The following is a 56,719-nucleotide window of genomic DNA, read 5'->3' as shown; positions in this document are numbered from 1 at the left end:
CCTGACCGGAGCAACTGACGATCGCCGCCGGGACGCGAGCGGGAGGCGGCACGTCGACCCGGGGCGGCGCGATCGACGCCCCGGGTCGACGGGTACGGGCACGCTCGTGCTGCCGTCAGCGGGGGGCGGGCTGCCCCAGCAACTCCAGCGCCAGGCGCGTCAGTTCCGGGCCGGCCTTCTCGGGGCTGCCCGTGTCGAACGGCGGGTCGGGGTCGTACTCGACGACCAGTTGGAGTGCCTGCGCGATCCGTTCGCCGGCGATCTTCGCGGCGAGGTGCAGAGACATGTCGATCCCGGCGGACATGCCGGCGGCGGTCATGATCCGGCCCGCCTCGACGTAGCGGCCCGGGACGAAGGTCGCGCCGAACTGGGCGAGCTGGTCCCTCAGGCTCCAGTACGTCGTCGCCCGCAGCCCGCGCAGCAGGCCGGCCGTGCCCAGGATCAGGGCGCCGGTGCAGACCGAGACGGTCCAGGTCGTGTGCCGGTGGATCCGCTGGACCCAGCGGATCGTGTCGGGATCGGCCTGGACGCCGCGGACGTTGCCCCCGGGCACCAGCAGCACGTCGGCGCGGCGCACCTGGCTGAGCGTGCGGTCCACCCCGAGGGTCAGCACGCCGTTGTCCGTCCGGACCGGGCCGGTCCGCTTGCCGACGGTCACCACGGACGCGCCCGGGATCCGGGACAGCACCTCGTACGGGCCGATGGCGTCGATCGGGGCGATCCCGTCGAAGAGCAGGATCGCGATGCGTGGTCCCCGGGCGGGCCCGTCCGGGTCGGTGGGCCGCTCCGCCCGGGCCGGATCGCCGAGGCCGGTGGCGGCCAGGCCGACGCCGGCCCCGCCGGCCACCGCCGCCCGCAACACCGTCCGCCGGTTCACGTCCATGCTGACCATCGATTGCCCCCTTCGGTCGGGCTGAGCTTGCGCATGTCCCGGTGGTCGGTTACGCCGCCGCTCCGGTTCCGCACGACGCGAGGCAGGTCCGGATGCGAGGGCCCCCGGTCCGGATCGGCGGGTCCGGTGTCCTCGTACGTGCCGCAGGGGCCGCCCGCGCGGCCAGGAGACACCCGGCGCCGCCGTGAACGGCACGGGGTCGGCCGACCGGGGCGGCGTGCCTACGGCGCGATTCGGCGCAGCGTCGTCAGTCGCCGGAGGCCGGTGTGCGGGCACCCCGGGCGGACTTCGGGCGTGCCCCGTCTTCCGCCGCCGATCCGGTGAGCGCCGCCGCGCGCCCGCTCAACGCGTCGACGCGTTCGACGAGTCGGCGTACGGCGTCCTCGTCGTCCGCATCCACGGCCGTTACGTGTCCGAGCAGCGCGGCGTAGTCCGACGTCAGCGCCAGGTACTTCCTGCCGAACGTCTCCTTGGCGCCGTCGACGTGGGCCTGCCGCTCCGCCATGGCGTACCACCGGTCGAGGTCGATGATCTGCTGGGCGAGCACGGCGGCGGCGGCGCTGAGCGCGCTGCGGGCGTCGGCGTTGTCGTCGCGGCGGCGGCGACGGGCGTCCGCGAGCCGGCCCGCGCGGCGGCCACCGGCGTAGAGCACCGTCGCCCCGGCGACGACGGCCACGATCGCCGCGGCGGCGAGCAGGAAGCGGGGCAGCGACGGGCTGATCGTCCGCGCGCCGTCGGGGACGGTGCCGGCCTTCACCAGCAGGTCGTAGTTGACGGTGACGACCTTCAGCGCCTCCAGGGGGCGGTCGGCGAAGGTGTCGACGCCCCGGCTGACGGTCATCTCCGCCACGAAGGCCCGGCCGAAGTTGCCGTCGTCGCGCCCGGGCAGCAGCGCGCACCCGTAGGTGTCGTACTCGTCGCCGTCGCGGCTCATCACCAGCACGACGGTCCCGTCGGCGGCGCGCTCGACCTGGCGGCAGCCCTGCCTGAGGTCGGCGCCCGGTGCCAGCATCAGCACGACCAGCCGGCGGTTGCCGATGATCCGTTCGGCCGCCGCGCGGTCCAGCTCGACGCCCGGCGCGACGTACACGGAGGAGGCGCGCACGTGGCGGGCGACCGGGCCGTCCAGCGCCCCGCCGGTCCACAACGCCCAGCCGGCCAGCGCCAGGCAGGCCAGGACGGCGACGCCGAAGGGCGTGCCGAACAGGTCGGCGAGCCGACGTCGTACGGACTGGCTCACGACAACCTGCCCCGGAGGTAGAGGTGCGGGCGGTAGCTGGCGATGCCCAACGTCCGGGCGCCGTCGTCCAGCTCGTCGGCGGCCTCGTCCAGCAACGTCCGCACGTGGCGGTCCGGCAGCCCCTCGTCCAGCGCGGCGCGGGCGGCCTGGAGCTTGACGATGCCCCGGGTCAACGCCGGATCGCTGCGGGCGTCGGTGAGCAGGGACATCTCGACGGCGAGCGAGGTGAGACCGGCCAACCGGGCGGGCGTGCCACCCCGCCCGGGGTCGCCCCGCCGGACCACCAGGGCGTCCGACCGGCGCAGCGACCGGACCGAGAGGATCAGGAACGTCGCCACGCAGCCCGCGAAGAGCCACGGCAGGGCGGGCAGCGCCACCCGCAGCGGGTCGATCGGCCGGTACGGCAGCGGGCGGTCGAACAGCCCCGAGTAGCGCAGGTCGGTGACCCGGTTCAGGTACGCCGTCAGGATGTTGCCCTGGGGGTAGTCGTACCGGCTCAGCCGGCCGCCGAACTGGCCGTAGAAACTCGCCCCGGCCAGCTCCGCGAAGTCGTCGGCCGCCGGGCCGTGGTACTCGATCCAGAGGCCGTACATCACGACGATCGGCGTGCCCGGGAACAGCTCGGCCAGTGCCGGACCGTACCGGGGCACCGGCTCGCCGAACGGCTGCGTGGGCAGCGCCACGTACCGGGCGCCGTCCGGGAAGGCGTTGCGCGCGGCCTTGTCGGGGACGCCGGTCAGCGTGGCCCCGGCCCCCAGGTGCAGGCCGGTGGCCCGCAGGTCGGCGGCGACGGCGGCCAGCTCCCGGTCGGTCGGGTCACGCCACCGCAGCTCGTCGTGCTCGGGCGGGTCGGGCGCGTCCCGCAGCGCGGCGATCAACGCCACCAGCATGCCTGTCACGTCGGCGGTGGCGAACTGGGCGCGCCAGCCGGGCAGGGTGTCGGGTACGGCCTGGTAGATGCCGCCGCTGACCTCGGTGCCGATCACCCGGACGGTGGCGTTCTTCACGTCCCGCACCCGTTCGCGTTCGTCCTCGTCGAGCCCGGGCGGCGCGACCAGGATACGGAGGGGTTCGGTGCCGGCGGCCTCGCGGACCCGCTGCTCGTTCCAGCGTGCGGTCGCGCCGGGGAGCCGCACCACGGGTTCGGCGGCCACCAGCGCGGTCATCTCGTCCACCGAGGGCACGCTCGCGTCGCTCAGCTCACCCGCCGAGCCCTCGTCGATCTTCGCCGGGGCGGCCGGCGACCGGCCGTAGCTGACGTCGACGCTCTGCCGCTGGGCGAGCAGGAAGACGACCAGGACGACCACGGCGACGCCGAGCAGCGCCCAGCGCAGCAGCTCGTACCGGTATCGCCTGCGGGGTTTCACTGGTGCGTGCGCCACAGCCGGTCGGCCTCCCTCGCGTGTTGCGCCGCCTCCCGCGCTGCGGACGCCCCGCCGCGCCCGGCGGCGATCGACTCGGCGCGGGCCAGCAACTGCTCGGCCTGCGGCACCCGGGTCGCCGCCGCGTCCCGGCTGACGGCCGCGCTGTCGATGGCCGCGCGGGCGGCGGACCAGGCGGTCCGGCGCTCCCGCCCCCGCGCCCGCCACCGCGGCAACAGGGTCGTCGCGAAGCCCGCGCCCACCAGCAGGACGCCGCCGACCAACCAGGCGGGGAGGGTGTGGGACATGCGCTCCAACCATCGGCGAGGGGTACGGGGGTGCGCTCGGGAGCCGTCGGGGCAGGCAGGGGTACGACCGAGTCTGGCTCATCGAGGCGAATCGGTGCGAACCAGCCCCACCGGCCCTGGCCTGCGGTCGGCCCGGCACGCCGGGACGTCGTATCGTCTCCGCATGGCGCACCCGGTCTGGGCGGACGGCAGGGCCTACGAGGCGTACGTGGGCCGGTGGAGCCGCCCCGTCGCGGAGGAGTTCCTGCGTTGGCTGGCCGTGCCACCGGGCCGCCGCTGGCTGGACGTGGGCTGCGGCACGGGCGCGCTCACGTCGACCGTGCTGGCACTGGGGGACCCGAGGCACGTCTCGGGCGTCGACAGCTCGCCGGGCTTCGTCGCGTACGCCCGCGCGGCCGTCCGCGACGAACGGGCGGCCTTCCAGGTCGGCGACGCCCGGGCGCTGCCCCTGCCCGACCGCTGCGTCGACGTCGTCGTCAGCGGCCTCGCGGTCAACTTCGTGCCCGAGCCGGCGCGCGCCGTCGCCGAGTTCGCCCGGGTCGTCCGCCCCGGCGGGGTGGCCGCCGCCTACGTCTGGGACTACGCCGGCGGCATGGGGCTGCTGCGGCACTTCTGGGACGCCGCCGCCCTGCTCGACCCGGCCGTGGCCGAGCGGGACGAGGGGCGCCGCTTCGCGGGGTGCGACCCGGACTCCCTGCGCGGGCTGTGGACCGACGCGGGCCTGACGGCGGTGGCGCTCCGGCCCGTCGACGTGCCCACGGTGTTCGCGGACGTCGACGACTACTGGACGCCGTTCCTGGGCGGGCAGGGCCCCGCCCCCTCGTACGTCGCCTCCCTGACGGCGCCGCAGCGCGCCCGCCTGCGCGACCTGCTCTCGGCCCGCCTGCCCGTGGCGCCGGACGGCTCGATCCGGCTCACGGCCCGGGCCTGGGCCGTCCGGGGCGCGGCACCGGCCTGAGCACCGCAGGTGCCCGCCGGGCCTTCGCGGTCGACGGCGCGCAGCCGGGTGAGGCCGTCCGGCTGTCCGCTTCGAGACCCAGCGGTACCCGCCGCCGACGTCCTCGGTCAACCTGATCCGTGACGCCGGGTGTCCCGCCCGTCGTGGAGATCGGAGGACCGATGAAGGCCCGTTTCCGATGGCGGTCGACCCGGATGACGCTGTTCGCGGCCCTGGCCGCCGCGCTGGTCGCCGCACTGCTGCCCGCCTCGCCGGCGCTCGCGCTGCCCTCCGGCAGTGGCTGGTCGGCCTCGTGGAGCTACTACCATCCCACCGCCTACCAGTACGCCGGCACGCTGCCCGGCGTCCGGCTGACCGGCTACGCCACCGACAACTCCGGCACCAGCACCACGGTCGGCACGATCGAGGACACCGCCGACGACGGCCGCTGCGCCAGGGTGATGCTCCACGCCAACGGCGTCGGCTACGTCGCCGACCGGACCACCTGCGGCAACGGCAGCTACCTGACCTACTCCACCGCCAGCTACAGCCAGGGGCTGCTGGTGATCGTCTACCGGATGGTCGCGGGCACGAGCACCCACGACAAGGGCTTCGCCATGTTCGTTCCCGGTTCGTCCGCCGATCCGGAGCTGCGCACCGTGGGTACGGGCGCCAGCTGGTCGTACTACACGTCGACGGCGTTCCAGTACACGGTCACCCGTCCCGGCGTGCGGCTGACCGGCTACGGCGCCCACCAGTACGCGGACCAGCGCTCCTCGCTCAACACGGTGGAGAAGACCGCCGCCACGGTCGGCTGCGCCACGGCCAAGGTCACCGGCGGTGTGTCCACCAGCGGCGGCACCTGCGTCAACGGCGGCAGCACGTCCTTCTCCCGCGCCGACCTGACCAACAACCTGGAGGCGTCCGCCTGCTACCAGCCGGTTCCCGGCACCCGGCGCTGCCTCGCGGTGGGCATCCCCGAGCCCTGGTGAGGAGACCGGCACCGGGCGGACGCACCCGGCCCGCCGACCCGGCAGTCCCGCCGTCCCCGGACCGACCCGGGGACGGCGGGTCCGTCAGCGGCGGCGCTTCGGCAGGTCGAACTGGTCGGCGGCCCGGCAGTCGCGTGGACCGCCGACCGCGCCCGGCCCGGCCCGGTCGAGCGCGGCGCGCGCCCGGATCCGGCCCAGGTTCCAGGCGTACCAGGGGTCCGGCTCGTCGAGGTCCTTGGCGACCCAGCTCAGCGTGCAGCGGCGCACCGGATCGGGCAGGCCCGCCAGCGCCGGCGTCGCGTCGGCCGAGAGCGCCCGCAGGTACCAGGCGTCGATCTTCCCCGTCTGCTCGTACCGGGCGATGTTGCGGCGGGCGGCGTAGTCCTCCGGGTTGAGCACGGCCAGGCCCAGCAGCATCACCACGGCGAGCGCCACCGTCGTGCCGGGAATCCAGGCGCCGCGCCAGCGGAGCCCGGCCACCAGGATCATCAGGAACACGGTGCCGAGCAGCAGCTCGAACGCCATCACGAAGAGCCGCTCGCCGGTGAAGCTGTACGCCTTCTGGTACGTGTACATGCGGGACAGCGCCGACCCCACGATGACGAAGCTGAGCACGCTGAGCAGGCCCAGCAGGACCCGCAGCAGGTGACGCTCGACGGCCCGGTCCCGTCGCGCCCAGCGGGCCACCCCGCCGAGCACCGCCAGCGTCAGCATGGTGACGACGACGAGCTGCCAGAACCCGCTGCGCGCGTACTCGGCGTAGCTGAGGCCGGCGGTGCGCAGCACGTGTCGCTGCCCACCGAACAGGACGGTGAACTGCACCGCCACGAAGCCGCCGAAGAGCAGCGTCAGGGCGCTGATGACCGGCGCCCACTCCACGAGGCCGAAGCGGCGCGTGCCGGGCCGGTCCATCGTCGACAGGTCGGGCGGCGCGGCCAGCGTGTAGACGGCGGCGACGGCGCAGAGCCCGCCCACGGCGGCGAGGAGGATCCAGCGGAACGCCGCACCGCCGTTGACCTCGGGAATCAGCTCGCCGAGCATCACGGAGAAGGCGCCGTCGGCCGAGGACAGGAGCGCGCCGAAGACGACCAGCGCGGCCACGGTGGCCGCGGCCGACCCGACGACGCGGCGAGCCAGGTGCGGGTTCGCCGGGGCGTGCAGGTGCCCACGCACCCACGGCAGCCCTCGCAACGCCGCGAAGGGGGCCGCCACCAGGCTGAACAGGATGGAGCGGACGCGCCGGCCGCCCACTATCGCGAGGGTCGCGCAGCAGAGCGCGCCGAGCACGCAGAACGTCACCAGCCACCAGGCGTTGCGGAAGGCCAGGACCGACAGCAGCGCCAGGGCCGCCACCGCCCAGCCGGCGCGGATCCGCCGGTCGGCGCGCGGCAGTTCCGCGCCCGTCCGCCGGACCGCGAGGACCACCGCGACGGTCAGGGCGAGCCAGCCGAGGAACCAGCCGATGCCGGTGCGGGTGAGCGGTACGAAGAACGCCAGGCCCAGCGCTCCGGCGAGGACCGCGAGCGGTACGGCTCGGTCCTGGGCGGGTGCCGGCCCCGGCCAGCGCGTGTCGAGGAACGACGGCGGGCGCGGGACCGGCTGGTAGCCGCGGTACGGCGCCGGCGCGCCGGCCGGCACCCCGATCCGGTACGGCGCCGGCAGCGGCGCGGCGGCGGGTTGCTGGACGGCGGTCCCCGGCGGGCGGGCAGCGGATGCGCCGGCGCCCGCCGACGGGGTGGCCGGTGCTCCAGCGGTGGCCGGTGAGGCGGTCGCTGGCGTTCCGGTGCTGGGTGCCGCCTCGGCGGCGGGTCCCTTCGTGGTGGGCGCCGCCTCGGCGGGCCCGTTCGTGGTGGGCGTAGCGGGGCCGGAGGGGGTCGGTGCCGCCTCTGTGCCGCCCGGCGGCGCGCTGACGGCGTCCGGTGACGGCGCGGCAGCCGGTGCCGCGGCGTCCGCCGCCGTCACCGCGGCGGCCCGCGTCGGGCTGCTCTCCTCCGGTCCGCCGACGGCCGTCGGGGCTGGCGTGGCGGTCGCCTCGGCCGGCCGGGCGGCGGGGACGACCGAGGCCGTGGCCGGTGGCTCCGCGGCGACCGGAGCCGCGGCGGCGGTGGCCGGCACCAGCGGGATGAACACCGCGTAACCGCGCGTCCCGGGCGGGATGCTGACGGGGATCGCCCAGGCGGGTGCGCCCTCCGCCCCGGGCCACACCCTCGGGGGCGGCGCGCCCTCGATGGACGGCATGACGAGCAGGTGCGGCGTCGCGTCTCCGGGGTCTTCTCCGTCGGTGCTTCCGGGGGCCTGACCGGGCCCCGGGGGGCCCGACACCGGTGGTGGCTGGGTCACGGAACCCCTCCTCGTTAGAACGGTCGGCACACTGTACGGCCGACGCCAGGCCCGCCGCCGCCCCCGACACCGACAGAAGAGCTAGACAGCCGCAGCCGAATGGCCGTAGCCGGTCACCGCGGTGCAGGCACGGGCAAGCGGATCGGGCGGGCGGCGCACCCGATCGATCCTCGGTAACGTGCTCGGCCGTGGACAGTGGCGTACCTCCCGGCGAGTGGTGGGAGGCCCTTCCTCCACGGCAGGTCAGCCACCTGCCCGGCATCGACCCCGAGTTGCTCCATGTGGGACTCGATCCGGCACCGGCCGCCGCCCCGGTCGTCGTTCGGTACCACGTACCGGCCCGACAGGGCTTCACCGAGTTGCTCGCCGCCGTCCTCGACGAGTTGGACGGGGCAGCATTCACGCTGTTCCCCCGCTGGTTGCCCGGTGCCGAACGGCTCGACGGTTGCGGCGCGCTGGGCGTCGCTGCGGTGCGGTCCCTTGCCATGCGGGCCGCCGCGCACTCCGCGCACTTCGGCCCGTTCCTGGCCGACCTCGCCGAGCGCGCGCTGCGCGGGAAGGACCGGCAGCACCGGCCGCGCTTTCCCGCAGAGGTACGGGCTGCCGGCCTGGCCCGGGTCATGGCCTCCGCGTACGACCGTGACGGGTGCGTCCTGCTGGTCGGCCTGACCGACGAGCTGCCCACGGAGACCGAGCGCGCGTTGGTTGCCGTCGCCGAATGGCTGGTGCGGCACGGCCGCCTCACCGTCTGGCTGGCCGGGCGGGAACTGCGGGCGGTCGACCGGATCCGGTCGGTTCAGGTTTCGCTGCCGTCGAGCCTGACCGAGTTGGCGGTGCAGGCGGGTCGGGTTTCCGACACCGTGCGCGAGCCCTCTCCGGCGCTGACGTTTCCGCCGCTGTCCGGTGTCCCGCGCGGCGACAGCGCCGCCGAGCAGGCGCTGGAGCTGGCACTGGCGCCATACGAGTGGGCCCGGGGGAGGCGCTGGAACCACACGTACGACTGGCACCTGCTCGGCGAGACCTACCGCCTGGACCTCTTCTGGCCGGCCGAGGGACTTGCGGTCGAGGTGGACGGCCCGGAACATCGGGGCCGAATCAGATTCGCCAACGACCGCCGGCGTGACGTGCGGCTGCAACTCCTCGGGCTGGACGTGCTCCGGTTCACCAACGAGCAGGTGCTGTCCGACGTCCAGGCTGTGGTCGGCATGATCCGGCAACTGCTGACCCGTCGTCGCCTGGCCGGCGCGCACCCCCACGAAGAAGAGGCACCATGACGAGCACGGCGGACCTTCCCCACCTGACGCCCAACCAGATCAACGCGCTTGTGGTGCTCATGGTCGAGGCCCGCGAACTGACCAACAACGAGCTGAAGGAGTTGGCCGGGTTCAGCCTCACCGGCGCCGACAACGCCAAACTCGTCAAGCTCGGCCTGGTCGAGACCGACCGGTCCCACCGGCCCTTCTCCCACGAGCTGACCGACGAGGGGTGGCGGGTGGTGCGGCAGCTGCACGCCGGAGCCCCGCCCGCACGTAGTGGCTCAGCCACCCGTTCGCTGTTCACCCTGCTGGCCAACCTGCACCGCTCGCTGAGCCGGTTGGGGCTCAGCCACGCCGACTTCTTCACGCCGCCGTCGGCCACCTCAGGGCTGGCGGCCGGCCCGACGCCTCCCGGCGTCGCGCCAGCACCGGCGGCCACCGAGCCGGACGCCGTGGAGGCCCTGATCCGCGCCGCCTATCACGAGCTGGCCCGGGAGCCGGGAGCCTGGGTGGGGCTCGCCGACCTGCGCGAACGCCTCGGCAGGCAGGACCGCGCAACCGTCGACGCGACGTTGCGCGCGATGGTCCAGCGGGACGGCGTCCGGATCATCCCGGTCGCCAACACCAAGTCGTTGACCGCGCGCGACCGGGCGGCCGCGGTGCGCATCGGAGACGAGGAGAACCACACCCTGGCGATCGGCTCGGCATGATCCCGGAGGACGTGAGGGCCGCGCTCGAGGCGGTCAGTCTCAACCCTGCGGTCACGCCCGACGACGTGTGGCGGCCCAGCCCGCACGACGTGCCGGAGCTGCACGAGAAGGTGGTCGCGGAGATCCTGCGCGGCGTCGGCAGGGCCCGCACCGACGACACCACGGTGCCCCTCGGCGTGGCCATGCAGGGGCGGGCCGGCGCCGGCAAGACCCACCTGCTCGGGGCGGTGCGGGATCGGATCCAGCGTGAGGGCGGCTACTTCTTCCTGGTCGACATGGTCAGCGGGAAGACGTTCTGGGAGAGCGTGGCGCTGGCCCTGGTCGAAGGCATGGGACGGGACGCGATCGGCTGGGGCACCCAGCTGCGCACGTTTCTGCGTCGGCTCACCGCCCAGCTCGGCATCCCGCCGGAGGTACGCGACGCGATCGCCGGGACGAAGCCGGTCACCCGGGAGCACCTGGACACCTTCGTGCGGGCCCTGCGGACGCGCCATCGCGAGACCGGCCGGGACTGCCAGGACACCGCCCGGGCACTCGTCCTGCACGGCGCGCTGGACTTCGAGGCACAGGACGTCGGCTACGCCCATCTGATCTCCGAGCCGGGTGACCCGGACGGTCGCGCGGCGTGGGGGCTGACCCCGGCGATCCGTACCCCGCAGCAGATCGTCCAGGACGTCTCGCGGCTGATGGCGCTGACGCTCGACCCCACGGTGATAGCCGTCGACCAGCTCGACACGCTCTTCGCCCAGACCAGCACCGCCATGTTCGACCAGTACGCCGGGCTGGAGGACGCCCAGGCGAAGGTCATCGGGCCCATCGCCGACGGCCTGCTGAAGCTGCGTGACGTCACCCGCCGGACGCTGATCGTGGTGTCGTGTTTGCCGGACACCTGGGAGCTGTTGACCAGGAGTGCGCCCACTCCGGTCGGCGACCGGTTCCGGCAGGCGATCCTCCCCGACCGGATTCCCACCCCCGAGATCGGCCGGACCATCGTCGCGAAGCGGTTCACCGCCGCCTTCGCCGGGCCGCGTTTCGCACCGCCGTACCCGACCTGGCCGATCAGCCCCGAGGCGTTCGTGGACGCCCCGGCGTTGACGCCTCGGGCGCTGCTGCGCCGGGTGGATCGACACGTCGCCTGGTGCCGGGACCGGGACGAGGTGACCGAGCTCGACCGTCTCATCGAGGTCGGCAACCACGTCGTCGGCGGGTCCGAGCCGCCGGACCGGAGTGCCGCCGTCGGCCCAAAGTCATGCCGCGACGCGGATACCGGTGACGACGTGCGCCTGCGGCAGCTCGACGCCCGCTTCGCCGAGCTGGTGGCGGGGGCGGACGTGGCGGGTGCGCTCGATCCGCGGACCGAGGACGAGCACATGCCGGCGCTCCTCGCCGCCGGTCTGGCGGCCTGGATCGCCGAGCAGTCCCCGACCGGCGCCAGCTACAGGTACGACCCGCTGCCGGGCCGCAAACCGGCGCTGCACGGGCGGCTGGTCGAGGTGCTGGACGAGGCCACCGAGAACGAGGCGCACTGGTGCTTCCGCGGGATCTCCCATCCGAACGCGATCGCGGCGACCGCCAGGGTGAAGGCGGCCTGCACCATGGCGGGCCTCGACCGTGCGCTGCCGCAGCGGCGGCTGGTGCTGTTGCGCAACGGCCCGTGGCCGACCGGGAAGCGTACGACCGAGGTGTTGGCGGCCTTCGACGCGGCCGGCGGAGTCCGCTGCGGCGTCGGGGAGGCGGACCTGCGGGTGTTCGCCGCGCTTCGTGAGCTGAGCGGCGAACCGGCCCAGGTTCTTCAGGAGTGGCTGGTCGCGCGCCGACCGGCCGGCTCCACGCAGCTGTTCGCCACGATCCTCGGCGACTTTGCCGGGGCGGCCAATGCGGAGGCCGGACCGGTCGCCCGGTCAGTCGGGCCGACGGCCGAGGCGGGCGGCGAGGACGACGCGCGGGTCGACGGCGGGCGGGCCACCGTCGACGGAACTTCGATCCTGTTGGGGCGGACCACCGACGGGGCGCGGCCGTTCGCGGTGGACCTGGAGTCGCTGCGCCGTCACACGGTGATCTTTGCCGGCTCCGGCTCCGGAAAGACCGTGCTGATCCGGCGACTGGTCGAGGAGTGCGCACGGGAGGGCGTCTCCGCGATCGTGCTCGATCCCAACAACGACCTCGCCCGCCTGGGCGATCCCTGGCCGCAGCCGCCGGCCGGATGGGACCCCGGTGACGCCGAGCGGGCCCGCGACCACCTCGAACACACCGAGGTGGTGGTCTGGACGCCCCGGGTCAACGCCGGTCGACCCCTGAGCTTCCAGCCGCTGCCGGACTTCACCCCCGTACGCGACTCGCCGGACGAATTCGACCAGGCGATCCGCTCGGCGGTGGAGGCACTCGCCCCGCGCGCCGGTGTGGACCGGCCGACGAAGGTCGCCCAGCAGGGCAAGGCCGTGCTGACCGAGGCCCTCCAGGCGTACGCGAGGAGCGGAATGGTGGGCCTGCCTGGCTTCACCGAGTTCCTCGCGGAACTGCCAGACGGGGTGAGCCGGCTGAGCCGGGCGGACAAGCTGGCCCAGGATCTGGCCGAGACGCTGAAGGCCGCCATGGTCACCGATCCGTTGTTCGGCGGCGTCGGCGCCCCGGCAGATCCGGGCCTGCTGCTCACCCCCTCGCCGGGCCGTCGCGCACGCATTTCGGTGATCAGCTTTGTGGGGCTCACGTCGGACCAGGAACGGCAGGGCTTCGTCAATCAGCTCCAGATGGCCCTGTTCGCCTGGATCAAGCGGCACCCGGCGGGCGAGCGACCGCTGGGCGGGCTCTTCGTGATGGACGAGGCGCAGACTCTTGCCCCGTCGTCCGGGCAGACGGCCTGCACGGCCAGCACGATCGCCCTCGCTTCTCAGGCCCGCAAGTACGGGCTCGGGTTGGTCTTCGCCACCCAGGCGCCGAAGGGGCTGCACAACCAGATCTCCGGCAACGCCACCACGCAGTTCTTCGGGCTGCTCAACGCTCCCGCGCAGATCGACGCGGCCCGTCAGTTGGCGGAGGCCAAGGGCGGGCGACTGCCCGACATCGGCCTCATGCAGAGCGGCCAGTTCTACGTGGCCGGGGAGGGCTTCGCGTTCGTCAAGGTGGACACGCCCCTTTGCCTGTCCCACCACCCGAAGGCGCCGCTCAGCCCGGAGGAGGTCGTCGCCAGGGCAGCTTCGGCACAATTCCGGCCGGAGCGCAGTCACCTGCCGGACGTGCCGGCCGTCCGATAGCGGACAGGACGCCGATCGCCTTTCCGGCGCACTGTTGTAGCAGGTCAGAGGCGTGAGGATGGCGGGCCACAACCCATTCCTCGGGCCCGGCGGGGACAGCATCGTCCCCGCCGACACCGCCATCACCGAACCCGACCCCGCGACGGCCACGGCGTAGCGCAGCGCCGGCCGCCCACGCAGCGCGAAGTCGCGCTCCGGCGGCCACGTCCCGGGTACCCGGGCGCAAGCCGCCGCACCGACACCGACGTCTTCATTCCGGCAGCCATCCGAGCCGCGCGCCATCCCCGGGACGTGCGCGGCCGGCGAGCCGTACCCACGAGCCGTCCCGGGCACGCGCAGGCGCGTGCCCGGCGGCCGGGCGTCGCCCGTCCCACCCTGCCCACCGGAACCGGCCCTGGTCACGAGCCGGTCGGTCCGGTCACCGAGCACGAGAGGAGCCGGCAATGGCCGCTCCCACCGCCACCGCCTCCCTGAACGCCTCCACCTACTCACCCGGCGACCAGATGATCCTGACGGTCACCTACGGCGACGCCGACACCAAGCCGGTGACCGTCACGATCGTGGTGACCGACGCGCAGGGCAACAGCAGCGCGCCGGTCAAGGTCACCGCCGTCATCGACCCGCTCACCCTCACCGTCACCGACGACTCCGGCCGCGCCTGGACCAGGGCGTCGGACAACGGGTCCGTCGCCGTCTACCGGGCGGTGGCGTGATGCCCCGGGTCACCGTCACGGTGCGCGACAACGGCGGGCGTACCGCCACCGCGACCGCCGACTACACGATCGCGCCGCCGGTGCTGGGCGGCTACTACCTCTCGGGCGGCGCCGACCCGACGGCCGACATGGCCGGCGGCAACTTCCGCTCGCTGACCCAGTACCGCAGCTTCGCCGACGGTTACATCTTCCCTGGCTACCAGCGGCCGTGGCTCGTCACGCTCGGCAGGGCCGGGATGCAGATGAACATGGTGCTGGAGCTGAAGCACTACGGCGCGCCCAACGCCGGGCCGCAGACCTTCACCGTGGACGGCGTGACCTACACCGTCCCGGCGCCCGCGATGACCATCCAGCAGCGCCCGGGCACCACCTGGCCCCGGGCGTACGGCTACAGCCAGGTCCTGGCCGGGCACTGCGACGGGCTCTTCGCCCGCGCCCTGTCCCAGTACCGGACCATGGGCTTCGGGGTGAACATCCAGCTCGCCTCCGAGCTGGACACCGACCACGAGTTCGGCACCACCGAGTCCGGCGTCACGTACCCGTGGGCGCAGTCGGACGCCCGCGCGGTGCAGGCCATGACGTACATCGTGAACTGGTTCAAGGCCCGCCAACTGCCCGCCGGCACGACGTTCTCGGTCGGGGTGGGCGGCTTCGACCGGGCCTGCTTCCAGCGCACCCACCCGGAGGCGCTGATGGCCAGGCTCGACTTCCTCCAGTGGAACGCCTACGCCACCAGCCCCACCCACACGGCGCTGGCCCGGTTCCGCCGGGCGAAGGACTGGGCGGTGGCCGACCTCGGCCCGGTCGCCCTCTCCCGCCCGGTGATCATCGCCGAGTGGGGCGTACGGGTGGCGGAGGTGCCGGACCAGGCGGGCTGGATCGCCACCGTCCCGGCCGCCATCGCCCAGCTCAACGCCGAGCGGGGACCCCGGATCGCGCGGACCAACTACTTCAACTCGGGCTGGGGCACCCTGTCGCCGAAGTCGACGGGGCTGGCCGCGCTGAAGGCGGCGTACGCCACCCGGCCGTACGTCTGAGCGGCCGGCCGGAGCTCCGCCGGAAGCCCGGGGGGCCAGCGGCGGAAGGATAGACGTCGATCATGAGGTCCATCGATGATGGTATAAAATCCGCCGGATCGTGCGCAGGCCCGCTCGTGCGCCTCCCGGTGCGATGTCCACCGAGCCCGCTGCGCCAGGACAGCCATGGAGATCATGTGAAGTTCAGTCGTCGTCTCGCCCCTGCGGTGGCCGCCCTCGTGCTCGCGGTCGGCGCCGTGGTCGCCCCGGCCGGTGCCGCGCAGGCCCATCCGGACGCGGACCGGGTCAACGTCTATCCGCCGATCCAGGGTTCGTCCACCTGGGACCGGTTCGGTCTCTCCGGGCCGACCTCGCACCACATCGTCTTCGGCCACTGGGGCTACCCCAACGACTGGGCCGTCGACATCTACCGCAGCCCGGGTGCCACGATCGTCTCGCCGTTCGGCACCAAGACCGCGTCCGGGCACCCGGTCGCCGTCAAGGTGGTCACCGTCCAGGCCGGCTGCGCGACCCGCAATCTCGCCGACGGCGGCTACCGCATCGGGCTCGAGGCCCGGGACACCACGACCGGGCAGATCCTCGGCCGGGCGGACGTGATGCACGTGAACAACAAGCCCGGCGGCATCGTCGTCGGCGCCTCGGTCGGACCGTGGACCAAGCTCGGCGAGACGGGCCGCTTCCGCTGGTCCAGCTGCTACCAGGTCAACGGTGACAGCGGGGTCCACATCCACCTCGAAGTGATCAACCAGCACCGCTACTCGTGCTACGTGTCGCGCGGTGCGAACACCGCCCTGACCGACCTGACCGTGGTGGGCAGGGTCGGCGTGCACTACACGGGGCAGCGGCAGCGCTGCTGACCCGTCGATCGACGGCGGGCGGGTGCCCAGGCTCCGGTCGGAAGCCGGGACACCCGCCCGGGCCGGGCGCACCCGCCCCTGCACCCCGGGGTCAGTAGGCCAGCTCCACCGGCCGGCCGAGCACCCGCGCGCCGTTGTTGGCGAGCCAGCCCTCGGCCGCCGCCGCGTGCTGGCTGAACGTGTGGATGTCGCGGAACCGGCGCTGCAACGGCGACGAGTCCCGGGCCGCCCCGCCGCCGGCCGCCCGGTAGCAGGTGTCGACCGCGGCGGCTGCCCGCTCCGTCACCCAGGGCAGCGCGGCGGAGATCCGCGGGTGCAGCGCGGGGATGGCCGCCGGGTCGGTGGCGCAGGCCGCCCAGAGCTCGTCGGCCAGGTCCCGCAGCAGCGCCCGGGCGGCCCGTACGTCCAGGTCGGCGCGGCCGAGCTGGAGGCGGAAGGCCGGCGAGTCGGCGAGCGACTGCCGGGCGTAGAGCCGCTGCCGGCCGCCCTCGAGCAGCGCGACCATGTCGTCCAGCGCGCCCTGCGCGATGCCGACCGCCACCGCGCCGAGGTGCAGGACGAAGTGGACCAGCGGCGCCACGAAGCCCGGCCCCGGCACGCAGGGCACGCCGGTGAACAGGTCGAAGCTCTCCTCCGTGGGGCAGAAGGCGTCCGCCACCTCGATGTCGTGGCTGCCGGTGCCACGCAGGCCGAGCACGTGCCAGGTGTCGTGCACGGTGACCCGGGAGGCCGGGAAGAGCATGGAGCGCATCGCCGGCGGTGCCCCCGCCGGCCCGGCGTCCCCGGCCAGCACGCAGTTGCCGAAGATCCAGTCGGCGTGCCGGGCGCCGCTCGCGAACGCCCACCGGCCGGTGACCCGGAAGCCGCCGTCGACCGCCTCGGCGCGCCCCTGCGGGGCGAACCCGCCCCCGACGACCACGTCCGGCCCGTCGGCGTAGAACTTGTCGAACCGGTCGCGGGAGAGCATCGCCACCAGGTGCGGCGTCTCGGCGCCGATCATCACCGTCCACCCGGTGGAGCCGTCGGCCCGGGCCAGCGACTCCAGCACCCGCAGCCCGGTGTGCAGGTCCGCCTCGTACCCGCCGTGGCTGCGGGGGACGAACATCCGGAAGCAGCCGGCCGCCCGCAGCGAGTCGAGCAGATCGGCGGGCAGCCCCCGGGCCGCCTCGATCTCCCCGGCCCGGCGGGACACCTCCGGGAGCAGCGCGTCCACCGCCCCCGTCAGCCCGTCGGAGTGCTGGTCCTCCATGGGTTCCTCCTCGCCTCGTCGCTCGGCCTCCACTCTGGACCGGCGGACGACCCGGGGCCAGGCTCGCCGCTATCGGATCCCCGCCACTTCGCGCGGTGGGCATCCGCCGACGCCGCCGCCCGGAGAAGGGCCGGAACGGCACGCTGACCTGGCCCGCTCCCTATGCTCGAAGCATGGAACTGCGGATCTTCACCGAACCCCAGCAGGGCGCGACGTACGACGACCTGCTCGCCGTGGCCCGCTGCGCGGAGGAGGCCGGCTACGGCGCCTTCTTCCGTTCCGACCACTACCTGAAGATGGGCGCGGTGAGCGGCGACCCCGGCCCGACGGACGCGTGGACCACGCTCGCCGGCCTGGCCCGGGACACCCGGCGGATCCGGCTGGGCACGCTGATGACCGCCGCCACCTTCCGGCTGCCCGGCCCGCTGGCCATCACCGTCGCGCAGGTCGACCAGATGAGCGGCGGCCGGGTCGAGCTGGGCATCGGCGCCGGCTGGTACGCCGAGGAGCACACCGCGTACGGGATTCCCTTCCCGTCGCTGGGGGAGCGCTTCGACCGGCTGGAGGAGCAGCTCGCGGTCGTCACGGGGCTCTGGGCGACGCCGCCCGGCGCGACCTTCGACTTCGCCGGGACGTACTACCCGGTCAGCGACTCGCCCGCCCTGCCGAAGCCGGTGCAGGACCCGCGCCCGCCGATCCTGCTCGGCGGCATGGGCCCGAAGCGCACGCCCCGCCTGGCCGCCCGCTACGCCGACGAGTTCAACCTGCCGTTCGCCTCGGTCGAGGACTCCGCCGCCCAGTTCGACCGGGTCCGGGCCGCCTGCGCCGAGACCGGCCGCGACCCGGGCGAGCTGCGCTGGTCCAACGCCCTGGTGCTCTGCTGCGGGCAGGACGACGCCGAGGTGGCCCGGCGGGCCGCCGCGATCGGCCGGGAGCCGGACGAGCTGCGCGAGAACGGCCTCGCGGGCACCCCCGCCGAGGTGGTCGACAAGATCGGCCGGTACGCCGAGATCGGCAGCGAGCGGGTCTACCTCCAGGTGCACGACCTGGCCGACCTCGACCACCTGGAGCTGGTCGCCGCCGAGGTGAAGCCCCAGCTCTGAGCCGGCGGGCAACCGCCGCCCCACCACCGCGTCGACCCCCTGTCCCGACGACGGCGGGAGGTCGCGCGCGGGGCGGCGGCCCCGTCGTGCCGGCCGTCAGGCGTGGCCCACCTTGGGCGCGGGCCCCGGATGGGGCACCGGGTGCGGCGGGGGCGTCGGCGGCGGCGCCGGCTTGGGCCGGGGCGTGGTGCCCGCCGGGTACGCCCCGACCGACGACACCGGTCCGATGCCGGTCGGGTCGATCTCCTCCTCGGAGGGGAACACGTCGCCCCGCGGGGCGGGATCGCGGTAGCTGCTCATCGGCGTAGGGTTCCCCGACGGGGGCGCGGTAACCGTGCCCGATCGACCGGTTTCCGTCCCGCCGGTGCTCGTCGGATGATGCGTCCCGACGACCGCGGAGTCGAACGGGGGTGCGACATGGAACTGCACCGCAACCGGGGGGCGTTGGTGCTGCCCCTGGCCTGCGTGATCGGGGGCGGGGTGCTGCTGGCGCTGCCGGGGGAGCACGTGCTGCTGCGCCGGCTGGTCGCCGTCGGCGCCGTGCTGCTGGGTGGCGGCGTGCTGGTCGGCCTGCTGCGCCCGTTCCGGTTCGTCATCGGCGCCGACGGCCTGAGCGTCCGCCGCCCCGGGCTGCGCCGCACCATCGCGTGGGCGGAGGTCGCGGCGCTGGCGCTGGCCCGGCCGCCCGCCCGGCAGGGGCTGCCGTCGACGCCGCGACTGCTGCTGGTCCCCGCGCCGGGTGCGCTGATCGACCTGCCGACCGACGCGCGCCATCCGGTCGACGGCCGGGCCGCGGTGGAGCTGCTGGACCTGACGCGGGTCCGGGAGAAGCCCGCCGAGGTGGCGGCGGCGCTGACCCGGCACGCCGGGGACCGTTTCGTCGACGCGCTCGGCGGTGCCCCGGCCACCGACCGCCACCGCACCCCGTGACCACCGCCGAGGCCGGGCCGCGGCACAACTGGGCGGGCAACGTCCGCTACGCCGCCCGCCGCCACCACCGCCCCTCCTCGCTCGACGAGCTGCGCCGGCTGGTGGCGGGCAGCGACCGCCTCCGGGTGGTGGGCACCGGGCACTCGTTCAACCGCCTCGGCGACACCACCGGCGACCTGGTCTCGCTGGCCGGGCTGCCCGCGACCGTCGCGCTCGACCCGGACCGCCGGGCCGTCACCGTGCCGGCCACCATGCGGTACGGGGACCTCGCGGCCTGGCTGCACGCGCGCGGGTACGCCCTGGCTAACCTCGCCTCGCTGCCGCACATCTCGGTCGCCGGGGCGGTCACCACGGGCACCCACGGCTCGGGGGAGACGATCGGCAACCTGGCCAGCGCGGTCGCCGGGCTGGAACTGGTCACCGCCGGCGGCGACCTGCTGACCGTGGACCGGGCGGCCGACGGGGACACCTTCACCGGGATGGTCGTGTCGCTGGGCGCGTTGGGCGTCGTCACCCGGGTCACCCTGGACGTGGTGCCGACCTTCGAGATCCGCCAGCACGTCCGCCTCGGCCTGTCCCGCGCGGCGCTGGACGCGGCGTTCGCCTCGGCGTACAGCGTCAGCGTCTTCACCGACTGGCGGTCGCCGCGGCTGCGGGAGGTGTGGGTCAAGCAGCGCGCGGACGCGGCCCCGCTGCCGGCGGACTGGCTCGGCACGACGGCGGCCGACGCGCCGCGGCATCCGGTGCCGGGCATGCCCGCGCGGAACTGCACCCCGCAGCTCGGCGAGCCGGGCCCGTGGCACGAACGGCTGCCGCACTTCCGGCTGGAGTTCACGCCCAGCAGCGGGGCGGAGTTGCAGTCGGAGTACCACGTGCCGCGCGGCTCGGCGTCGGCGGCGCTGGCCGCGCTCGATCCGGTGGCGCACCTGATCGCGCCGGTGCTCCAGGTCTGCGAGCTGCGGGCGGTGGCCGCCGACGGGCTGTGGCTCAGCCCGAACCACGGGCGGGACAGCCTGGCCATCCACTTCACCTGGACCGCCGACGCGGCGGCGGTGCTGCCGGTGGTGGCGGCGGTGGAGGAGCGGCTCGCGCCGTTCGCGCCGCGCCCGCACTGGGGGAAGGTCTTCGGCCTCGCCCCGGCGGCGGTCGCCGCGGCCCTGCCCCGGTACGCCGACTTCCTCGACCTGGCGTGCCGGCTCGATCCGGCCGGCACGTTCCGCACCGACCTGCTCGACGCGTACCTCCCACGGCTCTGACGGGCGGAGGCCGGGGGAGCGGTCCGGTCAAGTGTCGGATGTTTGCCTCGACGCCTCCGACGGCTTTCCGACAACCGGGTTCCCGTGGTTGCCTCGGACGACCCAGTCGTGTCCACAGAGGAGAGACATGTCCCCGGATCTGGCCGGCGCCGGCGACCGGTTGACGCCGATCGACAACCGCGACCTCGCCCCCATCACCGTCGTGGCCCAGTGCCTGGACAACCAGTGGGTGACCCAGGACCTGCTCGAACGGATGCTGAGCCGGCGGCTGTCGTACCGGGACGTCGAGCGCTCGCGTCGACGCGACGCCCGCGCCGAGTACCTGCGCTCGATCCTCAACGCCGAGCAGGTCGTGGTGAACCGGGCGTACTTCTTCAACAACCCCGTCGTCCACCAGGACTTCACCACCGAGGGCCCGCAGCGGGACGCCTTCCGCGCGTTGCTCGACGAGAGCGTGCTCGTGCCGTTCCTGCTGTCCGAGCGCACCCCGGTGGCGGAGCCGCGCTTCGGCGTCGACTCGGCGGGCTGGTCGGCGTGGGTACGCGTGCTCGACGAGGTCGACACCGTCCGTTGCCTGCGCCTGTCCTGGGACGACGCGCAGAACCGGCTGCTCACCGAGCGCTGCATCATCGCCGAGTTCCGCCGCTTCCTGCTCCAGCTGCCGGCGTTCAACCTGGCGGAGCTCCAGCGGGACCTCCGGCTGGACGACGACAGCCTGCCGCTGCTCAAGCGCCGGCTGCAGGAGGTCGCCATGTGGGCGCTCACCGCGGAGCAGGCCGACCGGGAGGGCTTCTACCGGGAGTTCCTGATGGAGCCCGACACCAACCCGGCCGACGGGAAGTTCCGCGCCGGGCCCCTGGTCGCCGAGCTCAAGCAGCTCGTCGACCTGCGCTACAACACGGCCCTGCCGGACGCCGTCGACGGCTTCGCGCTCATCCCGGCGGACTCGCTGCGCCGCACGGCGATGCAGGAGTACCGGCGGGAGCGGCCCCCGGAGCGCGACATGGACGACCTGCTCGGCCTGCTGCGGACGCTGCGGCCGTACGCCTTCGACCTGGTGCAGCTCCCGCTGCGGATCGACCTGACCGGCCTCGAACTGCACCACGTGCACCAGGCCCGGCGGACCGACGAGTGGCGGGGGTACGTGGAGAGCCTCCGGGCCCTGCTCGACGAGCCGCTCGACTTCGTCACCCGCTCCCAGCAGGTGTACGACCGCTACGTCGCGCTGGCCCGGCGGCTCACCGAGATCGTGGGGGAGCGGCGGCTGGACCGGATCAACGCCTGGGAGCCCGTGATCCGGGTGACCGTCGAGGTGATGGGGAGCAGCGTCTCGATCGTGTTCGACGGCGACCCGCGGGTGGAACTGGTCGGGGAGGTGGCCACCGAGGTCGCCGCGCGCGGGGCGACGGCCGTCGTCCGGTTCGCCGTGGTGGGGCGGGACCAGCGGCGGGCGGGGCGCGAACTGGGCACCGGTATCGACGTCATGCGGGTACGTCTCCAGCGGGCCGGGGAGGATTGGCGGGAACTCGTGCGCCGGCTGCGGGAGATGGGCTTCCCGGTGTCCGACGGCGACGAGGAGGGCAACGAGGCGAACATCGACCGGCCGGAGGGGGACGAGGGTGACTGACGAGCGGGGCGAGTACGCCGAGCTGCGCAGGCGGCGGCCCGAGTACTTCACCAACCCGCCGGACGCGGCGGTCGAGATCCTCGACGGGGTGGAACAGGTGGCGGCGGCGGAACGCGCCAAGGCGGCGGCGCTGCGCGCCCGTGGCCTGCCGGTCGAGTGGAGCCGGACGGGGGTGGTCTACCGGGACGAGTACGTGACGCTGCTGCGCGACCCGGTCCGCCTCCCGGGCGGGGCCGTCGGGACGTACGTCCGGAAGCTGCCCACGGGCGGCGCCGACGGGGTCGTGCTGCTGCCGGTGCTCGACGGCGCGGTCGTGCTGGTCGAGCACTTCCGGCACGCCACCAGGCGCTGGCACCTGGAGGCGCCCCGGGGGTTCGGCGAGGCGGGGGTGGCCGCCGAGGAGCAGGCCGTCCGGGAGCTGCGCGAGGAGCTGGGGGTGGCGCCGACGCGCCTGGTCGACCTCGGTGAGGTGCACCCCGACACCGGCACCGCGACCGACGCGGTCCGCCTCTATCTCGCCGAGATCGCCGAGCTGGGGCCGGTCGGCGCGGCGGAGGGCATCCGGGCGCCCCGGGCCCACCGGCCGGAGCGGGTCGGCGAGCTGATCAGCGACGGGACGATCACCGACTCGTTCACCATCGCCGCCTGGACCCGTGCCTGGCTGCGCGGGCTGCTGGCGGCCGGGACGCGCTGATCCCGGACCCTGCCCACCCGGCCGGGACGCGCTGATCTGACGACCGTCCGGTGCCGGCCCTCCGCCCGTTCTCCGGCGGCCCGCTCCCGGTCAGTGCCGGTTGCCGGCCATCTGGTCGCGGAGGCTGCCGCGCTGCACCGCCCGGCTGATGTCGCTCGGCGAGACGATACCGACGAGGCGGCCGTCGGCCACCACCAGCGCACGGCCGTCGGCGCACTCGCTGAGCCGGGGGAGCAGCTCGTTCAGCGGCTCGTCCGGCCGGGCGAGCACCAGCTCGTCGGCGCGGCAGGCCACCTCGGCCAGCGTGGTGCCGGCCCGGCGGTCCGCCGGGATGCCGCGCACCCGGTCGAGGGTGACCAGGCCGACGGGCCGGTCGTCCTCGGTCAGCGGCAGCGCCGTGTGCCGATACGCGAAGAGGTAGTGGTCGACGAAGTCGCCCACCGTCATCTGCCCCGACGCGGTCTGCGGCTGCGGCGTCATCACGTCGGCCACCCGGATGCCCTGGAGCGCGCTGCCCATCCGGGCCTGCCGCTCCTCCATGCCGGCGGCGCCGATCAGGAACCAACCGATCAGGGCCAGCCACAGCCCGCCGAAGCCGACGCCGGCCAGGAACTGCCACAGCCCCAGCCCGATCAGCACCGCGCCGAGCACCCAGCCGGCCCGGGCGGCGACGACCGAGGCCTTCGTCCGGTCGCCGGTCGCCTTCCACACGGCGGCACGCAGCAGCCGCCCGCCGTCCAGCGGGGCGGCCGGCAGCGCGTTGAAGACCGCCAGCAGCACGTTGATGCCGGCCAGCCAGGCCAGCGAGCCCAGCAGCAGCCCCTGCACCCCGGCCACGGCGAGCACCACCGCGATCGCGCCGAAGAAGAGCCCGATCAGCAGGCTCACCAGCGGCCCGACGCCGGCGATGCGCAGCTCCGCGCCCGGGTCGCGCGCCTCGCCGCGCAGCTCGGCCACCCCGCCGAAGAGCCAGAGGGTGATTCCGCCGACCTCCAGCCCGTTGCGCTTGGCGACGATCGCGTGCGACACCTCGTGGGCGAGCAGGCCGAGGAAGAAGACCACCGCCGCCGCGAGCCCCGCCAGGACGTACGCGGCGACGGGCCGGTCCGGGTAGGCCCGGGGGAACTGGTTGGCCGACAGCCCCCAGGCGATCAGCGCGAAGATGACCAGGACGCTCCAGTTGACCCCGACGGGTACGCCCGCGATCCGGCCGAGCCGGAAACTCGCCCTCATGTTCGGGTACTACCCGCGATGGGCGCGCCCATGCCGGCGCGGCTCACCGGGGCGCCCCGCACCTGCTGTCTCTTCATTCAGGTATTTCCATGCATTACAGTGGCGCCGTGCCGGCCCGTACGGGCACAGGCGGCCCACGGCGGCCTCCCGGCACCCCCTGCTTTCCGTGGAGAGGTGCTCGTGATCAGTAACTCCTCAGCACGCCGCCGCACCCTGCTGGCCGCCGCCGCCGGTCTCGTCGTGGCCCCCTGGGCGGCAGCCGGAACCGCACACGCGGCGGTCCCGAAGGTCTACCTCGACCCCGGGCATGGCGGCACCGACCCCGGCGCCGTGGGCAACGGCCTGACCGAGAAGGCCCTGACCCTGAGCATCGCGCTTCAGACCCGCGACATCCTCAAGGCCAACTACAGCGTCGACGTACGGATGTCCCGCACCTCGGACATCACCCGCAGCCTCACCTACCGTACGAGCGACGCCAACGCGTGGGGCGCCACGATCTTCGTCAGCATCCACATCAACTCCGGCGGCGGTACGGGTTTCGAGAGCTACCGGTACCCGGGCACCTCCAGCGCCCTGCACAGTCCGGTGCACTCCCGGGTCCTGTCGGGCATGCGCACCGTCGGCTCGGTCACCGACCGTGGCCTGAAGACCGCCAACTTCCATGTGCTGCGCGAGACCGCCATGCCCGCCGTCCTGACCGAGAACCTGTTCATCGACACCGTGGCCGACGCGAACCTGCTCAAGCGCGCCGCCTTCATCACCGCCACCGCCCGGGGGCACGCCAACGGCATCGCCGCCTACCTCGGCCTCTAGGGTGCTGCGTCGCTGAGTCGCCTGCACGCCGCGGCGGGTCCGGCGAGGACGCCCGTCCGTGGTCCTGGCCATGTGTACGGGGGTGGCTGCTCGTTCAGGTCGGCAGCCGCCCCATGGTCATGGCCGTGGTGGAGTCAGCCGGCGGCTTTGGCGACGATGCGACTGATCTCCTCCTGACCGAAGGCCCGCATGGTCGTGGTGCGGACGTTGCCCGCCCCGCCGAGCCGCAGGAGCGCCGCGGAGACGGTTTCGTCGTCGGGTGCCTCGACGACGGCCACGAGGTCGTACGGACCGGCGGTCCACCAGATGTTCACGAGATTCGCCCCGAGCTTCTGTGTCGCTGCGGCGAAGGCCTCGGCGCGCTTCGCGGTGTCCTTGAAGCCTTGGATCCCCTGATCGGTCCAGTTCAGCAACGCGACATACGTCGGCATGGTCCTTCACCTCCACGAAGAGATCTCATCGTAAGGTAAATTTTGGTCATAATGGTTTAAAGTGACCAGAGGGTCGGCGCCGGTGGTGGACTGGAGCACGACGCCGTCGAGGACGACTGCCGGGTCGACGTCACGGTCATGCTCACGCTGATGCCGTGGGCGGCCGTCGCCGTCGGGCCTGCCTTGGCTCGCGGTCGGGGGTGGCGCGGGTAATTCAGTCGTCGCAGCCGACGCCGTCGCCGTCACGGTCGAGGTCGTAGATGTCGCTGCCGATCACTCGCACCGGACCATGGACGTACGCCGGCCCATTCCCGCTGCCACCAGCGCAGTCGACGTCACTGGCAATGGGCACGCATCCGCTGTAGTTGGGGTCGCACTGGCGTTCCTGCTTCGTGCCGACTCGGACGACCTGGGTGACGGGTGCTTTCGTGACCTGCGACCGGATGAGCTTCTTGGATGTCTGTACGCCGTCGACCAGCGTGATCTCGTAGGTGAGGGTGCGAATCCCGGGGGCACCGCGAGTCTTCACCTTTGTGGTGCCTTCGGGCAGCGACGAGTCCTTGACCGTCCTGGTCGTGTAGTTGATCCGCTGCTTCTCCGTGACGGTCCGGGTTTGCGGCACAGGCGTAGGGGCCGCGCTGGGCGTCGTCACGGCAGCGCCATGTGTCGGTGTCGTGCTGGGTGGCGGGTCGCTGGCCGGCACCGTCGTCGGCTCGTTGACGGCGCTGATGCTCGGAGCAGCCTCGGCTGCCTTGCCGTTGGTCTCGGTAGCCGGCGGCGAGGCGAGCGTGGCCACGATCGATCCTCCGCAGCAGAGGAGCGTCAGCACGGCGGCGCAGGCGAGGGCGATCTTAGCCACGCTGGGTCGGGCCTGCGGATGCATCGGCAGGCCGGAGACGGATCCGGCGGTCGGGAACTGCGGTGCTGGGTAGGCAGCCCCAGGCCCGTCTGCGCCGGGCTGGATGCTGTGGGGTGGTGGCGCCTGCTGCGACCACGGGTCCTGTGAATGTGGAGACGTCACGCGCCAAAGTGTGTTGAACGACAGCGACCGGCATCAGTGGCCGGCCGGACACGATCGGTATCGTTTGATTCGGACGTGGCAACTGACGGGCGTCGTGGGGTAGCCCATCGGCGCACGGTTGCTCTGCTTTGCCGACCCCGCATCCGGCTTTTGGCGACCCAGGGTTCCGAGTGTCGGCTGCACAACCTGGCCATAGGTCGGCGCGGCCCTGCTATGTGGCGTGCTGGAATTGCCATAGCAAGGGAATCGGCTGTCGGAATTCCGACATCGATTAGTGCGGCTGCTCAGTGGCAACTAGCCTGCGTCAGGCAATCAGTGCGCCGGTGGTTAAGTGACGCCGACAAGATCCATTTCGTTAGGACGAAAAGTGAGTTCAAGCCTTTCGGGCCCTGAGGTGTCAGGCGGCCAATACCCGACCGATGCGGAGCTTAGGGCGATGAGTTCCGAGGAGTTGAGTGCGCTCGCCCAGTCGCTTGGTGCCTCGCAGGCCCCGGCACCGCTCAGGGTGACCGTCCAGAAGTGGAAGCTTGCGGTTGCGGCTGCCGTTGGAGGTGTGGTCCTGTTTGGTGCTGGTCTCGCCACGGGTGCCGTGGTCTTTCGCCCTTCTGGCCAAGCTGAGGGGGGAGGAGAAGGCGACCCCGTCTTGGTTGCTGCTAAGGACAAGTGTTCGTTGTCTGAGTACGCGACGGTCGGAGACGGCGGGAAGTCACTCACCCTCGATAGTGGAGGTAAAGAGGCCTTCGGGCTCGCCTACTCGGACATCGAGTGCGTTCTAAAAGAGGTGAGGGTGCCTGACCATGTTGTTTCTGAGATGACGTCTACCCGGGCGCTTGACGGCAAGCAAAACGCCAGGTGGGGCAAGATGCGAGCTTCATGGACGTATCATCCGGACCAGGGGCTTGATGTGATCCTTGTTGCCGATTAAGAGCGGGGGCCTGCCGGTCAGCGGTACGGGTGGCGATTGCTGGGTTCACAGTTGCAAGGTTGCTCGAACGCAGCTAATTGCTAATGCCGATTGCGTGCATCCCCGGCGCAGTACCTCGTTAGGAGCGATGAGTAATCGCCGGCCGCCGAGACTTCGGCCCGGGCCATGCCTCGTGAATCTGTCGATGTCCCGCGATCAACATGCGCCCTGTCCAGCGGCCATCACGGCCCGCTCACCCTGGAAGCGCTCAAAGGCGGGCTAAGTCGCTGGTCAGCGGCTTGGTGGCGTGCTCTTGATGCCTTGAACAAAGGCAACCCAGCTGCTCGGGTTGAAGGTCAGCGTCGGGCCGTTCGGATCCTTGCTGTCCCGAAGCCCAACCTTGCCCCTCAGGTCGCCCGCAACCTCGACGCAGTTGCCGGACCCGTTGCTGCGGGTGCTCTTCCGCCAGGTCATGCGGGCCGTGCTGACCTCTTCCACCCGCCCCGTCCTCTCATAGCTCGTCGACCGCCTCGAGGATCAGGGCGCGGGACTCCCGAGCGCTGGCTGCCGTCGCGACCAGATGCTCGAAGACCTGGCTGTACTCCCTGACCTGTTGGCCTTCGAGGTACAGGCTACCGGCGCGGGTTTCGACGTAGACGACCCCCGGATCGGCGGGTTCGGGGAAGGCCAACAGGCTGAAGGCGCTGCCCATCGACCCGTATTCGCCAGCGGCGAAGGTCAGAATCTGGATGGTGTTGCCGGGCCGCTCCGCCTCTTCCGCCAGCCGCTTCAACTGCGCCTTGAACGTCTCCGCACCTCCGATTGGCCGCCGCAGGGCTGCCTCATCGAGCACCACCCAGAGGTTGGGTGGACTGTCGCTGGCCTGCCGCCGCATCCGCAGTTCGACCCGGCGATCAACCTCCTCAGTGGAGGCGTCAGGGTGCTCGGCGCGGATGACCGCGCTGGCGTAGTCGGCGGTCTGGAGCAGACCCGGAATGAGTTGCGGCTCGAACGCGCGGATCTCCGACGCCTCCGCCTCCAAGCCCACGTAGACCTCGAACCAGGCCGGCAGCACGTCGTCGTACGCCTGCCACCAGCCGCGCTTGCGCGCGTCCCGGGCAACCTGTACGAGCGCGTCGACCTCTCCGCCCTCGACGCCGTACAGCTCAAGGAGGCCCCGGGCTACCGGTGGCATGACGGATACCTGCGCATTTTCGATCCGGCTCAGGGCTGACTTGGAGATGCCGATCTCCTTGGCGGCCTGGTCAGCAGTCATCCCGGTCTGCTCGCGGAGGCGCCGGAGGGCGGCGGCCAAGCGGCGACGGCGGACGGTGGGACTCCCAGTCATGTCGAGCATTGTGGACCAGGCAGGACGCGGCACGCAACGAGCCCGTACCTAAGCGGGAGTTGCGAGGAGGGACAGATCCGTTGCACGATGAGTGAGGTTCTGGTGCCGCCAGGGTGATCAGTCCAGCGGGGGAGTTGATGAGTGTGGCCTCGCTGCCGTGCTGCCGATGAGGGCTGCGGTGGTGGGTGCCGGGGTGGGTCCGCCGGTGCGGGGCGGGCCGGTGGGTCCGCCCCTTCCACAGGTCGATCTCAACGGTGAGAGGCAGGTTTAGTCATGCACGGCTTCCTTCGGGGTGTCCGGCGTCGCCAGTGGTCGGCGAACGGACCCACCTGTTACCGCTCGGCCGCCTACCATTCGCTACGACCGCGGCAGGTTCGGGAGCGGCGGCTTCGACCCACGTCGCTCGGCCGGCGCGGGCTCGACCCGCAGGCGATGCGGTATTTCCTCGACCAGGTCGCCGGTGACCTGGCGGCCGTCCAAGGCGGACTGGATCGGAGTCGGTGGGAAACCGACCGAATCAAGAGTGCGCTGCGTCGCTGGCAGTTGGAGCAGGCCCGCGCCCGCAACGAGCGGAGCTACGACCGGTGACCGAACGCTGGGTGGTCCACCTGCCCGTGGTGGTCGGGGATCTGCTCGCCGCGCAGCGGATCGCCCGAGTGGTGGCGCACTGGACGCACGTGCTGCCACAGACCGACCCGGCGGGCACCACCGTGTCGGCCGAGGACGACCAGAACGTACGCCACTGGGTGTTCTGCGACCGGCGCCTGGCCAGCGGCCTGCGGTGTCTGCTCTGGCCCGACCACGACGGCGAGTGCTCACGGCGGCCAAGGTGGCGGTGAGCGGGTAGTCGTCGTCATGCCGACAGGCACCCGGCTCGGGCGGGAGTTCCCCGTCGGGGATAGTGGCGGGGTGGCTGGGTTGACCGTGGGGACCGACGACGCGTACCTCTGGCTGGAAGATCTTGATGGCGCGGACGCCGCGCGGTGGGTGCGGGACCGCAACGCGGAGACCGTCGCCGCCCTGGCCGGCGGAGAGGCGTTCGCCGCCCTGCGGGCCGAGCTCCGCCAGGTGCTCGACGCGGACGACCGCATCCCCTACCCCGGGTGGCGCGGCGACCACCTCTACTACAACTTCTGGACCGACGCGGCGCGCCCGCGCGGGGTCTGGCGGCGGACGACCCTGCAGCAGTACCGCCGGCCGGAGCCGGAGTGGGACGTGCTGCTCGACCTGGACGCGCTGGCCGCCGGGGAGGGCGAGAACTGGGTCTGGGGCGGGGCGACGGTCCTGCGGCCCGGCTACGCGCGCGCCCTGGTCAGCCTCTCCCGGGGCGGGGGCGATGCGGTCGTGGTGCGGGAGTTCGACCTCGACCGCCGCGTCTTCGTCGAGGACGGCTTCACGCTGCCCGAGGCGAAGAGCGACGTGGGCTGGATCGACATCGACCACATCTACGTCGCCACCGACTTCGGGCCCGGCTCGCTGACCTCCTCGGGCTATCCCCGGGTGGTCAGGCGGTGGCGGCGGGGCACGCCGCTGGCCGGGGCCGAGATCGTTCACGAGGGCCACGCCGACGACGTCGCCGTGTGGGCCTCGCACGACCCGACGCCCGGCTTCGAGCGCGACTTCGTGGGCCGCCGGCTGGACTTCTTCCGCTCCGAGCAGCACCTGCTGACCGCGACGGGGGAGCGGATCCCCGTGGCCGTGCCGGAGGACGCCGGGTGGGACGTGCACCGGGAGTGGCTGCTCGTCCGGCCGCGTTCGCCGTGGGTGGTCGGCGACGTGACCCACCCCGCGGGCGCCCTGCTGGCGGCCCGGTTCGACGCGTTCCTCGCCGGGGAGCGGGAGATGACCGTGCTCTTCCGTCCCGACGACCGTACGGCGCTCAGCGGCTGGTCCTGGACCCGTAACCGGCTGATCCTGGCCACCCTCGTCGACGTGAAGAGCCGGCTGGAGGTGCTGACGCCCGACGGGGAGGGCTGGCGGCGGGAGGCGCTGCCCGGGGTGCCGGAGTTCGACAACAGCGAGGTCGTGGACACCGACCCGGACAACGACGACGCCTACCTGCTCGCCTCGGAGGGGTTCCTCCAGCCGGCGACGCTGCGCCTCGGGCAGATCGGCGGCGCGGTCGAGACGCTCAAGCGGGCGCCGGCGTCCTTCGACGCGGACGGCCTGGCGGTACGCCAGTTCTTCGCCACCTCGGCCGACGGCACGCGGGTGCCGTACTTCGTGGTCGGGGACCCGGACGCGCCCGCCGGTCCGACGCTGCTCACCGGCTACGGCGGGTTCGAGATTCCCCTGACCCCGGGCTACAGCGGGATGATCGGCCGGGGATGGCTGGCCCGGGGCGGCACCTACGTGGTGGCGAACATCCGGGGCGGCGGGGAGTACGGCCCCGGGTGGCACCGCGCCGCGCTGCGGGAGAACCGGCCCCGCGCGTACGAGGACTTCGCGGCGGTGGCGGCGGACCTGGTGACCCGGGGTGTCACCACGCCGGAGACGCTCGGCATCGAGGGCGGCAGCAACGGTGGGCTGCTGATGGGCGTGATGCTGACCCGCCATCCGTCGCTCTTCGGCGCCGTCGTCGCGCACGTGCCGCTGCTCGACATGCGGCGCTACCACCGGATGCTGGCCGGCGCCTCGTGGATGGCCGAGTACGGCGACCCGGACGTGGCGGCCGACTGGGAGTTCCTGCGCGGCTACTCGCCGTACCACAACGTCGACGGCGACCGGGCGTACCCGCCGGTCCTGCTCGTCACCTCGACCCGCGACGACCGGGTGCATCCCGGGCACGCCCGCAAGATGGCGGCCCGGCTGCGCGAGTACGGCCACGACGTGGCCTACTACGAGAACGTCGAGGGCGGGCACGGCGCGGCAGCCAACAACGAGCAGCGCGCCTTCGTCTGGGCGCTGACGCTGGAGTTCCTGTGGCGCAAGCTGGCCGGGCAGACCCGCCCGCCCCTGCCGCGCCGGTCCGCGCCGGCCGCTTCGGACGAGCGGGTCGCTCCCTGACCCGGGTGCGACGCGTTCCGGGAACGCTGCCGGCCGTGGGTGCCGGCGAACGGAACCGTCAGGCCGTCGGGGGCGGGGCGGGTAGCTCGTCGACCACCACGACCTCGGTGCCGGGTCGCACCTCGGCCAGCAGTTCCCGCTGCCCGCTCTTCGTCAGCCGGATGCAGCCGTTCGTGGTGTTCCGGCCCAGTTCGCCGTCGTGGTACCAGCTGTGGATGCCGATGTGCGCCCCGCGCAGGCCGGCCGGCACCGAGTCGGGGTCGTCGGGCACCGAGCCGAGGGCGTAGATGTCGACGCCCCCGTACACGCTCTGCGGCGGCGGGGTGCGGCCCAGGATGAAGGTGCGGCCCAGCGGGGTCTCCTGGCCGCGCTGGCCGAGGCTGACCTCCCAGCTGCGCACGGCCCGGCCGGCGCGGTACCAGGTGAGGCGGTGGTGCCTGCGTTCGATCACGATCTGGTCGGCCAGCGCCACGGTGGTGTGGCCGCCGGGCGGCAGCCAGGCGAGCGTGCGGTTGGCCGACGGGAGCAGCACCGCCGTCCAGCCGGCCCGCCGCTGGGCGATCGGCATGGTCAGCTCGACGCCGCTGATGGTGGGGTCGAGGAACGCCAGCGGACGGCCGCCGGGGGCGGTGTAGGCGGCGATGCGGCGGGTCGGGTGCAGGCCCTCGGTCAGCGGCGTGGTGTCCATCGTGTCCGGATCGGCCGGGAAGCCGGTGGGTGCCGGGCCGTAGTCGACCACCGGCAGGTCGTCCGGCGCGGGCGCGGCGACGGGCACCCGCTCCGGCGCGGCGCTGGTCGGGGCCGCGCCGGTCGGCGCGGGCGGCCCGACGACCGGCGGCGCGGTGGGCTCGGCCCCGGGGGTCAGCACCCAGCCGGTGGCCCCGGCGGCCAGCAGGAGCAGGGGTACGCCGACGGCGGCGGCCAGCGCGCGGACGTGTCGCCGGTTCATTCGGTCAAAACGCACAAACTAACTGTAACGGGTGAACCGCAGCGAAACCCCGTCCCGGCCGGAATGCCGGGCCGGGACGGGGTCCGCAGGGGTGGAGCCTCAGCTCAGTCGCGCGCCCACGTGGATGGCGATCGCGTCGTGGGCGGGCACGTTCGCGGCGAACCAGCCGCCACCGTCCACGGTGATCACCGGCCCGCTGCACGTGCCGTTGCTGAAGGTGCCGTGGACGACGTCGCAGTAGCGACCGGCCGGCAGCCCGCTCTGGTACGACCGGCCGTTGACCGCGGAGTCCTCGTCGTTGATCGTGACGTAGCCCTTGCCGGACCGGCCGAAGGCGATGTGGTTGTTGCCGTTGTCGTACCAGTTGACGACGCCGGCGCCCTCGGTGGCGTTGCGGAAGCCGACCATGTTGGCGATGACCGGCCAGCGGTGCTCGCACTCCCAGCCGGAGTAGCAGGTGGCGTTCAGGGTCCGTCCCGAGCCGTCCGAGGGCGGGCCCTGGTCGCGCTGGCTGAACGTGTAGCTCGACATCACCGTCGGGGAGCCGTACGGCCAGGCGAGCATGAACGCGTTGGCCAGCGCGTAGATGCCCCGGTCGCGGTAGGTCAGCACCCCGCCGACGTCGCGCTGGGTGTCGTGGTTGTCCACGAAGACGGCCGCCGAGGAGCTGGGCAGGTGCCCCCACCCCTCGCCGAAGTTGCGCAGGTAGGCCAGCTTCTCGGAACGGAAGACCCGGGCCAGATCCTTGCCGTAGCGGAACTCGTGCACGTCGCCGTTGCCGGTGTACTCACCCGGCTGGATAGGCTCGCCGGCGCCGTGGATCACCTCCTGCACGATGTACGCCGAGCGGGACAGCTTGCCCCTGATGGCGGCGATGTCGGCGGCCGGCATGTGCTTGCTGGCGTCCATCCGGAAGCCGTCGACCCCCAGCGAGAGCAGGTCGTTGAGGTAGCCGGCGATCTTCGTCCGGACGTAGTCCGACTCGGTCTTCAGGTCGGCGAGGTTGACCAGCTCGCAGTTCTGCACCTCCCACCGGTCGTTGTAGTTGGCGATGTCGTCGCCGCCGTTGCGGCCGCAGTGGTGGAAGTCCTGCGTCTGGTAGATCCCCGGGTAGTCGTAGTGCCCGTACGACGAGCCGGCCCAGCCGGTGCCGCCGTTGTCCTGCCCGGACATGTGGTTGACGACCGCGTCGACGACCACCTTCACCCCGGCGGCGTGGCAGGTGTCGACCATGGACTTGAACTGCGCGCGGGTGCCCTTGCGGGACTCGATCCGGTAGCTGACCGGCTGGTACGCCAGCCACCACTGCGAGCCCCGCACGTGCTCCTGGGGCGGCGAGACCTGCACCCAGCCGTAGCCCTTCGGGCCGAGATTGGTGCGGCACTCGGTGGCCACCGACGACCAGTTCCACTCGAAGAGGTTGGCGATGACCTTCTTGCCGCCTGCCGGGGCCGCGCCGGCCGGGGGAGCGGTCGCAGCGGTGGGGACGATCAGGCCGGCGATCACGCCGAGGGCGACGATCGCCGACAACCGTCGACGTCTCTGCATGGAGGACTCCTGACGGGGATGTGGGGGACGGGCGGTGGCGAGGCCGGGAGGCCCCGATGGTGCCGGGATCTTGCAGTACGGCTTGAAAATTTCCGAAAGGTTACAAGCGCATTGCAGGCACTGTCAATGCATGGGCATGTGTAAATGCCTTCGGGTTGTCGGCCTCGTGCGACGGCCAGGCGTCTGCGAGAGAGCGGTCAGGTGGCTGCGTCGAGCCAGCGCCGCCAGCTCGTACGCGTGGGAGCCTGCTCCGGATGCGCGGCCACCTGGAGGACGAACTGTGCCCGGAGCCGGACCAGGGGATCGTCGGCGGACGTCAGCATCGCCACCTCATGGAGGAACGGCGAGTCGTGGAGCTGACGGACCAGCCTTGCGTACCGCCAGTCCTTGCATCGGTACGGCCGCCTCAGCGCCGCGAGGATCAGCTCAGCGATCTCTGGCCTGATGGTCTCCGGGAGACCGCCCCGATCGAGCCGGCGAAGGAGCACCTCCTTCGTTCCCCAGCGGGACCACAGCCACGACTCCGGCGCTCCCCACTCGTCGGGATACTCCGCCTCCCACCGCAGGTAGAGGGCGGCGATCGGCGCCCACCGTGCGCGGCCGGCGCGGTCGTCGTCCGCAGCGTCCAGGATGCCGAGCGAGCGCATGGTGGCGTACGACCGGCTCGACCGCCACCAGGTCGAACAGCCAGGAGTAGTCGCCGCGCGGCTCCGCAGACACCATGGCAGCTTGCCATCCCCGCCCATCCAGGAAGCGGCAGGCTTCAGCAGAGGTGCCGGCTCGGCCTGAGAACCTGTCAGGCGGAGCCGGCGAGCAGCCCGCGATCGGCCATGAAGGCTCGCAACGTCTCCGCGTCCTCAGCGGACATCAAGCGGCGGGGGATGACGGTCGCCGGCATCCGGCCGACGTACACGATCCAGAACTCGGGGGTGTCCCGCACCCGAGCCACCCCGTCCCAGGCGATACCGCCGGACTCCGAGCCGCTGCGCATCATGATGTTGTCGTCGGTGATGTCGTAGGCACCCTCGACGGCGTAGCGACCGGAGCGCCGCCGGGCCCGCCACTGCACCCACGGCGAGTACAACATCGACAGCACGCCACCCAGGGCCATCGCCATGCACAGCGACGAGACCCGGTCACCCCACGAGAACCCCCGCGAGACGGCAAACCCGATCGCCCCGACCGCCACCAGCGCCGCACCGACGTAGCCGAACTTGCGCAACCGGACACTGCCGAGCGCAGCGGCCACGCGGCCCGGGTAGGCGGGATCGGCGGGGACGTCGAAACGGATGTGCACGCCAGAACGATAGTGCCCCCTCACCTGCCTCGTTGCGGCGGATCGGGTTACCACGGTGGCACAATGCGCCTGTGTCGATCTCCGCGGAAGGTTCTCCCAAGGCTCGCATCGTCACGGGGTTGCTGCGGGACGACAACCGGGTGCTGTTGTGCCACCGATCCCCTGAGCGCCGTTGGTATCCCGACGTCTGGGACATGCCCGGTGGGCACGTGGATCCCGGGGAACTGCCCGGCGCGGCACTCGCCCGGGAGCTTCGGGAGGAGCTGGGCATCGACATCGCGGCGCCGTCGGGTCCGCCCGTGCACGAAGTTCATGCCGACACGTTCGACATGCAGATCTGGCTGATCGAAGCGTGGACGGGGTCTCCGGTCAACGCCGCGCCGGACGAACACGACGCCATCGCGTGGTTCACCGAGGACGCGCTCGGAGAACTGTCCCTGGCTCATGACAGCTATCTCGCCTTGTTCGGCAAGGTCCTCGGCGAGCACCGAGCCTGACCACGACCGGACCCTCTGAAGATCACACGCGGGCCTCCGCTCCGGCACCGGTGCGCGGAATTTCCGCGCGCCGATGATCCGCCCGCCCCGCCCGTCCGTACTCGATGGGGAACAGGGCCGGCCGGTGGTGCGCCGCCGCGAGACGATCGAGGAGCAGATGGCCCGGGCACAACGGAACCAGAAGCCGCCCACCGTCCGGACCACCAGCACCAGCCGGGGGGCCCGCACCCGGTCCCGGCCCGCGGTGGCCCTGCTGACCCTCTCGGCGCTCGCCGCGCTGTGGGCCGCCACCATGCTGACCGGCGCCGGCTCGGCCGCGTACGCGTACGGCTTCTTCTTCACCGAGTTCTTCGCCGGGGTCGTCGCCCTCGTGGCGTTGAGCCTCACCGTGATGATGGGGCTGCTCGCCACCGACCGGCTGGTGCTGCTGATCCGGCACCGGGTGCTGCTCCAGTCGGCGCACCGGGCCACCGGCATCCTCGGCGTCGCCGGGCTGGTCTGCCACGTGCTCACGAAGATCGCCACCGGGCGGGCGGCGAGCACCGACGCGGTGGTCCCCTTCGTCGGTGGACGGGGCCTCTACGTCGGCCTCGGCACGGTGTCCGCCCTGCTGATGGTGAGCGTGCTCTGGACCGGTGTCGTCCGGGCCCGCTTCGCCGGGGTCGGCCCGAAGTGGCTCTGGCGGACCCTGCACTCGGCCGCGTACCTCTCCTGGCCGTTCGCCATCGTGCACGGGCTCAACGCCGGGCGGCCCGCGAAGCCCTGGGTGCTGCTGAGTTACCTCGCCTGCGTCCTGCTGGTCGTGCTGGCGCTGCTGGTCCGCCTCTCCGTCAGCCTCGGCCGGCGCCGCCGGGAGCAGCACCAGGCCGCCGCGATGAACCAGGCCCTGGCCGGGCGGCCCGCCGAGGACGCCCCGCGCCGGTCGCTGTTGCGGGGCCGGACCCGACGCGTCGACCGGGCGGCGGAGCCGGAGAGGCGGGCAGGGACCTGGGCCGGCGCCGCGATCGCCGGTACCACGGTCACCGGCACCTGGTCCGCTCCCGCCGCGCGGCGCCGCGACCCGGAGCGGTTCACCGTGCCGGCCGTGCCCGAGCCCGGCACGCTCCGCGACCCGGCACGCCCCCGCCGACGCGCGGCGGAACTCGCCCCGGCCAGTCGGCGCCGGGGTGAGGAGGCGCCCACGTCGACCGGCCGCCGACGCGAGGAGCCCGCGTCGATCAGTCCCCGGCGCGAGGAGGCGCCCGCGTCGACCGGCCGCCGCCGGGGCGGGGAGGAACCCGTCCCCACCGGCCGCCGCCGCGCTGGCGAGAGCACTCGCCGGGACCGGGCGGAGCGGGACGGGGCGCGGCGCCCCGCCGCGCCGCCCCGCCGCCGGGAGGAGGCCGAGGAACCCTGGGACAGCCCGCGCCGCTGGGAGCCGAGCGACCCGATCTCCGCCGGTCCCGTGTCCGCCGCGCCGCGCAGCAGCGGTGGCCGGCACAGCGTCGAGGACGACCGGGACCTCGAACCGGACTACTGGCGGCCCCCGGTCCGGTACGTCCCCGAGGAGGTCCCGCTGCCGGCCGACGACACGCCGACCCTGGTCGACCTCGCGTCCCGGCGGGCACGCCGTGCCGCCGGCGAGAGCCGGTCGGTGCGCCGCCGCCGGGTCAACGCCGACGCCGTCGACGGGGCGTACTGGGCCGGGCTGCGGGGTGAGGCGAGGTGATCCGGAGGACCGTGCCCCCGGTGGCGTGCGTCGGCGAGCCCCGGCTCACCGCCGGCTTCGCCGAGTTCGGCCGGCTCGACCTGCCCGCCCACGAGGAGGTGCACGGGCCGGTCGGGCCGATGGAGCCGGCCACTCTGCTCCGGCTCGCCGAGGGCGTACAGCTCAAGGGCAAGGGCGGCGCGGGCTTCCCGTTCGCGAGGAAGCTCCGCGCGGTGCTGGAGTCCTGCGAGCGGCGGGACCTCCCGGCGGCGGTGGTGGTCAACGCGACCGAGGGGGAGCCGGCGAGCTGGAAGGACAAGGTGCTGCTCACCCGGGCCCCGCACCTGGTCCTCGACGGCGCCGCGCTGGCCGCGTACGCGCTGGACGCCGAGGAGATCGTCGTCGGGGTGGCCGACGACGGGGTGGGCCGCGACTCCCTGACCGAGGCGCTGGAGGAACGCCGGATGCCGGTGCCGACCAGCATCGTCACCGTGCCGCACCGGTTCATCTCCGGCGAGGGCGGAGCCCTGGTCAACGGCATCAACGGCCTGCCGCACATCCCGCCGGGCACCAAGCGACGCTCCAGCGACTCCGGCGTCGGCGGCCTGCCCACCCTGCTCTCCAACGCCGAGACGTACGCCCAACTCGCGGTCGCCGCCCGGCTCGGCCCGTACGAGTACGCGGCGCTCGGCACCGACGACGAGCCGGGCACCGTGCTGCTCACCGTCACCGGAGCGGCGGGACGCCCGGCGGTCGTGGAATGCGCGGCCGGCACCCCGCTGCGCGAGATCCTCGACCTGTGCGAGGTGCCGGACGGGCCGGGCATCCTGACGGGCGGCTACCACGGCAGGTGGATCACCCGGGAGGCGGCCGACCGGGCGGAGATCTCCCGCAGGGGGCTGGCCGCCGTGGGCGGCACCCTCGGCGCGGGCATCCTCGTCCCGCTCGGCGCGGACACCTGCCCGCTCGGCGAGGCCGCCCAGGTGGTGCGCTACCTGGCGGGTGAGTCCGCGGGGCAGTGCGGCCCGTGCCGGATGGGCCTGCCCGACCTGGCCCGCGCCGTCGACCTGGCGGTCGCCGGCAGCGCCCCGGTGGAGGTGGTCCGCGCCGCCGCCGGCGACGTGAAGGGCCGCGGGGCGTGCAGCCACCCCGACGGTACGGCCCGGTTCGCGCTCTCCGCGATAGAGGTGTTCGCCGAGGACCTGCGGCTGCACACCACCGGCGAGGGTTGTGGCCGGCGGGTCCGGGCGGTGCTGGGCCTGCCGGGCGCCCCCGACCCGAACCCGCAGCGGCTCACGCTGGACTGGTCCCGCTGCGACGGGCACGGGCTGTGCGCGCACGTGGTGCCGGACTTCATCCGGCTCGACGGAAACGGCTATCCCGCCTTCCCGCCCACCCCCGTGCCGACCTGGCTGCGCGAGGGCGCGCGCAAGGCGGTCAAGGTCTGCCCCGAACTCGCGCTGCGACTCACCCCCGCCCCGTGAGGGGCGGGGGAGGCCGGCGGGTCAGCGGGGGGTGAGGCGGTCGGTGCCCAGGCGGGCCTGGAGGACCTCGGGGACCAGCACCGAGCCGTCGGGCTGCTGGAACTGCTCCAGGATGGCCGGGAAGAGCCGGCTGGTGGCCAACGCCGACCCGTTGAGGGTGTGCACGAAGCGGGTCTGCTTGCCGCCCGGCTCGCGGTAGCGGATGGCCGCCCGGCGCGCCTGGTAGTCGCCGGCCCAGGAGACCGACGACACCTCCTTGTACTTGCCGGTGCTCGGCATCCACACCTCGATGTCGAGGGTCTTCTTCATCGACGCGCTGGCGTCGCCCGCCGACAGCAGGGTGCGCTGGTAGTGCAGGCCCAGCTTCTCGACCAGGCTCTCCGCGTGCAGGAGCATCTCCTCCAGCGCGGCGTCGGCCTGCTCCGGCAGGCAGAACTGGAAGATCTCCACCTTGTTGAACTGGTGGCCCCGGACGGTGCCCCGCTCGTCGGAGTGCGAACCGGCCGCCTCGCGGCGGTAGCAGGGCGTGTACGCGAACGCCTTCAGCGGCAGCTTCGCCGTCTCCAGGATCTCGTCCTGGTACGCCCCGAGGATCGCCGTCTCCGAGGTGGGCAGCAGGAACTGCCCGCGCGGGGCGGACTCCCGGTCCAGGTGGTAGACGTCGTCGTAGAACTTCGGGAACTGCCCGGCGGCGAAGCCGGCGGTGTCCAGCAGCAGGTGCGGCGGGAGCAGGAACTCGTATCCGGCGCTGATGTGCTCGTCGACGAAGAAGTTGAGCAGCGCCCACTCCAGCCGGGCGCCCATGCCCGTGTACATCCAGAAGCCCGAGCCGCCGAGCTTGACCCCGCGTTCGTGGTCGACCAGGCCCAGCATCCGGCTCAGCTCGATGTGGTCGCGGACCTTCTCGATCGCCGGCGGCTCGCCGAAGGCCCGGACGACCCGGTTGGCCTCCTTGCCGCCCGGCAGCACGTCGTCGGCGGGCAGGTTGGGCAGCTCGCTCATCACGGTGCGCAGCCGCGCCTGCACCTCGTCCAGCTCGGACTCCAGCTCGGCGAGCTGCTTGCGGCCCGCCTCGGGCGTGGAGACCTCCGGCTCGGTGCCGGCGCGCTTCGCCGCCGCGTAGGCGCGCGCCTCGGCCTTGCGGCGCTGCCGCTCGCCGTCGATGCCACTGATCAGGGCGCGGCGTTCCTGGTCGAGCCGCTGGATCTCGTCCAGGGCGCGGTTGACCTCGGCGGGATCCAGTCGCTTCGCCAGCGCGGTCGCCACCGCCTCGCGATCCTTCCGGATCAACTCCATGTCGAGCATGCTGCTCCGTACGCTCCGTCCGGACGTCGGGTGGACCCACCGATGCTACCGTCGCGGCCCGGTCGCGCCCCGGCCCGGTCCAGACGACCTCCGCCGCGCTTACATCAGGCGGTCAGAGCCGGATGGGCATCAGGACGGAGAACGCCTCGGCGTCGTCCGGCCGGCGCACGGCCAGCGGGGCGATCGGCCCGTCCAGCTCCAGCAGCAACTGGCCCCGGCCGGCCGCGTCGAGGGCCTCCAGCAGGTAACCGCCGTTCACCCCGACGCGGAACGCGTCGGACTCCCCGGCCAGCTCGTCCGCCCCGAGCAGCCGCACCCCGCCCCGGCCGTCCGGGCCGAGCACGGTCACCGGGAGCGGGAGGCCGTCGTGCCGCCGGGTGACGACGGGGGCGTCGGCGCTGGTCAGGGCCGCCCGCAGGGCGTCGGCGTCGACCGTCAGCCGGTGCGCCGGCCCGTCGTCGGACGTCGGGCGGAGCAGCCGGCGGTGGTCCGGGAAGTCGTACGGCAGGGCGGCGGCGTCGACCGTGCGGCCGGCGACGGAGACGGAGATCGTGCCGGCGGCCACCGTCAGCCAGGCCTCGGGGGTGCTCCCCGCGCCGGTGTCGAGCAGGGCCCGCACCTCGTCGACGAAGGCGACCGGGGCGAGCACCCGCACCGCCGGCCCGTCGACCCGGGCGTCCGCCCGCGCGACGGCCAGCCGGTGCCGGTCGGTCGCCACCAGCCGTACGCCGTCGACGTCGGACTCGAACAGCACGCCGGCCAGCACCGGCAGGTCGGGATCGGCGCCGACGGCGAAGCGGACCGCGTCCACGGCGGCGGCCAGGTCGGCGCGGGACAGGACGAGACGGGTGGTCATGGCGGGCTCCCCGGGGTCGATGAGCGTACGGATCCGGGAGAGCTCCCTGCGGGCGTCGGCGAGACCGTCCTCCAACCGGCGCAGGTGCGCGTCGAGCAGGCGGTGGATCTGGGCCGGCTCGGACCGCAGCGCGGCGGCGATCCCGGCGACCGGCATGCCGATCCGGCGCAGCCCGGCCACCAGCCGGGCGGGGGCCACCTGGTCGCCCGTGTACCAGCGGTAGCCGGTCACCGGGTCGACCAGGGCCGGGGCCAGCACCCCGGCCGAGTCGTAGAACCGCAGGGCGCTCACGGTCAACCCGCTGGCCCGGGCCAGCTCGCCGATGCTGCGCAGGTCGCTCTCCACGGCGCCGATCCTGTCGTCTCAACCTGGTCGAGGGTCAACCCGCGCGGGGCCGGGCGGCCCGACGGTCGGGGCCTGCGCTCAGCGGGGCCGGTCCAGCACCCGGAATGTCATCCCCGCCCGTACCAGCCGGTCCAGCAGCGCGTCGCCCATCGCGGTCACCGGGGTGACCTGCCCCGCCGTGGCCGGCAGTTCGTCGCCGGCCAGGCAGAGCGCCGACTCGCCGAGCATCTTCGCCGTCTCGTCGTAGCCGGGGTCGCCGCCGGCCACCTCGGTCAGCACCCGCCGCCCGCCGCCCGTGGCGACGAACCGGACCCGGAACCAGGACTTCGCCCGCTGCTGCGGCGTCGGTCCCTGCCCGGAGGCGAGCCGGCCGAGCAGCCAGCGCCGGGTCGGCGGCAGCTTCACCAGCGCCACCAGCCCGCCCAGCCCGAACCCGCCGGCCAGCACCGTGGGCAGCCGCTTCACGGCCGCGAAGTGCCGGTAGCGGAAGTCCGGCCCGTACTCCGGGCGGGCGGCGGCCGAGCGGCGGACCACCTGCGGGTCGATGGTCGGCAGCGGCACGATCCACATGCCCAGCTCCTTCGAGCGGGCGAGGCGGCCGGGCACCGCGCGTACCCGCCGCCCGGTCGGTCGCGGCTCGACCTGCCGCCGCTCGCGGGCCGCCCGGGACGCCTCGGCGGTACGGGAAAAGGCGGTGAGCGCCGAGTGGTACGTGCCGGCGGAGAACCGCCCGCCGGCCCGGACGAAGCCGTCGACGGTGATCGGCACGTCGTCCGGGAGGTGCTTGAGCGTGAACCAGACGCCCAGGTCGTGGGGGACCGAGTCGAACCCGCAGGCGTGCACGAGCCGCGCCCCGGTGCGCTGCGCCTCGGCGTGGTGGCGCACGTACATCAGGTCGACGAACTCGGGTTCGCCGGTGATGTCGAGGTAGTCGGTGCCGGCGCGGGCGCAGGCGGCGACCAGCGGCTCGCCGTGGTGCACGTACGGGCCGACGGTGGTGGCCACCACCCGGGCGCTCTCGGCGACCGCCCGCAGCGACTCCGCATCGGTGACGTCGGCGGTGAGCAGGGGCAGCCCGGCCAGCGCCGGGTCGATGGCGGCCAGCCGGTCCCGTACGGCGGCCAGCCTGCCGGGGTTGCGCCCCGCGAGCGCCCAGCGCAGCCCCGGTGGAGCGTTGCGGGCCAGGTACTCGGCGGTCAGCCCCCCGGTGAAGCCGGTGGCCCCGAAGAGGACGACGTCGTACGTCCGCTGCTCACGCATCTACCGAGTCTGCCACCCGGCACGGCGGGGCGCAGCGTTGCGCCTCAGCCGGCGGCGGCCGGAAGATCGGGGCTGAGTACGGCGCGGACGCAGCCGTCGGCCCGGTCCCGGAACAGCGCGTATCCGTGCGCCCCCCGCTCCAACGGCAGCCGGTGGGTGGCCAGGTGCTCGGTACGCAGCTCGTCGCGGGCCATCCGCTCCAGCAGCATCGGGATGTAGCGCTGCCCGTGCTGCCGCGCGCCCCGCACCGTCAGCCCCTTCTGGGTGACCGCCCCGAGCGGGAAGGTGTCGACGAAGCCGGTGAACTCGCCGAGCAGGAAGACCGAGCCGCCCTTGCGGCAGGCGTGCACGGCCTCGCGGACGGCGGCCGGTCGCTCGGCGCCGCCGGTGAACCGCTCGGCCAGCGACCGGGGGCCGTGCCCGTCCCAGGCCGCCCCGACCGCCTCGACGCACACGTCCGGCCCCCGCCCGCCGGTGCGCTCATGCAGCTCGGCGACGACGTCGGCGCGCCGGTGGTCGATCGTCTCCGCGCCGGCGTGCCGTTCGGCCATCCGCAGCCGCTCCTCGTCGGCGTCGACGACGACCACCCGCTCCGCGCCGAGCAGCCCCGCCGCCCGGGCCACGAGCTGCCCGACCGCGCCCGCGCCCCAGACCGCCACCACGTCGCCGGGGCGCACCTGGCCGAGGTCCGCGCCCATCCAGCCGGCCGGCGCGGCGTCGGAGGCGAACAGGGCGCGGTCGTCGCTGACCGCCTCCGGCACGGCGAACGCGCCGACGTCCGCGTACGGCACCCGGACGTACTCCGCGTGGCTGCCGGCGAAGCCGCCCATCGCCCGGGGCTGGCCGAACGCCCCGCCGGTGGGATGGCCCCAGGCCGCCTCGGTGACGGCCGGGTCGGCGCTGCCGTTGTCGCAGCAGGAGGGGAGGTCGCGCCGGCAGTACCAGCAGCTGCCGCAGGCCACCGACGAGCAGACCACCACCCGGTCGCCGACCCGGTGCCGGCGTACCTCCGGCCCGGCCTCGACCACCTCGCCGAGGAACTCGTGCCCGAGGACGTCCCCGACGGCGAGGAACGGCACCCGACCGGCCAGCAGCGGCAGGTCCCCGCCGCAGGTGGCGCTCTGCCGGACCCGGACGATGACGTCGTGGCCGTTGCGCAGCTCCGGGTCGGGCACCTGCCGTACCGCCAGCTCGCCCGCGCCCACCCAGCACAGCGCCCTCACCGCGGCGGTCCCGGCGGACGGTCGGCCGGCCAGCGGTCCGCGCGGAGCACCTCGCCGGTCTCGGCGAGCTGCTTGACCTCCCGCAACGCCCGCCGGACCAGCAGCCCGGGATCGTCGCCGACCAGGTGGGCGGCGAGCCCCGCCGGGGCCGCCGCGCCGGGCACCGGCCGGGCCGCCAGCTCCGTGCCCCGGCAGCCGGGGGCCGGCCGCAGCTCGACCTGCACCGCGCCGCCGAGCCGGCGCAGGGGCTCCGGCCAGCGGCCGCCGGGCAGCACCTCGCCGGGGGGGCGGTCGACGGTCACCACCTGCCAGCGCGCGGGCCGCGGGTCGGCGCCGGCCGCGCGGGGCCAGGCCGAACCGCGTCGCCGTACGGCCAGCGCCCGGCCCGCCGCCGCGACGGCGAGCGCCACCGCGGTCGCGCCCGCCAGCCGTCGTCTCCGATCCACCTCGGTCCCGCCTCCCGGTCCCCTTCCACGCCGGACGCGCACCGGCGCGCGCGGCCGGTCGCCCGCGTACGACCAGGGTCGGTCGGGGCGGGGTGAAGCCGGCTCCCCCCGAAGGGGTGAACGGGCCCGCGCCGGGTAACCGCCGCCGGCGGGACCTGGGGGAGTGGACGCGTCGGTGGAGGGCGGGGCCGGATGCCGGAGGACGTACGGGACACGGGAGTCGTCGCGGTCGCACCCGGGCCGGCGGGCCCGCCGCTGCTGACGTCGCGGCTGTGCCCCGCCCCGCCGCCGGAGCCGCTGGTGCTGCGGCCCCGGCTGCTGCGGGCGCTGGACGAGGGGACCGCCGGGCCGGTCACCCTGGTCCGGGCCCCTGCGGGGTGGGGCAAGACGACGCTGCTCGCCTCCTGGTTCCGGGCCGCCGGAGAGGCCGGCGCGCCGGGGGGCCGGGTGGGGCAGGGGCCCGTGACCGCCGCCGGCGGGGGACGACGGGACGACGGGCCGCCCGGTGCGGCGCCGGGCGACTTCGGCGCGGCGGCGGGCGTACCGGCGGAACCCCGCCGGCCCCGGGCGGCCTGGCTCTCGGTGGAGACCGGCGACGACGGGGACCGGCTCTGGTCCTACCTCGCGGCGGCGCTGCGCGCGGCCACCGATCCGACCGACGACGTGCCGGGGCCACCCGTGCCCGACCGGCCGCCCCGCCCCGACCAGTTGGAGGTGCTGGCCGCGGCCCTCGCCGCCCGGGAACGGCCGGTGCTGCTGGTCCTGGACGACCTGCACCGGATCACCGACCCCGAGGCCCTGGCCGGACTGGAGTTCCTGCTCCGCCACGCCGAGCAGCGGCTGCGGCTGGTGATCGGCGCCCGCGCCGGGCTGCCGCTGGCCGTGCACCGGCTTCGGCTGGCCGGCGAGCTGACCGAGGTCGGCCCCGACGAACTGGCCTTCGGCGACGACGAGGTCGCCGACCTGCTGACCGCGCACGGGGTGGCGCTGCCGGCGGCCGGGGTGCGCCGGCTGCGGGAACGCACCGGCGGTTGGCCGGCGGCGCTCCGCTTCGCCGCGCTGGCGCTACGCGGGCAGCCGGACCCGGCCCGCTGGGCCGAGCAGTTCGGCGGCGACCAGCCGGACGTGGCCGGCTACCTGCGCGAGGAGGTGCTCGCGGGGCTCGACCCGGACGCGCGGGACGTGCTGCGCCGCTCCGCCGTCGCCGACGCGGTCTGCGCCGGCCTCGCCGACGCGCTGACCGGCCGGACCGACGCCGAGCAGGCGCTGGCCGGCCTGGCCGGCGACGGCGGGCTGCTGCGCCGCGACGACAGCCGCCCGCCCTGGTACCGGTGCCAACCGCTGCTGGCCGACCTGCTGCACGCCGAGCTGGGCCGGCTGCCCGCCGACGAACTGCGCGACCTGCACCTGCGCGCGGCCGGCTGGTACGCGGACAACGGGCGGCCCGCCGAGGCGCTGCGGCACGCGCTCGCCGGCGGCGACCACGACCGAGCCGCCGCGCTCTTCGTGGCCCGCTGGCCGGAGCTGGTCCCGTACGACCGGGAGACGCCCGCCGGCCGCCCGCCCGCGCCTCCGCCGCCGGAGGCCGTGCGCCGCGATCCGGAGCTCGGGCTGGCCTGCGCCGCCGAGCGGGCCCGGGCCGGCGACGCCACCGCCGCCGCCGGGCACCTGCGCGACGCCGTCGAGGCCGCCCGGACGCTGCCGGCGCCGCGCCGGGACCGGTTCCGGCGGCTGGCCACCGCGTTGGAACTCACCCTGGCCCGGCTGGCCGACGACCCCCGGGCGGTACGCGCCGCCGCAGCCCGGCTGCTCGCCACCCGCCCCGCCCCGTCCCCGGCGTCGCCCGACCCGTCCGTCTCTCCGGCGTCGGGGTCGGCGTCTCCGTCGGTCGAGCCGTCCGTGTCCCCGGCGTCGCCCGACCCGTCCGTCTCTCCGGCGTCGGGGTCGGCGTCTCCGTCGGTCGAGCCGTCGGTGTCCCCGGCGTCGCCCGACCTCTCCGTGTCCCCGGCGTCGGCGTCGACCGGAGCGCCCCGGGTGTCGGCCGAGCCGTCCGTGTCCGTGGCGTCTCCGTCGGCCGACCCGTCCGTGTCCCCGGCGTCGCCCGGAGCGTCCCCGTCTGCCGCCCCGGCGACCGGTGGGCCAGGGGGGCACCCCGCACCGTCGGGGAGCGCCGTCGACGGGCTGCTCGCCGCGCCGGTGCCCGCCGAGCCGCGCGGCGCCGCCGCCGAGGACGCCGACGTGCGGGCGGTGGCCGGCACCGCGCTGGGCCTGGCCGACCTCGCGGACGGGGACCTGCCCGCCGCCGGCCTCGCGTTCGCCCGGTCGCTGTCGGCTGCCCGGGAGGCCGGTCGGCCGCGTACGGAGCTGGTCTGCGCCAGCCGGGCGGCCCTGCTGCACGCCGTCCGGGGCGAGCTGCGGGCCGCCGAGACCCTCGCCAGGGACGCCCTGGCCATGCCGCCCTGCCACGGCTGGTCCTGCCGGGAGGACTGCGCCCACGCGTACCTGGCGCTGGCCCTGGTCGCGCTGCACCGGGACCAGCCCGAGGAGGCGGAGGCGAACCTGGCCCTGGCCGCGCCCGCCACCGGCGAGCCCGTGGTGGGGGCGGTGGCGGCGCTGTGCCGGGCGTACCTGCTGCGGGACGCCGGTGACCTGCCCGAGGGCCACCGGGTGCTGGCCGAGGCCCGGGAGGGGCTGGCCGACCGCCCCCGGGCCGGCGAGCTGACGCACTGGCTGCTGGCCGCCGAGTCGGACGTACGCGGTGCACGCGGTGACCTGGGCGCCGCCCGGGACCTGCTCGGGCGGGCACCCGACGCGAGCGCCCCGCCGCTGGCCGTCGCCCTCGCCCGGGTGGAGCTGCGGGCCGGCGACCCGCGCGCCGCCGGGTACGCGCTGCCGGACTGGGAGGCGCCGGAGGCGGCCGGCTGGCCGCTGCCCGTACGCCTGGACGCCGCCGTGCTCGACGCGGTGCTGGCCGGGCGCGCGGGCGACGACCGGCGGGCCGGACGGCTGCTGGAGCGGGCTCTCGACCTGGCCGGGCCGGAGGGGTTCCGGCGGGCGTTCACCCGCGCCGAGCCCGGGGTCCGTGACCTGCTCGCCGCGCACCTGGACGCCGGTACCGCGCACTGGCCGACGGTCAGCGACCTCGTCCGGGGCGCCGACGCGCCGGCCGAGCGGCCCCCGGCGGAGCGGGGCACGGGGGCGCTGGACGAGCCGCTGACCGAGCGGGAGCTGACGATCCTGCGCTACCTGCAGAGCATCCTGTCCAACGTGGAGATCGCGGCCGAGCTGTCCCTGTCGGTCAACACGGTCAAGACCCACGTGCGCAACATCTACCGCAAGCTCGACGCCACCCGCCGCCGCGAGGCCGTCCGCCGAGCCCGCGCCCTCCACCTCATCTGACCCACCCCCTCCACCCTCCCTGTAGCCCCCACCCCACCCTTCGCCGCCCCTTCACTGCGTCGATCATGCAGTTGTGGTGGGCAGATCGCCCTCCGTTGTCCTATTCGCGGGGCGCCAGAACTGCATGATCGACGCGGCTGGGCTGGGCGGGGCAGGGCGGGGCCGGGGAGAGGGGCGGGCGTGGGCAGGGAGGGGTTACGGGGTGGCGGTGTCTACTGCTGTCAGGAGGTCTGGCAGGTCGTAGTCGCCGTCGTGGCGGGTGCCGTTGACGAACAGGGTCGGGGTGGCGTGGACGCCGCTGCGGATGCCGCCCACGAAGTCCCGGCGCACCCGGTCGCCGTGCGCCTGCCGCTCCACCTCCGCGGCGACCTCGTCGGCGGGCAGGCCGAGCTGCTCCATGCCGAGCGACAGGTGCACGGGGTCGAGCTGGTCCTGGTGCTCGTAGAGCCAGTCGTGCATCGCCCAGAACTGCCCGCGCCGGCCCGCCGCCTCGGCCGCCTCGGCGGCCTGCTCCGCGTACGGGTGCATGTTGGTGATGGGGAAGTGCCGGTACACCAGCCGCACCGTGTCGGCCCGCTGTCGCAGCAGCTCCCGCAGGTTCGCGTACGCGGCTCCGCAGAACCGGCACTGGAAGTCGGCGTACTCGACGATGGTCACCGGCGCGTCCACCGGCCCGCGGACGTTGTCGTGCCCGGTCACCGGGGTCCGCAGGCGGGCGGTGACCTGGAGTGGCGTGGTCATCGGGTCACCTCAGTCATGTCTCCCAGCCTGCTCCGTGACGGGGTGAGGGTGGCTCACCCCGCCCGGGTGGTCCGGCGCCCGGCTCAGCCCAGCACCGGGGCGACCGCGATGTGGTTCTGCACCTCGCGGATGCCCGGCGCGCACCAGACGGTCCGTTCCACCTCGGCCCGCTCCGGCATCGAGTGGACCAGCCCGCCGAGCAGCACGGTGTCGCCGTGCACCCGGACGGTGATCCGCTCCGCCTCGGTGGCCCCGTTGCGGGCCAGCGCGTCGACGATCCGTACCGCCAGGTCGTGCCCGTCCGGCCGGGTGTCCGGGCGGACGGTGATGCCGTTGCTGACCCCGCGTACGCCGGTCAACCGGGCCACGGCGCGTTCGGCGGCGCGGCGCTGGTACTCCCAGTCCACCTCGCCGTGCAGCGTGACCCAGCCGTGCGAGACGGTCACGTCGAGCTGCTCCAGGGGCACGAACGCGTCCCACTCCAGCGTGTGCCCGGCCGCGGCGGCGATGTCCGGGTCGGCGCGTTCGGCGCCGGTGCCGAGGCGTACCGCCAGGTCGTTGGCGACCGCCCGGACGCGCGCCACCCGGTGCGCCGCCCGCTCGGCGGCCCACTTCTTGGCGTAGCTGTCCACCCGGCCGGTCAGCGTGACCACGCCCTCGGCGACCGTCACGCCGATCTCGTGCGGCCGTACCCGGGGTTCCCAGGTCAGCTCGTCGAGGACGGCCGACTGGATGTCCTGGTCGGTGCGGCTGATCGTCTCGATGGCCATCTGTCACTCCTCACGGGATAGCTGCCGGTGCGCACGGGTCCGCCGGGACCGATCCTGGCGCCGGCCGGGGTGAGGGTCCCTCACCCGACCCGGGTGGTCGTTGGGAGCGCTTCCAGCGGCCGGCCGGATCGGTTAGGGTGAGCGCGTTCCTCGGGTGCGGGAGCCGTCGCGCCGATGACCGGAGCCAGGGCAGCTCCGGCGCGATTCCGCATGCTCCCGTTGCCGGGTCCGGCCGTCACCACGTCGGCTCCCGGCGTCCGAACCCGGAAGGAACCGCAGATGCGCAGAAGTTACGCCGGCGCGGTCGTGTCCGCGTTGGTCGTCGCCGCGGCCGTCGTGGCGGCACCGTTCACCGCGGCCGGCGCGCCCACCGCCGCAGCCGCCGAGCCGTACACCTGGAAGAACGTCCGGATCGACGGCGGCGGCTTCGTCCCCGGCATCGTTTTCAACCCCACCGAGAAGAACCTCATCTACGCCCGCACGGACATCGGCGGGATGTACCGGTGGACGCAGGCCACGCAGTCCTGGACGCCGCTGCTGGACTGGGTCGGCGCCGACAGGTGGGGCTGGAACGGCGTGGTCAGCGTCGCCACCGACCCGGTGCAGACCAACCGCGTCTACGCGGCCGTCGGGATGTACACCAACGACTGGGACCCGAACAACGGCGCGATCCTGCGCTCGGCCGACAAGGGCGCCACCTGGCAGGTCACCGAGTTGCCCTTCAAGAACGGCGGGAACATGCCGGGCCGGGGCATGGGCGAGCGGTTGGCCGTCGACCCCAACCGGAACAGCATCCTGTACTACGGCGCCGAGGGCGGCAACGGCCTCTGGCGCAGCACCGACTTCGGGGCGACCTGGGCGAAGGTGGCCAACTTTCCCAACGTCGGCAACTACCGGGCCGACCCGAGCGACCCGAACGGCTACAACGGCCAGAACCAGGGACTTACCTGGGTCAGCTTCGACAAGAGCACCGGTACGGCCGGCACCGCCACGCAGACGATCTACGTGGGTGTGGCCGACAAGGAGAACCCGGTCTACCGCAGCACGAACGGCGGCGCCACCTGGGAGCGGATCGCCGGGCAGCCGACCGGCTACCTCGCGCACAAGGGCGTCGTCGACCCGGCGGGCGGCTTCCTCTACATCGCCACCAGCGACACCGGCGGCCCGTACGACGGCGGCAAGGGCGACGTCTGGAAGTTCAGCCGCGCCACCGGCGCGTGGACGCGGATCAGCCCGGTCCCGTCCACCAGCACCGACGCGTACTTCGGCTACAGCGGCCTCACCATCGACCGGCAGAAGCCGAACACCCTGATGGTGGCCACCCAGATCTCGTGGTGGCCGGACGCGATCTTCTGGCGCAGCACCGACGGGGGAGCCACCTGGACCCGGATCTGGGAGTTCACCAGCTACCCGAACCGGAGCAAGCGCTACACGATGGACGTCGGCTCCGTGCCGTGGCTGACCTTCGGCAGCAACCCCGCCCCGCCGGAGGAGACCCCGAAGCTCGGCTGGATGAACGAGTCGGTCGAGATCGACCCGCACGACAGCAACCGCTTCATGTACGGCACCGGCGCGACCATCTACGGCAGCACCGACCTCACCAAGTGGGACACCGGCGGCCAGTTCACCATCAGGCCCATGGTCAGGGGCCTGGAGGAGACCGCGGTGCTCGACCTGGTCAGCCCGCCCTCCGGGGCGCCGCTGATCAGCGCGCTCGGCGACATCGGCGGCTTCCGGCACACCGACCTGGACGCCGTGCCGCCGATGATGTTCACCCAGCCGAACTTCACCAGCACCACCAGCCTGGACTACGCCGAGACGAAGCCGGCCGTGATGGTGCGCGCCGGCAACTTCACCGACGCGGACCGCCCCAACGACAGCCACGTCGCGTTCTCCACCGACGGCGGCGCCAACTGGTTCCAGGGCAGCGAGCCGTCCGGCGTCAACAGCGGCGGCACGGTCGCCGCGTCGGCCGACGGCAGCCGCTTCGTCTGGGCCCCGGGGGACGCCGGCCAGCAGGTGGTCCACTCGGTCGGGTTCGGCAACTCGTGGACCGCGTCGACGGGCATCCCGGCCAACGCGACGATCGAGTCCGACCGGGTCGACCCGAACAAGTTCTACGGCTTCAGCGGCGGCAGGCTCTACGTCAGCACCAACGGCGGGGCGAGCTTCACCGCCTCGGCCGCCGCCGGCCTGCCCAGCACCGGCAACGTCAAGTTCAAGGCGCTGCCCGGCCGGGAGGGCGAGCTGTGGCTGGCCGGCGAGGGCGGGCTGTGGCGCTCCACCGACTCCGGGGCCACGTTCACGAAGCTGGCCGGGGTGAGCACCGCCGGCAACGTCGGCTTCGGCAAGGCCGCTCCCGGCCGGACGTACCCGGCGCTGTACCTGTTCGGCACCGTCGACGGCCGGCCCGGCGTGCACCGCTCGGACGACACGGGTGCGACCTGGGTGCGGATCAACGACGACCAGCACCAGTACGGCAACGCGGGCGAGGCGCTGACCGGCGACCCCCGGGTCTACGGCCGCGTCTACCTCGGCACCAACGGCCGCGGCATCCTGGTGGCGGACCGGCTCGGCGGCACGCCCGACCCGACGCCGACGACCTCCACCCCGCCCCCGACGACCCCACCTCCGACGACCCCGCCTCCCACGACGCCGCCCCCGACCACCCCGCCTCCGACGACCCCGCCGCCGACCAGCGGGTGCACGGCGACGTACCGGGTGACCGGCTCCTGGCAGGGCGGCTTCCAGGGCGAGCTGGTGGTCCGCAACGCCGGCAGTGCGGCGATCGCCGGCTGGACGGTGGGCTGGACCTTCCCCGACGGTCAGCAGGTCACCCAGCTCTGGGGCGGCACCCACACCCAGACCGGGGCGACCGTCTCCGTCCGCGACGCCGGCTGGAACGGCGCCCTCGGCGCGGGCGCCACCGCCACCGCCGGCTTCCTGGCCAGTACGACCGGCGCGAACACCGCCCCGGCCACGGTCACCTGCACCGCCCGCTGACCGCCGCGCTCCGCCGACCGCGCACCCCCGCCCCCACCAGGGGCGGGACGTGCGCGGTCGTGCGGAGCGGCCGGCGGCCCTGAGATTCCCTGCCGGCGCGGAGGGGTTCCGGCTGTCCCGTTCCGGTCGGCACCGCCTCCGGTCCGTGGCCGGAAGGGGCGGGCCACCCGGCACGCACCGAGAGGGCCCGTGTCCCCGCAAGCCATAGGCTCGGAGCTTCGCCCGTCGAAGGAGGGATCCTCCGTGAGTCCGATCAGGACGGCCTATCTCACCGCCGCGCGCTCGGCGGTGGACCTGCTCGCCGACCCCGCCGTAGCAAGCCGCTGGGACGAACCGAGCGCCCTGCCCGCGTTCGGCGTGGGGGGCCTGGCCGGCCACCTCGCCAGCCAGGTGCTCGGCGTCCCCGCCGTGCTGGCCGCGACCGTCCCCGCCGGCGACCCCGTGGGGCTGCTCGACCACTACGCGCGCGGCACCTGGCTCGGCGCCCCGGTCGACGCCACGGTGAACGTCGCCATCCGCCGCGCCGGTGACGGCCTCGCCGCCGACGGCCCGGCCGCTCTGGTCGACCGGTGCGCCGCCACGCTGCGCGAGCTGACGGACGTGCTGGCGGCGGAGCCGTCCGATCGGGTGGTGCACGTGGCCCGTGGCCCCTGGTCGCTCACCCTGGACGACTACCTGGCCACCCGGCTGATGGAACTCGTCGTGCACGCGGACGACCTCGCGGTGAGCGTCGGCGTGCCCACCCCGGAGCTGCCGGCCGAGACGGTCGACCCGGTGCTGACGCTGCTGGCCCGTCTCGCCGTACGCCGGCACGGGCAACCGGCGGTGCTGCGCGCCCTGAGCCGGGCGGAGCGGGCCCCCGCGAGCGTCGCCGCCCTCTGACGCCACCCTTCGCAGGGCCGCGAGCCTTCGGGACACGGCTGCGGGCCGCAAGCCTTCGGAACGCGGCTGCGGGCCGCGAGCCTTCGGGACGCGGCCGCGGGCCGCGAGCCTTCGGAACAGGGCCGTGGGCCGCGAGCCTTCGGAACAGGGCCGTGGGCCGCGAGCCTCTGGACGGGGCCGCGAGACGCGGAGCGACGGGCCGCTGTCGCGGCACGTCGCCCGGAACAGGCGCGGGCCCCGGCCGACCGCGATGGTCGACCGGGGCCCGTTCGTCGCGAGCGGGTGCCGGACCGGTCAGCCGTCGAGGCCGACGGGGGAGTTGGGTCGGTCGACGTCGACGAACTCGATGTCGTCCATCGCCCGGTCGCCCCGGCTGCCGGCGGCCCGCGCGGCGGTGCCGGCGGCCCAACCGATCGCCGCGCCGACCAGAGTGGCGCCGATCAGCAGCGTCCAGGGCAGCGCCGGCCGGCGGCCGGCGAGCGCGTCGAAGGCCTGGGTGGCCCGGCGCCGGGCCTCGTCCGCCGCCGAGCCCACCAGGTCGCCGGCCTCGTCGGCGAGGCCGGAGCCGCCCCGACGGGCCGAACGGGCGGTGTCGCGGACGCTGTCGCTGGCGGAGCTGACCGCCGAGACCAGGTGCTGCCACGCCTGGTCCGTGATCCGCTCGGGCTTGCTGCGGCGGTCCAGCAGGTTGCTTCCGAACATGGTGGTTACCTCCTCGGGGCCGAAGCGGGCGGCCATTTCGACTTCGGCGTCGCACCGGCGTGTGACGGTTCGCTCGTTTCCGCCTGTGCCCCGTGGGACTGCTCCGCAAACCCCGTGTCGCGGGGGCGGCGGCCCGGGGTGACGGTGGCCGGCGGCGTGGGGGCCCGGCGTCAGCGGACGGCGACCGCCACGGTCACGCCCCGCGCGAAGTCGTCGTCACCGTCGTCGTCGTCATCGTCGCCCCCACCACCGCCGAACCCGCAGGCCAGTACGAGGGCCAACAGCGCGCTGACGCCGGCCAGCGCGGCAAGTCTCCTGAGCATCGATCGTCCTCCCGGTCGCAGTCGTGTCTCCGAGCCGATGCTAGGCAGAACGGGCAAGGCCCGGGGCCGAAGCGGAAGGGGCCACGCCGGGGGGCCGGCTGTTGGGCGGTGCCGGCGGGAGCCGGCTACCCTGGGGCGCGACGTGTCAGCGGCAGCTGATCGTTGGTCGGACAAAACGTCAATAGTCCGGATAAGGGCGACTTGCTGTGCCCTGATCCCGCGAATTGCTCATCCCGAGGGGTGGCGACCGAGGCCGTCAGAGGAATACTCTCGGTCGCGGCCCGCGTACTGATGAGGCGCCCGTCGGACGGGCGAGTGGAGGTGCTCGCGTGAGCCTGTCGATCGTGAAGTCGGTCCTGCCCGGTGGTGTCATCGAGATCGCCCCGCGGGGTGAGATCGACGTCGACACCGCGTACGAGGTGCGCGAGGCGATCGCCGAGGTCCTGACCAAGGGGCGTCCCGGTCGGATCGAGCTGAACATGCGGCTCGTCACCTTCATCGACTCGGTCGGCATCAGCGCGATGGTCGCCGGCTTCCAGACCGCCGAGGTGAGCGGCGTCAAGCTCGTCGTCACCGAGCCGAGCCGCTTCGTGCACCGGCAGCTCTGGGTGACCGGCCTGCTCGGCCTCTTCGGCGCCCCCGAGCCCTACTACGCCGGCGCACCCACCCCCGAGGTCCTCCCCGGCGCCTGACCCGCCGCCGACCTGCCGCCGGCCGCGAGGTCGGAGGCGGGCCGCTCAGGCGTCGCCGAGGCCCGACAGGTCGACGTCCGCCACCTCGGTGACCGCGCGGATCGCCGTCACCGAGGCGTACCCCTCGGCCAGCAGCGCCAGGTCGGTGCCGGGCTGCACGGCCTGCCCCGGCTCCTCCAGCGACGTGCGGACGAAGCCGTGCCCGGCCTCCGCCACGGTCATCTGCACCTGGCCGAAGGTGGCCAGCGTGCCCCGGCGCACCCCGCGCAGCCGGCCGTGCGGCAGGTCCGGCGCGTTGACGTTGAGCACGCTCTCCACCGGCCCGGCGGTGAGCCGGGGCAGCAGGTCCAGGGCGACCCGGGCGGCTGTCGGCCAGTGCCGCTCGGCGTCGCGTACCCGGGCGGCGGCGGCCACCGCGGCACCCCCGCTGGCGGCCGTGGCCTCCCCGGCCGAGAGCACGTCGAGCGAGACGGCCATCGCCCGGCAGCCGTTCGCGGCGGCGGTGAAGGCCGCGCCCACCGTGCCCGAGTGCAGCACCGCGCGTCCCGCGTTCGCGCCCCGGTTGATGCCGGACAGCACCACCGCCGGCGGAGGCCCGAAGGCGCCGTGCACGGCGATCAGCGCGATGAAGCCGGGGGAGCCGCCGACCGCGAACGCCGGCACCCCCGGCACCTCCGGCAGCGGGTGCTCGTGGACCACCACCTGCCCGTCGCGCTCCACGGCGGTCATCGCGGCGCTGGTGCCACTCGCCTCCTCCAGCGGCGCGGCGACGACCACGTCCAGGCCCCGGTCCGCCGCCGCCCGCGCCAGCGCCTGGATGCCGGGCGCGGCGATCCCGTCGTCGTTGGTGACAAGTACCCGCAGCGTCACCGCTCGGCCGCCCGTTCGGCCAGCTCGTCGGGGCTGGTCCGCTCCTGCGGCCGGCTGCCGGCCGGTACGAGACGCACCCGGTCGACCAGGCCGGTGATCGAGTCGAGCCGGCCGGTGCCCAGGCCGTGCCGGGTCACGTTCAGCGCGCCGGCCGCCGCACCGGTACGGATCGCGGTGCGCACGTCGCCGCCGCGTGCCACCACGGCCGCCACCCCGGCGGTCATCGAGTCGCCCGCCCCGCGCGGGTCGGCCGCCTCCAGCCGGGGCATCTCGACCTCGAAGACCTCGCCGTCGACCAGGGCGAGGGCGGGCTTGTCGGCCCGGCTCACCACCACGTTCTCCGCGCCGCCGGCGTGCAGGTCGTACAGGGCCCGGGTGAGCTGCTCCTCGTCGTCGCCGTCGGCGCGGCCGTCGGCGATCAGCTCCTCGTGGCTGACCTTGAGGAAGAACACGCCGCTGTCCAGCACGGCGTCGAGGTGCTCGCCGCAGAGGTCGACCACCACCCGGCTGCCGTTGGCCCCCAGGTCGGCGGCGAACCGCCGGTAGAGGTCGGCCGGGACCAGCGACGGCTCGTTCGGCCCGCTCAGCACGCTGACCGAGGCGCGCAGCCCCTCGCCCAGCGCCAGGTTGTAGAGCTCGTCCAGCTCGTGCCGGCTGAGCGGCTGGCCGGGCACGTCCACGATCTCCTGCCGGGAGCCCTCGCGCCGATCGTGCACGTACCCGCCGCTGCCGGAGTCGCGCACCACCACCTTCAGGTGCACCCCCTCGCTGACCAGCAGCGGCTCCAGCACCTGGCCGATCTCGCCACCGAGGGCGGCGCAGAGCACCACGTCGACGCCGAGCGACATCACCATCCGGGCCTGCCACACGCCCTGCCCGCCGGGGTGCAGGTGCAGCTCCGGCGCGTCGCTGGGCTGGTCGACGGTCACCG

The 56,719-nt window shown here is 74.1% G+C and carries 52 protein-coding genes (1 of these 52 only partly in view); 25 read left to right on the top strand and 27 right to left on the bottom strand.

The window, feature by feature from the left end; all coding sequences use genetic code 11:
• Positions 1-115: 115 nt before the first annotated feature.
• The 4 genes from ACN27A_RS13435 to ACN27A_RS13420 all read right to left on the bottom strand — a co-directional run bounded on the left by ACN27A_RS13435 (position 116) and on the right by ACN27A_RS13420 (position 3,801).
• The gene (locus ACN27A_RS13435) at positions 116-892 is read right to left on the bottom strand and encodes a DJ-1/PfpI family protein (RefSeq protein WP_421453134.1); all 777 of its coding nucleotides are present in this window, start codon (positions 890-892) and stop codon (positions 116-118) included.
• A gap of 247 nt (positions 893-1,139) precedes the next feature.
• Positions 1,140-2,132 (bottom strand): hypothetical protein, encoded by a 993-nt coding sequence (locus ACN27A_RS13430; protein ID WP_421453131.1) that lies wholly within the window; start codon positions 2,130-2,132, stop codon positions 1,140-1,142.
• Complete coding sequence (locus ACN27A_RS13425) at positions 2,129-3,514, bottom strand: hypothetical protein (RefSeq protein WP_421453129.1); 1,386 nt, start codon at positions 3,512-3,514, stop codon at positions 2,129-2,131. The genes ACN27A_RS13430 and ACN27A_RS13425 overlap by 4 nt, the downstream gene beginning before the upstream one ends.
• Positions 3,496-3,801 (bottom strand): DUF6403 family protein, encoded by a 306-nt coding sequence (locus tag ACN27A_RS13420; RefSeq protein WP_421453126.1) that lies wholly within the window; start codon positions 3,799-3,801, stop codon positions 3,496-3,498. The genes ACN27A_RS13425 and ACN27A_RS13420 overlap by 19 nt, the downstream gene beginning before the upstream one ends.
• Positions 3,802-3,964: 163 nt before the next feature.
• Between ACN27A_RS13420 and ACN27A_RS13415 the strand changes: the two genes are divergently transcribed.
• Entirely contained in the window at positions 3,965-4,759 is a 795-nt protein-coding gene (locus ACN27A_RS13415; RefSeq protein WP_421453124.1) for a class I SAM-dependent methyltransferase, read from the top strand.
• Between the two features lie 194 nt (positions 4,760-4,953).
• The gene (locus tag ACN27A_RS13410) at positions 4,954-5,730 is read left to right on the top strand and encodes a hypothetical protein (protein ID WP_421453122.1); all 777 of its coding nucleotides are present in this window, start codon (positions 4,954-4,956) and stop codon (positions 5,728-5,730) included.
• Between the two features lie 84 nt (positions 5,731-5,814).
• Here ACN27A_RS13410 and ACN27A_RS13405 read toward each other — a convergent pair whose 3' ends face one another.
• Positions 5,815-7,968: a DUF4153 domain-containing protein gene (locus ACN27A_RS13405; protein WP_421453119.1), complete on the bottom strand. Its 2,154-nt coding sequence runs from the start codon at positions 7,966-7,968 to the stop codon at positions 5,815-5,817.
• A gap of 290 nt (positions 7,969-8,258) precedes the next feature.
• On the opposite strand from ACN27A_RS13405, the gene ACN27A_RS13400 reads away from it, so the two are divergent.
• The 6 genes from ACN27A_RS13400 to ACN27A_RS13375 all read left to right on the top strand — a co-directional run bounded on the left by ACN27A_RS13400 (position 8,259) and on the right by ACN27A_RS13375 (position 15,894).
• The gene (locus ACN27A_RS13400; RefSeq protein ID WP_421453116.1) at positions 8,259-9,344 is read left to right on the top strand and encodes an endonuclease domain-containing protein; all 1,086 of its coding nucleotides are present in this window, start codon (positions 8,259-8,261) and stop codon (positions 9,342-9,344) included.
• A complete protein-coding gene (locus tag ACN27A_RS13395; protein ID WP_421453113.1) occupies positions 9,341-10,036 on the top strand; it encodes a hypothetical protein in 696 nt (231 codons plus the stop codon). The genes ACN27A_RS13400 and ACN27A_RS13395 overlap by 4 nt, the downstream gene beginning before the upstream one ends.
• A gap of 11 nt (positions 10,037-10,047) precedes the next feature.
• Complete coding sequence (locus ACN27A_RS13390) at positions 10,048-13,287, top strand: ATP-binding protein (protein ID WP_421453110.1); 3,240 nt, start codon at positions 10,048-10,050, stop codon at positions 13,285-13,287.
• 443 nt (positions 13,288-13,730) lie between these two features.
• Positions 13,731-14,000, top strand: a complete 270-nt coding sequence (locus ACN27A_RS13385; protein WP_132237134.1) for a hypothetical protein — start codon at positions 13,731-13,733, stop codon at positions 13,998-14,000.
• Positions 14,000-15,037, top strand: coding sequence for a hypothetical protein (locus ACN27A_RS13380; protein ID WP_421453107.1), 1,038 nt, complete (start codon positions 14,000-14,002; stop codon positions 15,035-15,037). The genes ACN27A_RS13385 and ACN27A_RS13380 overlap by 1 nt, the downstream gene beginning before the upstream one ends.
• Positions 15,038-15,213: 176 nt before the next feature.
• Positions 15,214-15,894, top strand: coding sequence for a hypothetical protein (locus tag ACN27A_RS13375; RefSeq protein WP_421453104.1), 681 nt, complete (start codon positions 15,214-15,216; stop codon positions 15,892-15,894).
• Positions 15,895-15,985: 91 nt separating this feature from the next.
• Here the strand turns inward: ACN27A_RS13375 and ACN27A_RS13370 are convergent, their stop codons facing one another.
• On the bottom strand, positions 15,986-17,143 hold the full coding sequence (locus ACN27A_RS13370; RefSeq protein WP_421453101.1) for an acyl-CoA dehydrogenase family protein: 1,158 nt from the start codon (positions 17,141-17,143) through the stop codon (positions 15,986-15,988).
• Positions 17,144-17,316: 173 nt separating this feature from the next.
• Here ACN27A_RS13370 and ACN27A_RS13365 point away from each other — a divergent pair, with 173 nt between their 5' ends.
• Positions 17,317-18,246, top strand: coding sequence for an LLM class F420-dependent oxidoreductase (locus ACN27A_RS13365; protein WP_421453099.1), 930 nt, complete (start codon positions 17,317-17,319; stop codon positions 18,244-18,246).
• A gap of 96 nt (positions 18,247-18,342) precedes the next feature.
• Here ACN27A_RS13365 and ACN27A_RS13360 read toward each other — a convergent pair whose 3' ends face one another.
• Positions 18,343-18,546, bottom strand: a complete 204-nt coding sequence (locus ACN27A_RS13360; protein WP_421453096.1) for a hypothetical protein — start codon at positions 18,544-18,546, stop codon at positions 18,343-18,345.
• Between the two features lie 117 nt (positions 18,547-18,663).
• Between ACN27A_RS13360 and ACN27A_RS13355 the strand changes: the two genes are divergently transcribed.
• The 4 genes from ACN27A_RS13355 (at position 18,664) to ACN27A_RS13340 (ending at position 22,753) form a co-directional block, all read left to right on the top strand.
• Positions 18,664-19,176, top strand: coding sequence for a hypothetical protein (locus ACN27A_RS13355; RefSeq protein ID WP_421453093.1), 513 nt, complete (start codon positions 18,664-18,666; stop codon positions 19,174-19,176).
• Positions 19,173-20,432, top strand: a complete 1,260-nt coding sequence (locus tag ACN27A_RS13350) for an FAD-binding protein (protein WP_421453091.1) — start codon at positions 19,173-19,175, stop codon at positions 20,430-20,432. The genes ACN27A_RS13355 and ACN27A_RS13350 overlap by 4 nt, the downstream gene beginning before the upstream one ends.
• Positions 20,433-20,559: 127 nt before the next feature.
• On the top strand, positions 20,560-22,059 hold the full coding sequence (locus ACN27A_RS13345) for a hypothetical protein (RefSeq protein WP_421453089.1): 1,500 nt from the start codon (positions 20,560-20,562) through the stop codon (positions 22,057-22,059).
• Positions 22,052-22,753, top strand: a complete 702-nt coding sequence (locus ACN27A_RS13340; protein WP_421453086.1) for an NUDIX hydrolase — start codon at positions 22,052-22,054, stop codon at positions 22,751-22,753. The genes ACN27A_RS13345 and ACN27A_RS13340 overlap by 8 nt, the downstream gene beginning before the upstream one ends.
• A 90-nt stretch (positions 22,754-22,843) precedes the next feature.
• On the opposite strand, the gene ACN27A_RS13335 is transcribed toward ACN27A_RS13340, so the two are convergent.
• Complete coding sequence (locus ACN27A_RS13335; protein ID WP_132237152.1) at positions 22,844-23,986, bottom strand: site-2 protease family protein; 1,143 nt, start codon at positions 23,984-23,986, stop codon at positions 22,844-22,846.
• A gap of 180 nt (positions 23,987-24,166) precedes the next feature.
• Here ACN27A_RS13335 and ACN27A_RS13330 point away from each other — a divergent pair, with 180 nt between their 5' ends.
• A complete protein-coding gene (locus ACN27A_RS13330) occupies positions 24,167-24,799 on the top strand; it encodes an N-acetylmuramoyl-L-alanine amidase family protein (RefSeq protein WP_421453083.1) in 633 nt (210 codons plus the stop codon).
• A 134-nt stretch (positions 24,800-24,933) separates the two neighbouring features.
• Here ACN27A_RS13330 and ACN27A_RS13325 read toward each other — a convergent pair whose 3' ends face one another.
• Positions 24,934-25,230 (bottom strand): GYD domain-containing protein, encoded by a 297-nt coding sequence (locus ACN27A_RS13325; protein ID WP_421453081.1) that lies wholly within the window; start codon positions 25,228-25,230, stop codon positions 24,934-24,936.
• 214 nt (positions 25,231-25,444) lie between these two features.
• A complete protein-coding gene (locus tag ACN27A_RS13320; RefSeq protein WP_421453078.1) occupies positions 25,445-26,026 on the bottom strand; it encodes a G5 domain-containing protein in 582 nt (193 codons plus the stop codon).
• 661 nt (positions 26,027-26,687) lie between these two features.
• Between ACN27A_RS13320 and ACN27A_RS13315 the strand changes: the two genes are divergently transcribed.
• Entirely contained in the window at positions 26,688-27,176 is a 489-nt protein-coding gene (locus ACN27A_RS13315) for a hypothetical protein (RefSeq protein ID WP_421453075.1), read from the top strand.
• A 270-nt stretch (positions 27,177-27,446) separates the two neighbouring features.
• Here the strand turns inward: ACN27A_RS13315 and ACN27A_RS13310 are convergent, their stop codons facing one another.
• Together ACN27A_RS13310 and ACN27A_RS13305 are read right to left on the bottom strand one after the other, a co-directional pair.
• Positions 27,447-27,653 (bottom strand): DUF397 domain-containing protein, encoded by a 207-nt coding sequence (locus tag ACN27A_RS13310; RefSeq protein WP_421453072.1) that lies wholly within the window; start codon positions 27,651-27,653, stop codon positions 27,447-27,449.
• A 13-nt stretch (positions 27,654-27,666) separates the two neighbouring features.
• Entirely contained in the window at positions 27,667-28,503 is an 837-nt protein-coding gene (locus ACN27A_RS13305; protein ID WP_421453069.1) for a helix-turn-helix domain-containing protein, read from the bottom strand.
• 273 nt (positions 28,504-28,776) lie between these two features.
• Between ACN27A_RS13305 and ACN27A_RS13300 the strand changes: the two genes are divergently transcribed.
• From ACN27A_RS13300 to ACN27A_RS13290, 3 genes are all read left to right on the top strand, one after another.
• Positions 28,777-29,091: a DivIVA domain-containing protein gene (locus ACN27A_RS13300; protein WP_421453066.1), complete on the top strand. Its 315-nt coding sequence runs from the start codon at positions 28,777-28,779 to the stop codon at positions 29,089-29,091.
• A complete protein-coding gene (locus ACN27A_RS13295) occupies positions 29,088-29,342 on the top strand; it encodes a hypothetical protein (RefSeq protein ID WP_421453063.1) in 255 nt (84 codons plus the stop codon). Before ACN27A_RS13300 ends, ACN27A_RS13295 begins: the two co-directional genes overlap by 4 nt.
• A 70-nt stretch (positions 29,343-29,412) precedes the next feature.
• Entirely contained in the window at positions 29,413-31,509 is a 2,097-nt protein-coding gene (locus ACN27A_RS13290; protein ID WP_421453060.1) for a prolyl oligopeptidase family serine peptidase, read from the top strand.
• Positions 31,510-31,567: 58 nt separating this feature from the next.
• Here the strand turns inward: ACN27A_RS13290 and ACN27A_RS13285 are convergent, their stop codons facing one another.
• From ACN27A_RS13285 to ACN27A_RS13270, 4 genes are all read right to left on the bottom strand, one after another.
• A complete protein-coding gene (locus ACN27A_RS13285) occupies positions 31,568-32,473 on the bottom strand; it encodes a L,D-transpeptidase (RefSeq protein WP_421453057.1) in 906 nt (301 codons plus the stop codon).
• Between the two features lie 84 nt (positions 32,474-32,557).
• Positions 32,558-34,006: an alpha-amylase gene (locus tag ACN27A_RS13280; protein WP_421453055.1), complete on the bottom strand. Its 1,449-nt coding sequence runs from the start codon at positions 34,004-34,006 to the stop codon at positions 32,558-32,560.
• Between the two features lie 197 nt (positions 34,007-34,203).
• Positions 34,204-34,653, bottom strand: coding sequence for a hypothetical protein (locus tag ACN27A_RS13275; protein ID WP_421453052.1), 450 nt, complete (start codon positions 34,651-34,653; stop codon positions 34,204-34,206).
• Positions 34,654-34,802: 149 nt separating this feature from the next.
• Positions 34,803-35,303 carry a YcxB family protein gene (locus tag ACN27A_RS13270; protein ID WP_421453049.1) on the bottom strand — a complete coding sequence of 167 codons (501 nt, stop codon included), beginning with the start codon at positions 35,301-35,303 and terminating at the stop codon, positions 34,803-34,805.
• 71 nt (positions 35,304-35,374) lie between these two features.
• Between ACN27A_RS13270 and ACN27A_RS13265 the strand changes: the two genes are divergently transcribed.
• The 3 genes from ACN27A_RS13265 (at position 35,375) to ACN27A_RS13255 (ending at position 38,971) form a co-directional block, all read left to right on the top strand.
• Positions 35,375-35,800: an NUDIX domain-containing protein gene (locus ACN27A_RS13265; RefSeq protein WP_421453046.1), complete on the top strand. Its 426-nt coding sequence runs from the start codon at positions 35,375-35,377 to the stop codon at positions 35,798-35,800.
• Between the two features lie 73 nt (positions 35,801-35,873).
• Positions 35,874-37,508, top strand: coding sequence for a hypothetical protein (locus tag ACN27A_RS13260; protein ID WP_421453043.1), 1,635 nt, complete (start codon positions 35,874-35,876; stop codon positions 37,506-37,508).
• Complete coding sequence (locus ACN27A_RS13255; RefSeq protein WP_421453041.1) at positions 37,505-38,971, top strand: NADH-ubiquinone oxidoreductase-F iron-sulfur binding region domain-containing protein; 1,467 nt, start codon at positions 37,505-37,507, stop codon at positions 38,969-38,971. Before ACN27A_RS13260 ends, ACN27A_RS13255 begins: the two co-directional genes overlap by 4 nt.
• A gap of 21 nt (positions 38,972-38,992) precedes the next feature.
• On the opposite strand, the gene serS is transcribed toward ACN27A_RS13255, so the two are convergent.
• The 5 genes from serS to ACN27A_RS13230 all read right to left on the bottom strand — a co-directional run bounded on the left by serS (position 38,993) and on the right by ACN27A_RS13230 (position 44,406).
• On the bottom strand, positions 38,993-40,276 hold the full coding sequence (serS, locus tag ACN27A_RS13250; protein ID WP_357580470.1) for a serine--tRNA ligase: 1,284 nt from the start codon (positions 40,274-40,276) through the stop codon (positions 38,993-38,995).
• A 112-nt stretch (positions 40,277-40,388) separates the two neighbouring features.
• Positions 40,389-41,465: a MerR family transcriptional regulator gene (locus ACN27A_RS13245; protein WP_421458453.1), complete on the bottom strand. Its 1,077-nt coding sequence runs from the start codon at positions 41,463-41,465 to the stop codon at positions 40,389-40,391.
• A gap of 90 nt (positions 41,466-41,555) precedes the next feature.
• Entirely contained in the window at positions 41,556-42,737 is a 1,182-nt protein-coding gene (locus ACN27A_RS13240; RefSeq protein ID WP_421453037.1) for a saccharopine dehydrogenase family protein, read from the bottom strand.
• A gap of 44 nt (positions 42,738-42,781) precedes the next feature.
• Complete coding sequence (locus ACN27A_RS13235; protein ID WP_421453035.1) at positions 42,782-43,960, bottom strand: zinc-dependent alcohol dehydrogenase; 1,179 nt, start codon at positions 43,958-43,960, stop codon at positions 42,782-42,784.
• Complete coding sequence (locus ACN27A_RS13230) at positions 43,957-44,406, bottom strand: hypothetical protein (protein WP_421453032.1); 450 nt, start codon at positions 44,404-44,406, stop codon at positions 43,957-43,959. The genes ACN27A_RS13235 and ACN27A_RS13230 overlap by 4 nt, the downstream gene beginning before the upstream one ends.
• A 192-nt stretch (positions 44,407-44,598) precedes the next feature.
• On the opposite strand from ACN27A_RS13230, the gene ACN27A_RS13225 reads away from it, so the two are divergent.
• Positions 44,599-47,805 carry a LuxR C-terminal-related transcriptional regulator gene (locus ACN27A_RS13225; protein ID WP_421453029.1) on the top strand — a complete coding sequence of 1,069 codons (3,207 nt, stop codon included), beginning with the start codon at positions 44,599-44,601 and terminating at the stop codon, positions 47,803-47,805.
• A 195-nt stretch (positions 47,806-48,000) separates the two neighbouring features.
• Here the strand turns inward: ACN27A_RS13225 and ACN27A_RS13220 are convergent, their stop codons facing one another.
• Together ACN27A_RS13220 and ACN27A_RS13215 are read right to left on the bottom strand one after the other, a co-directional pair.
• On the bottom strand, positions 48,001-48,546 hold the full coding sequence (locus ACN27A_RS13220) for a DsbA family protein (protein WP_421453026.1): 546 nt from the start codon (positions 48,544-48,546) through the stop codon (positions 48,001-48,003).
• An 83-nt stretch (positions 48,547-48,629) separates the two neighbouring features.
• On the bottom strand, positions 48,630-49,316 hold the full coding sequence (locus ACN27A_RS13215) for a BON domain-containing protein (RefSeq protein WP_151457639.1): 687 nt from the start codon (positions 49,314-49,316) through the stop codon (positions 48,630-48,632).
• Between the two features lie 279 nt (positions 49,317-49,595).
• Between ACN27A_RS13215 and ACN27A_RS13210 the strand changes: the two genes are divergently transcribed.
• The gene (locus ACN27A_RS13210) at positions 49,596-52,319 is read left to right on the top strand and encodes a cellulose binding domain-containing protein (protein WP_421453023.1); all 2,724 of its coding nucleotides are present in this window, start codon (positions 49,596-49,598) and stop codon (positions 52,317-52,319) included.
• A gap of 243 nt (positions 52,320-52,562) precedes the next feature.
• Positions 52,563-53,201: a maleylpyruvate isomerase N-terminal domain-containing protein gene (locus ACN27A_RS13205; protein WP_421453016.1), complete on the top strand. Its 639-nt coding sequence runs from the start codon at positions 52,563-52,565 to the stop codon at positions 53,199-53,201.
• A gap of 294 nt (positions 53,202-53,495) precedes the next feature.
• On the opposite strand, the gene ACN27A_RS13200 is transcribed toward ACN27A_RS13205, so the two are convergent.
• Positions 53,496-53,903, bottom strand: coding sequence for a hypothetical protein (locus ACN27A_RS13200; protein ID WP_121400322.1), 408 nt, complete (start codon positions 53,901-53,903; stop codon positions 53,496-53,498).
• Between the two features lie 170 nt (positions 53,904-54,073).
• Positions 54,074-54,226, bottom strand: a complete 153-nt coding sequence (locus ACN27A_RS13195; RefSeq protein WP_192581635.1) for a hypothetical protein — start codon at positions 54,224-54,226, stop codon at positions 54,074-54,076.
• Positions 54,227-54,555: 329 nt separating this feature from the next.
• Here ACN27A_RS13195 and ACN27A_RS13190 point away from each other — a divergent pair, with 329 nt between their 5' ends.
• Positions 54,556-54,918: an STAS domain-containing protein gene (locus tag ACN27A_RS13190; protein WP_088998998.1), complete on the top strand. Its 363-nt coding sequence runs from the start codon at positions 54,556-54,558 to the stop codon at positions 54,916-54,918.
• A gap of 45 nt (positions 54,919-54,963) precedes the next feature.
• Here ACN27A_RS13190 and surE read toward each other — a convergent pair whose 3' ends face one another.
• Both surE and ACN27A_RS13180 read right to left on the bottom strand, forming a co-directional pair.
• Positions 54,964-55,788: a 5'/3'-nucleotidase SurE gene (gene surE / locus ACN27A_RS13185; RefSeq protein WP_132237184.1), complete on the bottom strand. Its 825-nt coding sequence runs from the start codon at positions 55,786-55,788 to the stop codon at positions 54,964-54,966.
• On the bottom strand, positions 55,785-56,719 hold the 3' portion of the coding sequence (locus ACN27A_RS13180) for a 1-phosphofructokinase family hexose kinase (protein ID WP_421453012.1). The gene runs 43 nt beyond the window's last position; only the last 935 of its 978 coding nucleotides appear in the window; its start codon lies off the right edge, out of view — the gene reads right to left on this strand; it ends in the stop codon at positions 55,785-55,787. Before ACN27A_RS13180 ends, surE begins: the two co-directional genes overlap by 4 nt.

Source organism: Micromonospora sp. WMMD737 (assembly GCF_049179055.1).
GTDB classification, from domain to species: Bacteria; Actinomycetota; Actinomycetes; order Mycobacteriales; family Micromonosporaceae; genus Micromonospora; species Micromonospora reichwaldensis.
This window is presented reverse-complemented; position numbering and strand designations above follow the sequence as displayed.

What these genes read in the sequence shown, in the direction of transcription:
- ACN27A_RS13435 (WP_421453134.1), bottom strand. Translation starts at nt 892, where the DNA reads ATGGTCAGCATGGACGTGAACCGGCGGACGGTGTTGCGGGCGGCGGTG.
- ACN27A_RS13420 (WP_421453126.1), bottom strand. Translation starts at nt 3,801, where the DNA reads ATGTCCCACACCCTCCCCGCCTGGTTGGTCGGCGGCGTCCTGCTGGTG.
- ACN27A_RS13415 (WP_421453124.1), top strand. Translation starts at nt 3,965, where the DNA reads ATGGCGCACCCGGTCTGGGCGGACGGCAGGGCCTACGAGGCGTACGTG.
- ACN27A_RS13410 (WP_421453122.1), top strand. Translation starts at nt 4,954, where the DNA reads ATGACGCTGTTCGCGGCCCTGGCCGCCGCGCTGGTCGCCGCACTGCTG.
- ACN27A_RS13405 (WP_421453119.1), bottom strand. Translation starts at nt 7,968, where the DNA reads ATGCCGTCCATCGAGGGCGCGCCGCCCCCGAGGGTGTGGCCCGGGGCG.
- ACN27A_RS13395 (WP_421453113.1), top strand. Translation starts at nt 9,341, where the DNA reads ATGACGAGCACGGCGGACCTTCCCCACCTGACGCCCAACCAGATCAAC.
- ACN27A_RS13385 (WP_132237134.1), top strand. Translation starts at nt 13,731, where the DNA reads ATGGCCGCTCCCACCGCCACCGCCTCCCTGAACGCCTCCACCTACTCA.
- ACN27A_RS13380 (WP_421453107.1), top strand. Translation starts at nt 14,000, where the DNA reads ATGCCCCGGGTCACCGTCACGGTGCGCGACAACGGCGGGCGTACCGCC.
- ACN27A_RS13370 (WP_421453101.1), bottom strand. Translation starts at nt 17,143, where the DNA reads ATGGAGGACCAGCACTCCGACGGGCTGACGGGGGCGGTGGACGCGCTG.
- ACN27A_RS13365 (WP_421453099.1), top strand. Translation starts at nt 17,317, where the DNA reads ATGGAACTGCGGATCTTCACCGAACCCCAGCAGGGCGCGACGTACGAC.
- ACN27A_RS13360 (WP_421453096.1), bottom strand. Translation starts at nt 18,546, where the DNA reads ATGAGCAGCTACCGCGATCCCGCCCCGCGGGGCGACGTGTTCCCCTCC.
- ACN27A_RS13355 (WP_421453093.1), top strand. Translation starts at nt 18,664, where the DNA reads ATGGAACTGCACCGCAACCGGGGGGCGTTGGTGCTGCCCCTGGCCTGC.
- ACN27A_RS13345 (WP_421453089.1), top strand. Translation starts at nt 20,560, where the DNA reads ATGTCCCCGGATCTGGCCGGCGCCGGCGACCGGTTGACGCCGATCGAC.
- ACN27A_RS13335 (WP_132237152.1), bottom strand. Translation starts at nt 23,986, where the DNA reads ATGAGGGCGAGTTTCCGGCTCGGCCGGATCGCGGGCGTACCCGTCGGG.
- ACN27A_RS13325 (WP_421453081.1), bottom strand. Translation starts at nt 25,230, where the DNA reads ATGCCGACGTATGTCGCGTTGCTGAACTGGACCGATCAGGGGATCCAA.
- ACN27A_RS13315 (WP_421453075.1), top strand. Translation starts at nt 26,688, where the DNA reads ATGAGTTCCGAGGAGTTGAGTGCGCTCGCCCAGTCGCTTGGTGCCTCG.
- ACN27A_RS13305 (WP_421453069.1), bottom strand. Translation starts at nt 28,503, where the DNA reads ATGACTGGGAGTCCCACCGTCCGCCGTCGCCGCTTGGCCGCCGCCCTC.
- ACN27A_RS13300 (WP_421453066.1), top strand. Translation starts at nt 28,777, where the DNA reads ATGCACGGCTTCCTTCGGGGTGTCCGGCGTCGCCAGTGGTCGGCGAAC.
- ACN27A_RS13280 (WP_421453055.1), bottom strand. Translation starts at nt 34,006, where the DNA reads ATGCAGAGACGTCGACGGTTGTCGGCGATCGTCGCCCTCGGCGTGATC.
- ACN27A_RS13275 (WP_421453052.1), bottom strand. Translation starts at nt 34,653, where the DNA reads ATGCGCTCGCTCGGCATCCTGGACGCTGCGGACGACGACCGCGCCGGC.
- ACN27A_RS13260 (WP_421453043.1), top strand. Translation starts at nt 35,874, where the DNA reads ATGATCCGCCCGCCCCGCCCGTCCGTACTCGATGGGGAACAGGGCCGG.
- serS (WP_357580470.1), bottom strand. Translation starts at nt 40,276, where the DNA reads ATGCTCGACATGGAGTTGATCCGGAAGGATCGCGAGGCGGTGGCGACC.
- ACN27A_RS13240 (WP_421453037.1), bottom strand. Translation starts at nt 42,737, where the DNA reads ATGCGTGAGCAGCGGACGTACGACGTCGTCCTCTTCGGGGCCACCGGC.
- ACN27A_RS13225 (WP_421453029.1), top strand. Translation starts at nt 44,599, where the DNA reads ATGCCGGAGGACGTACGGGACACGGGAGTCGTCGCGGTCGCACCCGGG.
- ACN27A_RS13220 (WP_421453026.1), bottom strand. Translation starts at nt 48,546, where the DNA reads ATGACCACGCCACTCCAGGTCACCGCCCGCCTGCGGACCCCGGTGACC.
- ACN27A_RS13215 (WP_151457639.1), bottom strand. Translation starts at nt 49,316, where the DNA reads ATGGCCATCGAGACGATCAGCCGCACCGACCAGGACATCCAGTCGGCC.
- ACN27A_RS13210 (WP_421453023.1), top strand. Translation starts at nt 49,596, where the DNA reads ATGCGCAGAAGTTACGCCGGCGCGGTCGTGTCCGCGTTGGTCGTCGCC.
- ACN27A_RS13200 (WP_121400322.1), bottom strand. Translation starts at nt 53,903, where the DNA reads ATGTTCGGAAGCAACCTGCTGGACCGCCGCAGCAAGCCCGAGCGGATC.
- ACN27A_RS13195 (WP_192581635.1), bottom strand. Translation starts at nt 54,226, where the DNA reads ATGCTCAGGAGACTTGCCGCGCTGGCCGGCGTCAGCGCGCTGTTGGCC.